This is a genomic window from Fodinibius halophilus, from assembly GCF_011059105.1.
Classification (GTDB): domain Bacteria; phylum Bacteroidota; class Rhodothermia; order Balneolales; family Balneolaceae; genus Fodinibius; species Fodinibius halophilus.
On record NZ_JAALLS010000012.1, the window covers coordinates 1 to 57,671 of the forward strand.

At 43.2% G+C, this 57,671-nt stretch carries 59 protein-coding genes; 22 read left to right on the plus strand and 37 right to left on the minus strand.

The features are described from left to right. Positions 1–335 precede the first annotated feature (335 nt). Positions 336–896, minus strand: coding sequence for a helix-turn-helix domain-containing protein (locus G3569_RS10120; RefSeq protein ID WP_165268732.1), 561 nt, complete (start codon positions 894–896; stop codon positions 336–338). A 622-nt stretch (positions 897–1,518) separates the two neighbouring features. Between G3569_RS10120 and G3569_RS10125 the strand changes: the two genes are divergently transcribed. From G3569_RS10125 to G3569_RS10140, 4 genes are all read left to right on the plus strand, one after another. Continuing rightward, entirely contained in the window at positions 1,519–1,731 is a 213-nt protein-coding gene (locus G3569_RS10125; RefSeq protein ID WP_165268734.1) for a cold-shock protein, read from the plus strand. Positions 1,732–2,194: 463 nt separating this feature from the next. Beyond that, the gene (locus G3569_RS10130) at positions 2,195–3,805 is read left to right on the plus strand and encodes an IS1182 family transposase (protein WP_165268736.1); all 1,611 of its coding nucleotides are present in this window, start codon (positions 2,195–2,197) and stop codon (positions 3,803–3,805) included. 474 nt (positions 3,806–4,279) lie between these two features. Then, positions 4,280–5,893, plus strand: coding sequence for an alpha/beta hydrolase (locus tag G3569_RS10135; protein ID WP_165268738.1), 1,614 nt, complete (start codon positions 4,280–4,282; stop codon positions 5,891–5,893). Positions 5,894–6,164: 271 nt separating this feature from the next. Continuing rightward, positions 6,165–7,250 (plus strand): hypothetical protein, encoded by a 1,086-nt coding sequence (locus G3569_RS10140; protein WP_165268740.1) that lies wholly within the window; start codon positions 6,165–6,167, stop codon positions 7,248–7,250. Between the two features lie 44 nt (positions 7,251–7,294). Here the strand turns inward: G3569_RS10140 and G3569_RS10145 are convergent, their stop codons facing one another. Continuing rightward, positions 7,295–7,813, minus strand: a complete 519-nt coding sequence (locus G3569_RS10145) for a helix-turn-helix transcriptional regulator (protein WP_165268742.1) — start codon at positions 7,811–7,813, stop codon at positions 7,295–7,297. Beyond that, positions 7,813–8,577: a cytochrome b/b6 domain-containing protein gene (locus G3569_RS10150; RefSeq protein ID WP_165268744.1), complete on the minus strand. Its 765-nt coding sequence runs from the start codon at positions 8,575–8,577 to the stop codon at positions 7,813–7,815. Before G3569_RS10150 ends, G3569_RS10145 begins: the two co-directional genes overlap by 1 nt. A gap of 278 nt (positions 8,578–8,855) precedes the next feature. On the opposite strand from G3569_RS10150, the gene G3569_RS10155 reads away from it, so the two are divergent. Further along, on the plus strand, positions 8,856–9,749 hold the full coding sequence (locus G3569_RS10155; protein ID WP_165268746.1) for a hypothetical protein: 894 nt from the start codon (positions 8,856–8,858) through the stop codon (positions 9,747–9,749). A gap of 28 nt (positions 9,750–9,777) precedes the next feature. Here G3569_RS10155 and G3569_RS10160 read toward each other — a convergent pair whose 3' ends face one another. The 4 genes from G3569_RS10160 to G3569_RS10175 all read right to left on the minus strand — a co-directional run bounded on the left by G3569_RS10160 (position 9,778) and on the right by G3569_RS10175 (position 11,965). Further along, positions 9,778–10,137: a DsbA family protein gene (locus G3569_RS10160; protein WP_165268973.1), complete on the minus strand. Its 360-nt coding sequence runs from the start codon at positions 10,135–10,137 to the stop codon at positions 9,778–9,780. A gap of 24 nt (positions 10,138–10,161) precedes the next feature. Further along, positions 10,162–10,422: a hypothetical protein gene (locus G3569_RS10165; protein ID WP_165268748.1), complete on the minus strand. Its 261-nt coding sequence runs from the start codon at positions 10,420–10,422 to the stop codon at positions 10,162–10,164. A gap of 3 nt (positions 10,423–10,425) precedes the next feature. After that, the gene (locus tag G3569_RS10170) at positions 10,426–11,505 is read right to left on the minus strand and encodes a BF3164 family lipoprotein (protein ID WP_165268750.1); all 1,080 of its coding nucleotides are present in this window, start codon (positions 11,503–11,505) and stop codon (positions 10,426–10,428) included. Between the two features lie 232 nt (positions 11,506–11,737). Further along, positions 11,738–11,965 (minus strand): hypothetical protein, encoded by a 228-nt coding sequence (locus G3569_RS10175; protein ID WP_165268752.1) that lies wholly within the window; start codon positions 11,963–11,965, stop codon positions 11,738–11,740. Positions 11,966–12,127: 162 nt separating this feature from the next. On the opposite strand from G3569_RS10175, the gene G3569_RS10180 reads away from it, so the two are divergent. Beyond that, entirely contained in the window at positions 12,128–12,310 is a 183-nt protein-coding gene (locus G3569_RS10180; protein ID WP_165268754.1) for a hypothetical protein, read from the plus strand. Positions 12,311–12,482: 172 nt separating this feature from the next. On the opposite strand, the gene G3569_RS10185 is transcribed toward G3569_RS10180, so the two are convergent. The 6 genes from G3569_RS10185 to G3569_RS10210 form a co-directional block, all read right to left on the minus strand. Beyond that, positions 12,483–12,908 (minus strand): OsmC family protein, encoded by a 426-nt coding sequence (locus G3569_RS10185; protein WP_165268756.1) that lies wholly within the window; start codon positions 12,906–12,908, stop codon positions 12,483–12,485. A gap of 50 nt (positions 12,909–12,958) precedes the next feature. Then, positions 12,959–13,792, minus strand: a complete 834-nt coding sequence (locus G3569_RS10190) for a c-type cytochrome (RefSeq protein WP_165268758.1) — start codon at positions 13,790–13,792, stop codon at positions 12,959–12,961. Positions 13,793–13,803: 11 nt separating this feature from the next. Beyond that, a complete protein-coding gene (locus G3569_RS10195) occupies positions 13,804–14,028 on the minus strand; it encodes a hypothetical protein (RefSeq protein WP_205720129.1) in 225 nt (74 codons plus the stop codon). Between the two features lie 2 nt (positions 14,029–14,030). After that, a complete protein-coding gene (locus G3569_RS10200; protein ID WP_165268762.1) occupies positions 14,031–15,044 on the minus strand; it encodes a cbb3-type cytochrome c oxidase subunit II in 1,014 nt (337 codons plus the stop codon). A gap of 14 nt (positions 15,045–15,058) precedes the next feature. Continuing rightward, the gene (locus tag G3569_RS10205; RefSeq protein ID WP_165268764.1) at positions 15,059–16,489 is read right to left on the minus strand and encodes a cbb3-type cytochrome c oxidase subunit I; all 1,431 of its coding nucleotides are present in this window, start codon (positions 16,487–16,489) and stop codon (positions 15,059–15,061) included. 114 nt (positions 16,490–16,603) lie between these two features. After that, entirely contained in the window at positions 16,604–16,954 is a 351-nt protein-coding gene (locus tag G3569_RS10210) for a ferredoxin family protein (RefSeq protein ID WP_165268766.1), read from the minus strand. 160 nt (positions 16,955–17,114) lie between these two features. Here G3569_RS10210 and G3569_RS10215 point away from each other — a divergent pair, with 160 nt between their 5' ends. From G3569_RS10215 to G3569_RS10235, 5 genes are all read left to right on the plus strand, one after another. Further along, the gene (locus G3569_RS10215; protein ID WP_165268768.1) at positions 17,115–17,864 is read left to right on the plus strand and encodes a hypothetical protein; all 750 of its coding nucleotides are present in this window, start codon (positions 17,115–17,117) and stop codon (positions 17,862–17,864) included. Positions 17,865–17,893: 29 nt separating this feature from the next. Next, the gene (locus tag G3569_RS10220) at positions 17,894–18,526 is read left to right on the plus strand and encodes a helix-turn-helix transcriptional regulator (protein ID WP_165268770.1); all 633 of its coding nucleotides are present in this window, start codon (positions 17,894–17,896) and stop codon (positions 18,524–18,526) included. Between the two features lie 54 nt (positions 18,527–18,580). Next, positions 18,581–19,948 (plus strand): MmgE/PrpD family protein, encoded by a 1,368-nt coding sequence (locus tag G3569_RS10225; protein WP_165268772.1) that lies wholly within the window; start codon positions 18,581–18,583, stop codon positions 19,946–19,948. A 72-nt stretch (positions 19,949–20,020) separates the two neighbouring features. Beyond that, positions 20,021–20,845, plus strand: coding sequence for a phosphosulfolactate synthase (locus G3569_RS10230; RefSeq protein WP_165268774.1), 825 nt, complete (start codon positions 20,021–20,023; stop codon positions 20,843–20,845). Between the two features lie 60 nt (positions 20,846–20,905). After that, entirely contained in the window at positions 20,906–21,211 is a 306-nt protein-coding gene (locus G3569_RS10235; RefSeq protein WP_165268776.1) for a hotdog family protein, read from the plus strand. Positions 21,212–21,321: 110 nt separating this feature from the next. Here G3569_RS10235 and G3569_RS10240 read toward each other — a convergent pair whose 3' ends face one another. After that, positions 21,322–21,480, minus strand: a complete 159-nt coding sequence (locus tag G3569_RS10240; protein WP_205720130.1) for a hypothetical protein — start codon at positions 21,478–21,480, stop codon at positions 21,322–21,324. A 309-nt stretch (positions 21,481–21,789) separates the two neighbouring features. Beyond that, entirely contained in the window at positions 21,790–22,113 is a 324-nt protein-coding gene (locus G3569_RS10245) for a hypothetical protein (protein ID WP_165268780.1), read from the minus strand. A gap of 623 nt (positions 22,114–22,736) precedes the next feature. Between G3569_RS10245 and G3569_RS10250 the strand changes: the two genes are divergently transcribed. The 5 genes from G3569_RS10250 (at position 22,737) to G3569_RS10270 (ending at position 28,820) form a co-directional block, all read left to right on the plus strand. Continuing rightward, positions 22,737–23,327, plus strand: a complete 591-nt coding sequence (locus G3569_RS10250; protein ID WP_165268782.1) for an RNA polymerase sigma-70 factor — start codon at positions 22,737–22,739, stop codon at positions 23,325–23,327. Between the two features lie 72 nt (positions 23,328–23,399). Next, a complete protein-coding gene (locus tag G3569_RS10255) occupies positions 23,400–24,299 on the plus strand; it encodes a hypothetical protein (protein WP_165268784.1) in 900 nt (299 codons plus the stop codon). 36 nt (positions 24,300–24,335) lie between these two features. Continuing rightward, a complete protein-coding gene (locus tag G3569_RS10260; protein ID WP_165268786.1) occupies positions 24,336–25,316 on the plus strand; it encodes a FecR family protein in 981 nt (326 codons plus the stop codon). A gap of 12 nt (positions 25,317–25,328) precedes the next feature. Next, entirely contained in the window at positions 25,329–27,971 is a 2,643-nt protein-coding gene (locus G3569_RS10265) for a TonB-dependent receptor (RefSeq protein WP_165268788.1), read from the plus strand. Positions 27,972–28,196: 225 nt separating this feature from the next. Further along, the gene (locus G3569_RS10270; RefSeq protein WP_165268790.1) at positions 28,197–28,820 is read left to right on the plus strand and encodes a toxin-antitoxin system YwqK family antitoxin; all 624 of its coding nucleotides are present in this window, start codon (positions 28,197–28,199) and stop codon (positions 28,818–28,820) included. Between the two features lie 198 nt (positions 28,821–29,018). Here G3569_RS10270 and G3569_RS10275 read toward each other — a convergent pair whose 3' ends face one another. After that, on the minus strand, positions 29,019–29,693 hold the full coding sequence (locus G3569_RS10275) for an energy transducer TonB (protein ID WP_165268792.1): 675 nt from the start codon (positions 29,691–29,693) through the stop codon (positions 29,019–29,021). A 555-nt stretch (positions 29,694–30,248) separates the two neighbouring features. Here G3569_RS10275 and G3569_RS10280 point away from each other — a divergent pair. Continuing rightward, positions 30,249–31,646, plus strand: a complete 1,398-nt coding sequence (locus tag G3569_RS10280; protein ID WP_205720131.1) for a rhodanese-like domain-containing protein — start codon at positions 30,249–30,251, stop codon at positions 31,644–31,646. A gap of 434 nt (positions 31,647–32,080) precedes the next feature. Next, positions 32,081–34,066 (plus strand): TonB-dependent receptor plug domain-containing protein, encoded by a 1,986-nt coding sequence (locus G3569_RS10285; RefSeq protein ID WP_205720132.1) that lies wholly within the window; start codon positions 32,081–32,083, stop codon positions 34,064–34,066. Positions 34,067–34,223: 157 nt separating this feature from the next. Here G3569_RS10285 and G3569_RS10290 read toward each other — a convergent pair whose 3' ends face one another. From G3569_RS10290 to G3569_RS10300, 3 genes are all read right to left on the minus strand, one after another. Beyond that, positions 34,224–35,003: a YiiX/YebB-like N1pC/P60 family cysteine hydrolase gene (locus G3569_RS10290; protein WP_205720133.1), complete on the minus strand. Its 780-nt coding sequence runs from the start codon at positions 35,001–35,003 to the stop codon at positions 34,224–34,226. 22 nt (positions 35,004–35,025) lie between these two features. Next, positions 35,026–35,784: an alpha/beta hydrolase family protein gene (locus G3569_RS10295; RefSeq protein ID WP_165268796.1), complete on the minus strand. Its 759-nt coding sequence runs from the start codon at positions 35,782–35,784 to the stop codon at positions 35,026–35,028. Between the two features lie 87 nt (positions 35,785–35,871). Next, complete coding sequence (locus tag G3569_RS10300) at positions 35,872–36,051, minus strand: hypothetical protein (protein ID WP_165268798.1); 180 nt, start codon at positions 36,049–36,051, stop codon at positions 35,872–35,874. 98 nt (positions 36,052–36,149) lie between these two features. Between G3569_RS10300 and G3569_RS10305 the strand changes: the two genes are divergently transcribed. After that, positions 36,150–36,806 (plus strand): RNA polymerase sigma factor, encoded by a 657-nt coding sequence (locus tag G3569_RS10305; protein WP_165268800.1) that lies wholly within the window; start codon positions 36,150–36,152, stop codon positions 36,804–36,806. A 54-nt stretch (positions 36,807–36,860) separates the two neighbouring features. Continuing rightward, positions 36,861–37,097, plus strand: coding sequence for an anti-sigma factor (locus tag G3569_RS10310; RefSeq protein WP_165268802.1), 237 nt, complete (start codon positions 36,861–36,863; stop codon positions 37,095–37,097). 256 nt (positions 37,098–37,353) lie between these two features. On the opposite strand, the gene G3569_RS10315 is transcribed toward G3569_RS10310, so the two are convergent. Continuing rightward, complete coding sequence (locus tag G3569_RS10315) at positions 37,354–37,833, minus strand: hypothetical protein (protein WP_165268804.1); 480 nt, start codon at positions 37,831–37,833, stop codon at positions 37,354–37,356. A gap of 35 nt (positions 37,834–37,868) precedes the next feature. Then, positions 37,869–39,233 (minus strand): sensor histidine kinase, encoded by a 1,365-nt coding sequence (locus G3569_RS10320; RefSeq protein ID WP_165268806.1) that lies wholly within the window; start codon positions 39,231–39,233, stop codon positions 37,869–37,871. A gap of 231 nt (positions 39,234–39,464) precedes the next feature. On the opposite strand from G3569_RS10320, the gene G3569_RS10325 reads away from it, so the two are divergent. Beyond that, positions 39,465–40,025 carry a peroxidase-related enzyme gene (locus G3569_RS10325; RefSeq protein ID WP_165268808.1) on the plus strand — a complete coding sequence of 187 codons (561 nt, stop codon included), beginning with the start codon at positions 39,465–39,467 and terminating at the stop codon, positions 40,023–40,025. A 523-nt stretch (positions 40,026–40,548) separates the two neighbouring features. Beyond that, on the plus strand, positions 40,549–41,304 hold the full coding sequence (locus tag G3569_RS10330) for a flavodoxin family protein (RefSeq protein ID WP_165268810.1): 756 nt from the start codon (positions 40,549–40,551) through the stop codon (positions 41,302–41,304). A gap of 64 nt (positions 41,305–41,368) precedes the next feature. Here the strand turns inward: G3569_RS10330 and G3569_RS10335 are convergent, their stop codons facing one another. The 16 genes from G3569_RS10335 to G3569_RS10410 form a co-directional block, all read right to left on the minus strand. Then, positions 41,369–42,664: an acetyl-CoA hydrolase/transferase family protein gene (locus G3569_RS10335; protein WP_165268812.1), complete on the minus strand. Its 1,296-nt coding sequence runs from the start codon at positions 42,662–42,664 to the stop codon at positions 41,369–41,371. Between the two features lie 36 nt (positions 42,665–42,700). Continuing rightward, entirely contained in the window at positions 42,701–43,117 is a 417-nt protein-coding gene (locus G3569_RS10340) for a cbb3-type cytochrome c oxidase subunit I (protein WP_165268814.1), read from the minus strand. A 2-nt stretch (positions 43,118–43,119) separates the two neighbouring features. Beyond that, entirely contained in the window at positions 43,120–43,566 is a 447-nt protein-coding gene (locus G3569_RS10345; protein ID WP_165268816.1) for a hypothetical protein, read from the minus strand. After that, entirely contained in the window at positions 43,566–43,775 is a 210-nt protein-coding gene (locus tag G3569_RS10350; protein WP_165268818.1) for a DUF3565 domain-containing protein, read from the minus strand. Before G3569_RS10350 ends, G3569_RS10345 begins: the two co-directional genes overlap by 1 nt. Before the next feature lie 22 nt (positions 43,776–43,797). Then, positions 43,798–44,247, minus strand: a complete 450-nt coding sequence (locus G3569_RS10355) for a cytochrome c (protein ID WP_165268820.1) — start codon at positions 44,245–44,247, stop codon at positions 43,798–43,800. Between the two features lies 1 nt (position 44,248). Next, positions 44,249–45,865 carry a group III truncated hemoglobin gene (locus G3569_RS18595; protein ID WP_240894684.1) on the minus strand — a complete coding sequence of 539 codons (1,617 nt, stop codon included), beginning with the start codon at positions 45,863–45,865 and terminating at the stop codon, positions 44,249–44,251. A 32-nt stretch (positions 45,866–45,897) separates the two neighbouring features. Further along, positions 45,898–47,703, minus strand: a complete 1,806-nt coding sequence (locus G3569_RS10365; protein WP_165268822.1) for a hypothetical protein — start codon at positions 47,701–47,703, stop codon at positions 45,898–45,900. Positions 47,704–47,793: 90 nt separating this feature from the next. Further along, a complete protein-coding gene (gene ric / locus G3569_RS10370; protein WP_165268824.1) occupies positions 47,794–48,513 on the minus strand; it encodes an iron-sulfur cluster repair di-iron protein in 720 nt (239 codons plus the stop codon). Between the two features lie 57 nt (positions 48,514–48,570). Beyond that, positions 48,571–49,632 (minus strand): COX15/CtaA family protein, encoded by a 1,062-nt coding sequence (locus G3569_RS10375; protein WP_165268826.1) that lies wholly within the window; start codon positions 49,630–49,632, stop codon positions 48,571–48,573. A gap of 2 nt (positions 49,633–49,634) precedes the next feature. Beyond that, entirely contained in the window at positions 49,635–52,325 is a 2,691-nt protein-coding gene (gene ppdK, locus G3569_RS10380) for a pyruvate, phosphate dikinase (protein WP_165268828.1), read from the minus strand. 12 nt (positions 52,326–52,337) lie between these two features. Next, entirely contained in the window at positions 52,338–53,747 is a 1,410-nt protein-coding gene (gene hemN, locus G3569_RS10385; protein ID WP_165268830.1) for an oxygen-independent coproporphyrinogen III oxidase, read from the minus strand. 3 nt (positions 53,748–53,750) lie between these two features. Next, positions 53,751–54,542, minus strand: a complete 792-nt coding sequence (locus G3569_RS10390; RefSeq protein ID WP_165268832.1) for an ABC transporter permease subunit — start codon at positions 54,540–54,542, stop codon at positions 53,751–53,753. Further along, the gene (locus tag G3569_RS10395) at positions 54,539–55,249 is read right to left on the minus strand and encodes an ABC transporter ATP-binding protein (protein WP_165268834.1); all 711 of its coding nucleotides are present in this window, start codon (positions 55,247–55,249) and stop codon (positions 54,539–54,541) included. The genes G3569_RS10390 and G3569_RS10395 overlap by 4 nt, the downstream gene beginning before the upstream one ends. Further along, complete coding sequence (locus G3569_RS10400; protein WP_165268836.1) at positions 55,246–56,487, minus strand: nitrous oxide reductase family maturation protein NosD; 1,242 nt, start codon at positions 56,485–56,487, stop codon at positions 55,246–55,248. The genes G3569_RS10395 and G3569_RS10400 overlap by 4 nt, the downstream gene beginning before the upstream one ends. Before the next feature lie 44 nt (positions 56,488–56,531). Continuing rightward, positions 56,532–56,975: a nitrous oxide reductase accessory protein NosL gene (locus G3569_RS10405; protein WP_165268838.1), complete on the minus strand. Its 444-nt coding sequence runs from the start codon at positions 56,973–56,975 to the stop codon at positions 56,532–56,534. An 18-nt stretch (positions 56,976–56,993) separates the two neighbouring features. Beyond that, positions 56,994–57,617, minus strand: a complete 624-nt coding sequence (locus tag G3569_RS10410; RefSeq protein ID WP_165268840.1) for a hypothetical protein — start codon at positions 57,615–57,617, stop codon at positions 56,994–56,996. Positions 57,618–57,671 lie beyond the last annotated feature (54 nt).

Consider the following 57,671-nt stretch of genomic DNA (forward strand, 5'->3'; position numbering starts at 1 on the left):
ATATATATTTGACTTGGTATTTTCTCACAGCCTCTGGAAGGGGGAATAACCTTGCTGTTTTCCAGCTCCTCAATCGTTTCTTTAACTTAAGATCATATCTAAAAAAAACCATAGCATCATAACTATTATTTGATCCTTTCCCACTTTGAAGGTCGCCGACGCATCAAAGTACAGCCTACGTAGCTGAAATCTACTTCGGCGCAGTAGGCCTTTAGCGACGTTGCGGTGAAAATGAATTCCGGTGTCAGCCGGAAGAAATAGGGGGAGGTTGTAACAACATTCCGACCAATCCTCCTAGCCCACTTTGGAAGGGGAATGTTCTTGCTTTTGATGGATCATAAATCCTCGAGATTCTTTTCCCGCTTCTCTTTCAACTCTTTGAAATAGGTGGGCGTAAGACCGGTTATCTTTTTAAACTGGTTAGACAGATGGGCAACACTGCTGTAGTGTAGCTTATGGGCAATCTCGGTCAGAGTCAGCTCATTATACAACAGCAGTTCTTTCACCTTTTCAATCTTGTGCATAATAATATACTGCTGGATGGTGATCCCCTTCACCTCAGAAAATGTATTGGACAGATAAGTATAGTCATAGCCCAACTCCTCACTGATATAATCAGAATCATTTACTTTTGGGACCTCATCCTCGTAATGGATCATTTCCACAATGACGCTTTTTATCTTTTCAACCAGGATATTTCTCTCGTTATCCAGCAGCTCCAACCCCGATTTCTTCAGGTTTTTCCCAAACGTTTCCAACTGTTTTTCAGTAACGTTATCCTCAATTTTAACCATACCAAGGTCCACAGAAGTATAATTTATGCCGAGCTTTTCTAACTCTTCTTTGACCAACATCTTGCACCGCAGACTCACCATATATTTAATATATAGTTTCATAATGTCCCGTCCTTAAAACCTTGACAAACACAATTGAACGAATCTTTTATGTAAGAAAAGTTTTTCCCATTACTTACATGGCAATCCACCGTAAGGTTTGATTCTTCATATCTTTATATAAAACAACAATGTTATATGATATGATTCCCCGCAGAGATGTAAATATAACCTAATCGTACCATCTCTCTAATGATTTTTTAGTCACCCTCTTTTCTCATACTCATACCCCTATTGGCAATGCCAAAACCCTACCGCTGAGAACAGATCGACTACCACAACCTAGATGAATAATCGAAAATAATACACAAAACGATCTCCAACTTAACTGATCAGCGGGAAGATAAATTTATTCCTCAAACTCCATCAGTAGTTATATGATGCCTGCAGTTCTAGAACACACTTATTGGTCACCTCAATTTCTTGTAAAAAGCAGCATTCAATAACCCTGTACCCATTATTAGCATACCTACCAGGCTAAAATATAAATAGGTAATGCATGTTATTAACACTACCTTGAAGTACTAAATTTAATTACCCACCTGATAAATATACTTTACTGAAAAGACGCGTTACCCAACTCCTTTCACAAGAGAAACTTAAGGGTGCATAAAACACAATACATATGTCACAACAAGGCAAAATAAAATTTTTCGATTCACAAAAAGGATTTGGATTTATCAACCCCGATGACGGCGATAAAGATATTTTCGTTCACAGAAATAACATTGAAAATATTGGCTTTGATCAAGGTTTTGATGATGATGAAGTCGTAGAGTTCGATGTTGAAGAAACTCCCAAAGGCTTAAGTGCAATTAACGTACGAAGCCTGGCTTAAGATATTTTATCTTAGCTAATTTTTATTCTGAGCCCCGGCATTTGTTGGGGCTTTTTTTATTGGGATGTATTTGCCCTCACGATTTGTGAGTCATAGTATACATTTAGCACATTCGAGTGCTTGCTATTTTGTGACCCCATCTTGTTCTTCCCCTGCGGGCAGGGGAAGAGACTTTTTTATTACGTATTCAGCTGGAAATTAAACTGAGAGTCTCTGAAAAGATATACGCATTTAAACCCAGCACATATTGTAGATAAGCGTCCCTCTCCCTGCGAACAGTAGGGAGAGGCCAGGAGTGGGTCAGCATGACGGCAGTGAAGGCTTGGGACTTTCAACGTTTTAGCCTATTTCCCCGTTATTTTCCAACCTCCTCTTGGTCTGAGGCTGTCCAAAAAGTCAGGGGGATAAGCTAATTAATTGGTATTTTAGCTGCGAATTATAATCCACGAATCCTGTTACTGTTATGGCTGATCCTGTTTTTAAACCCTATGCCCCCACCCAAGCCACCTTTCTTCCGCCGAGCCTGGACCAGCTTATCGGAGCGGATCATCAGGTGCGGTTTATTAATCATGTAATCGAACAAATGGATATCACGGAGATTATGGAGACCTACGAAGGGGGTGGGACCAGCAGCTATCATCCGCGGATGTTACTAAAAATTCTCATCTACGGACATGTCCAGCGTATCTACTCTTGCCGCCGGCTAGCCAAGGCCACCCGGGAGAACATCGGGTTTATGTGGCTGTCCGGGGGACAGCGTCCTGATTTCCGCACCATTAATAACTTTCGCAAGCAACGACTGCCCGAGGGCGGGGGTAAAGCAATATTTACGCAGGTCATGTTGGTGCTGGTCGAGCACGGACTGGTGGATTTAACGGAGTACACGGTCGATGGGACTACCCTGGAGGCAAACGCGAGCAAACATAGCGCCGTCTGGGCCAAAAATGCCGAGCGCTATCGCCACAAAGCCGTCGAACGGATAGCGGCTCTTTTTGATGAGATTCAGCGCCTTGCTGATCTCGAGGATGAGCAATACGGAGCTCGGGATTTGGCTGAAACCGGCCAGGAGGCCGATTGGGACAGCGCAGACATCGAAGCGGCGGCCGAGCGGGTCAGCGGGGCTTTGCGAGAACAGGCCAGCCAGCAGTCGGTGGAAGAACAATCCCTCAGCAAAGCCGCTACCCGGCTGCGCTGGATTACCGACCGGGAGCTTCCCAAGCTCAAAAAATATGAACGCCAACAGCAGACCTTAGCAGATCGAAACAGTTACTCAAGGACGGATCCGGATGCCACCTTCATGCGACTAAAAGATCAGTCGCCGTTTGACAAGGTGCTCTCCCCGGCCTATAACCTGCAGATGGGCACCCAAAACCAATTTATTTTAGGGTACAGCCTGCACAGCAATGCCGCCGACAAGGTAAATCTTCGTGCCCACCTGGGGCAGCTGTCCTTTACCCCCGAGTGGCTGTGCGCTGACGCTGGGTACGGGAGTCTGGCAAATTACGAGCTATTAGCACAACGTGATATAGAAGCGGTGGTCAAATTTCCGGGCTACGACCGTAAACCTGCTCCCTACAGCCGCGATAGTTTTGAGCGCGAGGCGGGAACCGATACCTATCGCTGCCCAGAGGGGCGGACCATGCGGTATAAAGAAAGTGCCCCGTATGAGTACGGGCAAGGCCAAACGACTCCCGCGCGCACCTACCAGTGTGAGGATTGCAGGGATTGCCCGGTCAAAGCCGACTGCACCTATGGCAATGGGAACCGGACAATAACCTTCAACAATGCCCTGGAGGCCTTCAAGCGGAATATTCGCCACAAATTAACGAGGAACAGTACCCCAAAAGCATTAATGGGTGGCCGAGGAGCGGAAATAGAAGCCGTCTTTGGGCAATTAAAACATAATGACCGAATGAGGAGGTTGCCAATGAGAGGGAAAAAGATGGCCGAGCTTGAAGTGGGGCTCAAGGCCATTGCTCATAACCTTAGGAAAATGGAAAAGATAGTGAAAACAAGATTTGTGTCAGCAGTAAAAAACAGAATGGGTGTGAATGCCTATGGAATGGCTGCTTAATCCAAAAGGAAAGATAACGTTTACTTTTTGGACAGCCTCGGACAGGGGTGGTTGCCAAACCACTGCTCTATCAACCTCTTTATAATTTATAATGGAGAGAAATTTTCGCTGGCGATTTAAAAAGTGCCACTAAAACACTGGACTCACCAACTGGCTGATCTTCGCGGTTAATATCGTACAAAAATAATATAGGCTATTGGGAGTAAGATAGGCCACCCTTCAGAAATTTTGCATATCATCAAAAGCAGCTCCTTATATACTGGGCAACTGTTGCAAAAGAGTACTTAGAGCAGAAAACACCTATCGGCTTAAAACCGAAAACCAAAAGATAATCATTGCTTGTACGAACTTTGTTTATTAACTATAAAATTAGTTGCATCCGGTAGCTGTTTAACCTGTGGGAGATCAAGAGAATTACAATCCCCTGTATAAGTACTTTTTTATATAGGCCCTATTATTTAAAACCTTACTAACATGACTGAAGAAAGCCTCTCTTTACTGCAATCCTCCGAATCTTGGATAATTTCACTGCGAAATAGCGAACACATTGAATGGAGCGATGACTTCAAGACGGTCCATTTTAACTGGGAAGCGCTGGATGTCCCAGGTAATGCTAATAGAGTTCAAATAATTATCGCTGTTTCTAAACATCATACAGCAAAGAATACAGCTCAGATTAAAAGCATTTTTCGAATTATTGCCGCGAGTTGGCAGATAACCGAAGGAGCAGGAGTTATCGGTGTTGATGAACAGGGAGAAGTAGATCGCATAGGTACTGTAATTGAAAACACGGGCTTACAGAATAACAACCGGGAAACCACCCTTACTATTAAATGGACAGAGGAGGGGATCGGTAACACTGCTACAATTCTGGATGAAGGAATTAATTTTAAAAAATTAACCAAAGCGAAATTAAAAAAACTGGATGTACCGACGGAATCAAATTTCAGTAAGAAAAGAAGATCTTTTTCTAAATCGCCGGTAGAAAAAGTAGTAAAATCGATACCTCCCGAAATGGCTTTTAAGGATATGGATGAATGGGCTGATGAGGATCATAAGGAGGAAACGGCCGATGAAGCCTCTCTGGACGACTCTGGCGGAAAAGTCACGCTGTTTTATGGGACAAACAGAAATAAAACAGGCAGCGATAAATGGAATGATTATTATGGGAATAAGCTTAAAAAGCTAAAGTTCGGATTTTGTGAAGTCAGCATTCCACCAAACCATAAGCTGGGAGAAATTGAACGCCCATTTGGTATCTGGAAACTTACCTTCCCCGAGAAAGAGGATAAACATGTTATTATCCAGCACTTGGAGGAATATAATGAAGATACCTATTATGAGTTGCTGGCAGAGGAGTTTGAACAATTAGACAATAAAACAGGCCTCATTTTTTTACCGGGCTATAACAACACCTTTGCACAGGCAGCAAGAAGGGCCGGGCAGATAGCCTATGATCTTCCTTTCTTTGGGCTGGCAGGATTTTTCAGCTGGCCTTCGGCCGGAAAAACGCCTTTCTATGGTTCTGATATTGAATATGCTGATGCTTCTATCCCCGATTTTGAACGATTTTTGAAAAAATTTGTGTCTCAAACCAATGTTAAACAACTGCATCTCATTGCTCACAGCATGGGAAACCGCATATTAACTACTACCTTGAAAGACCTGAGTGAGGATTCTTCTTTCGCACATCAGCTCAAAAAGTTCCACCAAATAGTTCTCGCCGCGCCGGATATCGACCAAGAGGTGTTTAAAAGAAATATCTTACCGCATTTTAAAAAAGTCGGAAAACGAAGAACCATTTACGCCTCCGACAAAGACAGGGCGTTAGCAGCTGCAGAATGGTTAAGAGGGAAAAGACCTCGGCTGGGTGACGGAGGAAACTCCATATTTGTAACAGAAGAAATAGATACTATTGATGCCTCTAATATTAATGGTCCGGGCTTTCTGGATCATTCCTATTTATTTGAAACAAGGCCATTGCTCACCGATTTAAATAGCTTGATTAATAATGATATTGAGCCCAAGGCAAGAAGTCTAAGAAAAAGAGATAAAAACAACCTGCCGTACTGGTTGTTTCCCAAATAGAATAACCTGAATCATTTTCCGGCTTCTTCTTTAGCTGGTAGCAACAGATCTTCCAGAAAAAGACTTTATAACCACTGTGTCAGTACCCAGTTCCTTTATAAAAGTTATCTGGCACATTGGACTGTACACCTAAGTGGTTGCTGGATTACTAAACCCTTAGATTGAATCGACTGTAAAACCTTGGCAATAATAACACATTAGTAGTAACGGTAATTATATTGCCACCCACTATTTTCACATAAATTATTTTAGTAACTGAAGAAAGAAATTAATGTACCTTAAAGATACAGTAGTATTAGCAGCCACTATTTTTACCTTAGCAATTGCCCTTAATTGCAGTAAGCATTCTAAAAAACGCTCTTCTGGAGTAAAAGTTATTGAACATAAGGTGGTAGAGTTAGATAGTTCTGCTTCGAACCTTTTAGGGACCCTTTATCCAGTCATATCTGCAAGTCCAAATGAAGATTACTTGGCGCTTTCTAATGTGAAAGACCCACTTAGTATAATCAAAGTTGATTATCAGGGAAATCTTATAGATCGATATGGCACGCGAGGCAGAGGACCTACGGAATTACTAAGTGCACGCTTTTTTGGTTTTGACGAAGAAAATAACATCAATATATACGATAAGTCACTTGGTCTGATTAAAGAATTCAACATCAAAACTAATACTGTGGAGAGCTTCACACCTCCAATATCTGAAGAAATAACTATTAGTTCTAATATTCTTGAACAATGTCAATCGCACTGGTTTCTTGGCATTAATAACCTAAAAGAAAGTAACAATGCAATCATCGGTAAGTTTTCAGATGATTTCACGCTAAAAAAATCATTTGGTGAAATTGATCCCTATCTTAAAGAACGCAAAAGTATTTTCATGAATACCCTTTCGTCAGTAAATTGTGAAGAGGAAATGATATTCACCACTCACGCGAAAGTACCCTATATACAAGTTTGGGATTTAAATGACTTCTCAAGAATCAAGAGAATCTCCAGACCCCCACCATCATTTAGACTTTCGGATGAATTTATTGATAAAGTCAAGGATGTACAAAAAGTAAAAGAGTTTACCATCAACGACCAAAGTACAACTGTTTTTCTGGCACAAACTGACGAATATATACTGCTTCCTTTCCGAAATGAAACATCAAAATTTTACAACACTAGAAATTACAATGACAGAAATCATTTCTTAGCTATTTACTCCAAAAACAATTTTCAATTTATTAAAGAAATTCCGTTATCAGGAGCTCCTCTGGGACATACTAAGGGAGGGTATATAATTACGTTAGTAAACGATAATCCAAGTAATTTTAAAATCAGGTTTTTAGAAATAACGAAAGATATTAATAGCTGATCGACCTGGTTGTTTTCCATATAGGATTAATCTGAGTTATTACTTCAGACACCCTCTTTAGTTGGCAGCAACAGGTCTTCCAGAAAAAAGGCGGAGAGCTCGGAGCGTCCCGATAGACCCGACTTTGTGTATATGGCATTGGTTTGGGAGCGCACGGTCTGGACGCTGGTATTCCTGACATTGGCAATCTCTTTATTGCTTAATCCTTTTAATAACAGAAAGGCGATCTCTTTTTCGGCTTCGGTCAATTCCCAACGGTCCAACTGGTTTTCAATTACAACACTGAGCCCCTCTACATATTTTTTTGATACCTGCCTCCACTTTCGGGCCTCTTGCTGGACCTCTTTTGAAAACTGCTGTTCTTCAACCAAAGATTGCTGCAGCTGAAAGCGCCCTCGTACCAGGTAGAAGACTCCAATCAAAGCAATAATACCCACTATGGATTCGATGGATATATGCCAACCGGCTACTCCTTCAAAGTAGTCGTTATAAATATCTATAGACGTTAATACAGCGATGACAAGAAGCACCACTGTAATAATCCAGCGTTCATTTTTATTCATTATAACATTACTTCATAATCCTTATTTTCGTCAGTTGCCTCATCCATTTCATACCCAGAACTGTGTTCATGCTCTTCTTCGCCGAGTACCAACTCTTGTCCAAAAAGGTTCAAAGTTTGGGTAGCCGAGTCGTAACTAGAATATAAGTAACCCATCCATGTTATAGTAAGTATTAAAAACAGAAAACCGGCAAAACGTTTACTACTGTTAATACCCATTTTACCCTCCACTTTCTCTTTTTTCCCGTCTACCATACTAAACCAGAGTGAATCTTTATGTTTGAAATGATGGAATACTATGCCGGCAATATGGAGAATGACGGTAATCAAAAATAGGTTAGCCAGCAGCTCATGTATTTCTTCATAAATCTCACCTTCACCACCGCCGGCCATCATAATTCCGGTAAAAGCCAAACCTGCTGCACAGACAAACATAATAATTGCCGCATAGCTGGAGGCCGGGTTATGGCCCAGATAGCGTTTGGTCTTAGCAACCAGTGCCCCTTTCATATATGCCAGTAGCTTGGCTGGGGCTAAACTGAAAGAAGAAAAACGGGCATAGATAGTTCCAATAAATCCCCATACCAAACGTAGTGTTAAAATAAAAGCAATGGTGAGCCCCGCCAACATATGAATAGAAAAAAGTGAGCTTTCATCACTTACTGTTTTAGCTATTAAAAAGGCTACCAGAAAGAGTCCGGCAAAAATACCGTGGAAAATACGTGTTGGCCAATCATATACTGTAACTTTGTTATTCTTTTTCATAGCGGAGTTCAATAAGTTGAAAGTAACAGCCCCAATATTTTTAAATTCCGCTTGTTGCGCATCCATCAAATGATGTATAAAAGCCCGGATATTCCATAAATAACAACAAAACGGAATATTTCATGAGAATAGCTATTAAATTTTCATACCATACTATCTTATAAAATTTGTTCTATCCCAATAGTTATCAGGATGTAAATACTTGCCCCCTTGTAAGTGTTCATTGCTCTTATTACCCTTTATTTTAAATAATTACATTCAAGAAAACTTCTTTAGAGATGGGCTATAATTTCAAGAAATTGGTTTTTGCCATCCTTGGCGCTTCCAGTGGTTTAGCAGCATTAGCACTATTAATTATTTTTTTAACCGTTGACCTTGATGCCCAGGATCCTGAGGCAGAACCACTTGTTGTTGCACTTGCTATTATTTTCGGAATTGCGAGCCTTATCTTATGGACCGCTAAAAAGCATTACGGCGAAAAAGCTGCATTTTATGAACAAGCCAAGAAAAAGTATCCCGATGACCCTTGGAGACAACGTGAATCTTGGGCAAGCAATGAGATCATCGAGTGGTATCCCTCTCAACAGATCGGACTTTTCTTTGCTTATGCGGTCGTCTTATTTGTTGGCGGGATTATCACTTATTTCAATATTAACGATACATTATTAACCTACTCCACTATTACATGGAAAACGCTTCTTCCCATAGGGGTGCCGCTACTGCTACTCCCGTGGGCAGCTAAAAGAGGCTTTTTACTACTAAAGAGAGGGCCTTTCAAAGTGCAGTTGGCTGATATGCCATCTACTGTAGGCGAACCAATATCGGGGACTATCACCCTGAATGATGGCGGTGTACGTCTGCCCGAGAAGCTAACGGTGCAACTATTATGTCGTAAAGTCCGCACCCATCACAACAGCTCCAGCAATGATAAAGTAACGAACCGCGCCGAAGAAGATGCCCTCTGGTCAGAAAAGACAAAGCTCCCAATTTCACAACCCGATGCCGATCGAAACGTCACTATTTCCTTTCGTTTTACTCCGCCTGATGACCTCCCACCTGCAGATGTACAATCAAGCTCTACCCCGCGTATTGCATGGATGCTACGGCTACGTGATATCTATAATAAACGCATGTATGATTACGCGGTAGAACTACCCGTTTTTGAGGAATAGCCTGATAGTGGACTGTATTCAAACAGCGCTACTTATGTAATTCTTGTTGAACAATCGTTTCCAGTTGCTGGTAACTAAGGGCTCCTAAAAAGCCCTTTCCATTGATTATAATGTAAGGCACCCCGCGAAATCCCAATTTGCTGGAACTACGTTCATCTTTTTTCACCTCTTCCTCTGTTGCCCTGTCTTCAATACAGCTTAGATATTCAGTATTATCTATTCGGTCGGTACTTTCTGCCAATCCCTTCCAATCAACCTCTCGGCTTTCCTCCCCAAATAGCTTGCGATGTATAGTATCAAACCCTTTTTGACGCCCGGCGCAGTGTGCCGCAATGGCTGAAAAATAGTTATAACCGAATTCGCCTAAATGAACGGGCTTGTAGTATATGGATACTTCTTGGGGAAAGGTTGTTCACAGCTTTGACAGTGAATGGTCCAACACCCGGCAATAGCCACATCCATAACTGTAATACTCAATTATTATCACTTGAGACTGCCCGTTGCCATGCAATGGAGAATAGGAGGTACGCAATGTATCCCAATTGTGGACTTTGTCATGTGCAGGAATAGCTACCTCACTGTTAAAAAAATTTGGGGTGGTTAGCCCAACAACGACTATAGCCAATGCTACCAACCCATAAGTGAGCCAGTCTACTTTTTCTTTTTGAGCCATGTTTTATTTCGCTGATAAACTTTTCGGCAAGCTATACTGTATGATATCAACACCTTCTGCTGTTTTTTCAAGACATAATAAATTTTCTCCCCCCGCGGTTGCCGTACAATCAGTAACTTCTCTATCCAGATGGATTTTTGTGTCTCGGTTACCATTCCAATCAAAAACATGAATAGTATCACTGCTATCAGTTCGTTTATGACTCCGCTTTCGCCCGGAGTATAATGCGTATATATGATCAGCGGTGGTGCTAACATCAATATATGCCAGCCTTGTATCTCCATCTTGAGCCATGCTGGTCCCCTGGGATGTTTGGCAAACAGAAAACAGTGGTGGGAAGAAATCACCCGAAGGCCTCACAGTTGCATTTTTCTTACCTGAGACTGAATAAATATCCAACTTATTGGTATAAAAATAAGCGAAAGCCACTTTAGTACCATCCCCATTTGTTGTTGGCAAAACAGTATATGCATGCTGTATAACACTTAACGGGGTATCGCTCTCTTCATATTCAAACTCATCAGACTTTGCAGCAACACTACCCGTGCTGTCAATTGTTATAAATCGATGTCCCTTTTTGAAAATGCCGGTAGTTATAAACTCTCTTTTTTGGGGCCACCCCGTAATTCGCAGAGGAAGGCCTGCATCTGCACTCAACATTTGCGTATATGAAGGGGAATAACTTGAACTATTGGCAACAGCATCCAAATCGTAACAAGTAACGCGCCTCAACTGGATATCATATATACAAAACTGCTGGGACCCATCCTTTACAGCAAACAGGTTCCATATACTTAAATACTCATTGGGGCCTTTCCCCTGCTTTCCGAATGCTTTAACAAGCTGCTTAGATTCCGGGTCATATATCCGGACCTTTTTATCAGCTACCTTATCAACAATAACAACATAGTCACCAACTGAAAGAATCTTTGCCGGATTATATAATGGGTCCTCTCCCTGCTCCCATACCTCAGAAGTTGTTATATCAATTTCTGAAAAATCCTGGGCAAAAAGGGTAGATACAGGGATCATTAGAAGAACTACCAGACTTACATACGATACTACCGATTTGACGTTTTTCATTTCTTGTACTTTACTTTTTGATGAATGATGAACCCCATCTCCCTATTGAAGATGAGAAAAGATGTATATTGGCTACCGAAGATGATGGACCAATAATATACAGATGGCATGACCACTATTACTTATAAGGATGCTGCCAAATAAGCGGCCGATTGGATATACTATTCCGGTTGCAGGTGTAGAAGATAGTCTTAATATATTGCTCTGTCAGCTAACCTTTTTCTTAGAGGTATTATCTTATCTCTTTTGCACCACAGCCGGTGCCAGGCTTGTTCATATAAGATTCTGTTATGGTATGGTCGCCAATAACACATATGCCACTACCTGCACAACAAACTCCCATCGAAGCTTCAGCATCATTGAATACAGAAATGTTGCTGTCCCAAACAGTCAATAAAATTGGAGCCGCCGCTAATATTATTGCCAAGCAGAAGATGCGAACAATTCGTTTTATTTTCATAATAGCCCTTGATCGTATTATTTGGAATTACACTCTGTTATTTTTTATCGGTAACCGATTGCGCCCCACCTAACAAAAGCATAAACACGCCTTTGCACATTAATTATTTAATCATAGAATCTCAAAAAATTAATGGATTGAACACAGCAAATAAATTACTTAATGATAAAATCCACGGCAGGAAAACATCTGATGATGCCTGTACCCGTGACCCGTGGTTTACTTTCGCTATTTATCATTCAGAATGCCTTTCATGCCCGTGAGGAACGAGCATATGAACGGATAGCCACCCGTTTTATGCGGAACTGTAAAAGTAACTTCAACAGTCTCATCACTGGCAGCTAATCCTGTATAGGCGATAGGTTGAATGTCGGCGCTGTGTTGGGCTTCGTCCTTATTTTCAGAACTGCAAACTGTCACCCACAGGCCGTAACAAACAACAATACAAGAAGAAATATATACATTAAATACCGCACATATTATGATGAGATATAGTTGATTATAATTCAGTGAAAAATTATACCAATGTTGCATTAAGAGTGATATCAGTTCCGGCTAATGCTTTCGATACTGGGCACCCTTCTTTTGCCCCCTCGGCAAATTGTTGAAACGTATCGTTATCAATATTAGGGATATTCGCTTCTGCAATTAGCTTAATACCTGTTATAGCCGGGCCACCGTCGGTAACTTCAAAAGTGACCTCTGCCCGAGCTTCAACCGACTGTGGGTCGTGCCCCGCCTCGGCCAACTCATTCGATAGAGCCATAGCATAACATCCGGCATGGGCGGCCCCAATTAATTCTTCCGGATTTGTGCTTTCCCCATTCTCAAACCGAGAGGCAAACGTGTACTTCCCTTCATAGGAACCACTATCAAATTTCATAGTCCCATTTCCATTTTTTAGATCGCCATTCCATGTTGCATTTGCATTACTTGTAGGCATAATATTATCTGACTTTAATTATTATTTATATGATTAAGATTATATGAGTGCTAGTCTGAATTTCCTTTAACCCGTACTTTCTGTACTTGCTCAGCTGTAACAGTGGGAGCATTATTCCCCCAGCTTGTACGCTCATGATTAATGATTGCGGCCACTTCCTTATCAGAGAGTTGCTGAGAAAAGGGCGGCATAGCTGCAGAGTATTCTACCCCATCAATCGCTTTTCCCTGCATTCCAAATAAAATAATTTCAATATGGCGAGTGGGATCTTCAGCCGTTACAACGGAATCATCCGAAAGTGGAGGAAAAGCACCGGGAACTCCCTCTCCGTTCCCCTGGTGACAACTGGCACAGCTCGTTCTATATAAGGTAGCTCCAATATTTGCTTTGGAACCTGACGATGCCTGTTCTGCAGATTGAGTATTATTACCTTTGCCCGTAAAAAGACTGTAGGTGGGGGAACTTGCATATTCATCCGGCACATTCCACTGCTGGGCAATATAAAATGCGCTCCAAGCCACTACAACCAATAGCAAAACCCATGCCCATGTTGGTACCGGGGCAGGCGTTTCAGCCCTCGATGGTTCCCAAAATGGCTCTTTGGCCCCTCCATACGCATTTAATAGAATAGGAACCTTCCCCTCCAGCATATCATTATCCTGCAAGCCTTCAACATCAATACCCGGGCCGTTTCTAACCTCGAAGGGAATAGAACGCACTCCTTTATGGCCGGTTGCATCGGTAGCTACCACCTTTAAGGTGTGGTGACCATCCTCTAACTGAGTTGTATCCAACTCAAACCGAACGGGAGGACGGTATGAAACAATCGGCTCATCCTCATCATCCAGATAAACATGTATTAAATTACTATTGTTTTCAGCCATTGTGTTCGTAGTTAGGATTCGTCTTTTAAAATCTTTCGTTTGATATGATCCTCAGATTGCTCTCCCGGCCAGACAAACCATTTGACGGCAAAAATCACCACCCCCAACACAATAATGGATGAACCGATAAGCACGAGATAATAAAGCAGGCTGTCCGGCGGTGCATATTCTCGCCCCTCACTGGAGGTAGAGAATTCAGATACTTGCTGTATAAGCGTAAATAGGAGCATAAACATGATTATTCCTCGGCTTGAATTTTATTTAACTCATCATTTTTACGGACTTTTGCTACATCTTCAGCCGTTACGGTAGGTGCATCATTGCCCCAGCTCGTTCGCTCATGATTAATGACTGCAGCTACTTCTTCATCAGATAACAGTTTTCCAAATGGCTGCATAGCCCCCTGATACGCCGTTCCCTTAATGGTTTTTCCCTGCAGTCCATAGAGTACAACTTGTATATGCTTGGTAGGATCTTTTGCCATTACAACCGGATCATCAACCATTGGAGGGAACACTCCTTGTACTCCTTTCCCGTCACTTTGGTGACAAGAGGCACAGTTATCGGCATAAATCGTAGCACCGCTTATTTCCTTTTTGGCCGCCTGAGCTGCAACCGAATCGGCCTTTGCTTTTTGGGCTGCTGTTGGTCGGGCGTCCGTCGACACTTGTTTCAGGGATTTTAAATACGCTACCAGTGCCTTGGCCTTTTCAGTAGCAATAATCTTCCCATTAGAGGGGCCATAATCCCCGGGCATAGACACAACCATAGCATTTTTAGATGGGTTTTCTGCCACCTTAAACAACCAGGGATAAGAAGGCATTATAGATTCTTCCACTACTGACCGAGGATTATACAAGTGCATATAATGCCAAACAGCACTTGGCTGGCGCTTGCCGATATTGCTTAGATCCGGACCCGTTCGCTCGCTACCTAATACAGCCGGTGTCTGTCTCCAAACACTGGGACGGTTAACACGCGCATAATCACCCGGAGCAGATGGGCGTCCCCAATTCTCATCCATTGCAATGGGGCGAACTTGTTGCGTATGGCAATACACACAACCTTCATTTATAAATACTTTCATTCCCCTTCGCTCGACCTCACTCATAGGCTCGCTGGCCGGAAGCGGTTTATTTTCTTGCTGTACCCAGAGAGCAGGAAAAACGGCAATAATGAGGCTAAGGAAAACAAAGCCCCAAAATATTACACCAAAAAGCAGTTTATGATTTTTGTGAAAATTAAGTTTCATAGCACATACATTATTTATGAGTTGGAAGGTTCATCAACGTTCTTATTGCTCTGAGGTCGCATTTTCCAGACGTTGTAGGCGAAAATCAGATGCGACATAAACATCATAGTACCGCCAACCGCACGCCATACCCAGTAAGGAGCCATCAGGGTTACTGATTCCATAAATGGGTCTCCTGCTATCCAGCTAAGCCCCTGCAATGTTCCACCGATCATCAGGGGAATACTGTACACCAACACCCCTATAAAGGCCAACCAGAAATGTGCGCCAACAGCAAATTGCGGCGGCTCATAACCGGTCATTCTCGGGATTAACCCATAAATGCCGCCCCACACCAAGAATGACACAAAACCATACATACTCATATGTGAATGAGCAATTGTAAAGTTGGTGAAGTGCCACGTTTTATTCAGCGATCGGAAAGCTTCCAGCGTACCCTGGTAAGATACAATGGCATAGAAAATGACGCCCACCAGAATAAAGGGCAGCGAATAACTACGAGCGATAGAGCGCCACTTACCGCGCATCGTCAACAAAAAATTTCCTGTTCCAGCTGTTACCGGTACAATCATCCCTACACTAAAAACGATAGCAACAGTTTGGATCCACCAGGGAATGGGACTAAATACAAAGTGATGCGAACCTATCATTGTATAAAAGACCATTTGCGTCCAAAAAGCCAGCACCCCCAGTGAGTAGGAATAAATGGGTCTGTTCAATAATTTGGGCAAGAAGTAATACGTCAACCCCAGCACCATCGGTGTAAACCATTGCCCCACCCCTTGGTGCATGTAATACCCCTGAATTACCGTCTGGCTAATTCCGTCTTGTTGATATCCCGGCAAATAAGCGATGGCTGCCAGGATAATTGTCCACAGGCAGGCGGCCAGTATGTACCAGTTGGAAATATAGATCTCTTTTACATTACGGTTGGCAATCGTTTTGTACAGATTATAGGCAACCAAGATCAACCCGAATGCAAAAAGCGAAAAAATAGGCCAGATAAATTCGCGGTATTCCTGCGCCCCGTTATTAATACCGGCCATAAGGCTTATAACTCCTAATATTACTGATAGATTCATCAGCCAGAGACTAGCCCATCCCACTCGGTAACTAAACAGCTCGCGTTGGCTGGTACGGGGTACCACATATAACGCCAGTGCAAGCATCGCCTGGGAAAGGAACCCCCAAAATACCACATTAGTATGCACCGGACGCAAGCGCCCGAATGATAGCCAGGAAATCGTGTCAATTTCCGGCCAAATAAATTTAAATCCTAAATATTCACCAACTAAGGTGCCAAACACCAGCCAAAAAGCGGAACAGGCAATAAAGGAAAATATCAGTTTAACAGATTTAGAGGAGGTCTCTATGCGCTCTTCGGCTTTTGCTTTTTCGACCGTTAAGGGTCGCTCTACAGATTGTACAGCAGAAGGTTTATTCATTTTTGATTTCTATTTTTGAAGTCAATCTTCATTTTAATGCTTTATCTCTTGTTTCCAAGCTGTTTAGGTTTTGTTGATAGTTGTTAGATATAAAATCCCAATTACAAATAGGCATTACACAGGTTTTTCTTTCCAACTTTCGATTAAATGCTCTCGCTTATTTTCCTTTCCGCTCCATTGGTCAACATTGGGCAGTTCCTCTTTGGCTTGGTTGATGACATGGTCAGCCCATTCTTCAGAAAGCTGTTCATTTAACGCTATATAATCTTCCCACTCCATAGGCACTTCATCATCCGGATAGATAGCCTCTTCAGGACATTCGGCCACACATGCATCACAATCAATACATTCAAAAGGATCAATCACCAAAAAATTGGGGCCTTCTCGAAATGCATCCACCGGGCATACGGCTGCACAATTTGTATGCTTACATTGGATGCATGGGTCGGTAACTACGTAAGCCATCTCTACTTAGGTTAGTTATTTTCTTTGCTTCAACCCAAAGGTATGAGTCGGCAAAACTAATTTCAACTATTAAAACGGTTTTATCCGATTTAATTGATTAAATACATTTAGATGCCTATTTTCTAATTGCCGAGTTGATAATATACAAAGACAAACTATTATGGATAACAGCCAATCACTTAAAGATCTCACGCCCGATGCTACAATTGGCCAAATAATTAATGCAGAAAAAAACGCAGAAGAGTTACTTACATCTATTGGATTATCCCCTGAACACCACAAGCCTGAGACTTTACGATCAATCTGCCAGCAAAAGAAATGGAGTGAAGTAGAAATACTTCAATGGCTCAAAAAAAACCAACAGAACAATGGTGAGCAGAATGTAGACAATAATAAAGGGCTACCGAACCTCAATGATAACTTAAAAAGGTGGTGCAACTATCTTAAAAAGCACTTTATAACAAAGAATAGTGGACTTCTTGATGAAATTAGCAGTGATTTTCCTCGCATCCATAAGATACATGGTAACCAATACCAGTGGCTTAAAAATATGCAGCCGCACCTTGAAAAACTCGAAGAGAAACTAACCTATTACTTTTATTTCCAGCGTCACAAGCTATTTCCTCTACTCCATGAGTTGAACAGTTCAAAGAAAAAGATTTTACATGGTACTACCACAAAAATCGAGAGTGGAATTCATATTATCGAAGAAGATCATAATGAAATTATAGATTTCATAGAGACTATTGAGCAGAAAGGACAAGGATTAAAAAATCCGGAAGGAGCATGTTCTACCCTTCGCATTCTGAACTACAATATCAAAGCACTTTTTTCTTCGCTGAAAAAACAAATAGAAATTGAACGAGATCACTTCATCCCCTTGGTAAAACAAAAGTTAAACTCGGGATAACTTGACCATATTTACTGAATCCTACTGTTATGTTTAAAGGATCAAAAAAACAATTACTTGAACTTATTAAAAGAAATGGAACCACTACTATTGATGTGGCAGTCGAAAGTACCGACTTAGCTAAAACTACCCTCCGGGAACATTTCTTGCAATTAGAACGAGACGGATATATACAACACGATTATGTACGTTCGGGGCCCGGTCGGCCAAGCCTTGAATACCAACTAACCCAAAAGGGAAATGCCCTATTCCCTTCCCTTGAATCAACACTCATCTCAGAGTTACTTAACTTTTTAAAATCAAAAGACGACGAGAAAACGATACAAGAGTTTTTCAAGTTTTTTTGGGAAGATCGAATTAAAAAAGCTCGCCATCACATGGATCAACCCTCAAAAACAACATTTGAGAGTAAGATGGAATCTTTAACATCTATGTTAAAAGAAGAAGGGTTTATGCCCGAATTTGATATAGATAAAGAGAATAATACTCTTACCATTAAGGAATGCAATTGCCCATTCAGCGAAGTGGTAAAAGAAACCAGACTTCCTTGCAAGCTGGAAGCCATGTTTTTTAAAGAGCTGTTCAATAAAGATGCTAAACGTACTACCCATATCGCAGAAGGAGATTTTTCATGCACGTATAACATCCCCACCAATGCATAAATTTTATTACATCATATCCCTAATATTCCCATAAACCTGTTAAAGGTGATAGCCATGATTGTACATGACTTATCTAAATTTGTGAACAGTGCAACATATAATGATTTATCTGCTGAAGCAATTAAGCAACTTAAAATTAGGCTCCTTGATTCTTTAGGAACTGCTATTGGAGCTATTAAAGGCCCGCCGCTTGAATCAATCAGAAAAATGGTTGACGATTTGGGTGGATCGCAACAGAGTACCTTAATCGGCAGCGGCAAAACGACGCCCGACCGTGCAGCTCTATACAACAGTGGACTGGTTCGCTACCTCGATTTCAATGACAGTTATCTGGCGAAGGGCGAAACATGTCATCCGAGTGATAATATCGGATCTATTTTGGCGGCCGGAGAAACAACCGGTCTAAGCGGCAAAGATTTTTTGACAGCACTCGGAGTTGCCTACCAGGTGCAATGTCGGCTGAGTGACGAAGCGCCCGTGCGCGACAAGGGATTCGACCATACCACCCAAGGCTCCTATGCTGTAGCAGTCGGCGTTTCTAACGCACTGGGATTAGATGAGGATAAGACGGCTAACGCTATTTCGATTGCAGGTACCGCCCTGAATGCCCTCCGCGTGACACGAACTGGTGCCCTGTCTAACTGGAAAGGACTGGCATATCCTCATACTGCTTTTGGCGGGACCCACGCGGCGCTCCTCGCAAAGTATGGGATCACCGGTCCGCCGGCTGTTTTCGAAGGTAACAAAGGATTTATGGATTCCATTGCCGGTGAATTCTCCATCGATTGGTCAAATGAAGATTTGGAGCGCGTTACCAACACAATTATTAAGAAATACAATGCCGAAATCCATTCTCAATCGTCCATTGAAGGAATGATTGAATTGAAGGAGAAACAGGGCTTTACGGCCGATGACGTTGATAAGATTAATATCGAAATATTCGATGTGGCGTATCACATTATCGGCGGCGGTGAAGAAGGTGACAAGACGATTGTGCGTACGAAAGAAGAGGCCGATCACAGCCTGCAGTATATGGTGTCGGCCGCTCTGCTTGATGAACAGGTGATGCCGGAGCAATATGAAAAAGACCGGATTGAAGCCGATGATATTCAGACGCTGTTGCAAAAAGTGGAAGTTTCACCGAAGCAGGAATACAGCGATCGCTTTCCCGATGAGATGCCGACCAAACTGACGGTACATCTCAAAAACGGAGAATCCCACACCATCGAAAAGCATGATTACGAGGGTTTTCATACGCGTCCCATGAGCTGGGAGACGATTATCGCCAAGTTTGAAGGATTGGCTGAACCCTTCACCTCAAAAGAATTACGCGAACAGATTGTAAGCATCGTTCAGGATTTTGACCAACAAAGTGTAAATAAGCTGATGAAATTACTTAGAGAAGTTAAAATTAGAAAATAGTTATTGGTTAATGGTTATGCGCAGTTCTGATCTCCAATTAACCAATAACTGATAACCAAAATACTCAACCTTATGGCCAACGAAAAAACATTCGACTTTTTAAATAAAAACCAACGAGAACCTAAACCCAGGAAAACAGGTATTACCGAAATCCGCGGTCCATACTACGCTGTTATGGGCAAACGATATCTTAATGATATCATGGAAACTATGGGCGAGCACGTAGATTCGCTGAAGTTTTCGGGCGGATCGTTTTCGATCATGCCGAAAAAATCCGTACAAGAGCTTATTGATATTGCCCACGACCACGATGCGCTGGTATCCACCGGTGGATTTATGGAGTATGTGCTTACGCAGGGCAAAGACGCCGTTGATCAGTATATAGATACCTGCAAAGATTACGGTTTCGATATTATTGAGCTCTCGGCCGGATTCATCACCCTGCCCACCGACGACTGGCTGCGACTGATCGAAAAAGTGCAGGAAGCCGGACTGAAAGCCAAACCCGAAATCGGTATCCAGTTTGGTGCCGGTGGTGATACCGCGCAGGGCGAACTGGAATCGGAAGGTACACTTGATACTGAATATGCCGTCAAGCAGGCCAAACGATTTGTAGATGCCGGAGCCTATATGATTATGATCGAATCGGAAGGTATCACCGAGAATGCGAATCCATGGCGAACTGAAGTGCCGGCGGAGTTTATTAACGAAATCGGCCTGGAGAAGCTGATGTTTGAAGCGGCTGATCCGGAAGTATTCGCATGGTACATCAAGAACTATGGTCCTGAAGTAAATATGTTTGTGGATCACAGTCAGATTGTGCAGCTTGAAACGCTGCGCCGCGGCATCTGGGGTACCAAAAGTCTCTGGGGACGCGTGCTTACGTATAAAGAGTAATCCTATCATTTGGAAAGAGTCCATCTCTAAGGTGGACTCTTTCTCATAAAGAAACCTAAAATGTATAAAAAACAGTTCGACCTACGATATTTCGAGATGGGCCAGCATGGAGAAGCAACTCCTGTTACTATTTTAACACTGCTGGAAGAAGCCGCAGCTGACCATTGTTTGTCTATTGGATACAGCCTCTATGATCTGCTTGAAAAAGGGATTGGGTGGGGTCTATTGTCAGAACGTATGAAGATGAATCAATGTCAGATATCTCAAAAACTCTTGATGCAAATAGAAAAGAATCATTTTCCGATTAACAACAAGAGATTTTGTATTGGCCCTCAATTGCGGAATCAGCTTCCGGACATCCGCTAGCCGATGTCATTTGGGAGACTATAAATAACAGCACTGAAATAGCAGAAGCCAATCAATTTACTGCTCACACCGCACAGGGAATAGAAACAGAATATCAATCGAATGACATTTTAGTTGGCCGACCGGAGTTTATCACAGAACAGGGAGTTATCGTTGATATCAGCGCCGAACTTTTTAATCTGCTCGCCGATAAAGCCTTGCTCATCTTCGCCGAGCATATCGTTGGCTGCCTGCATGGCTAGTCCTTCCATCTCAACGAGGTTATCCATAATGGCGGTAATCCTGAACGGGATGCGATTGCGGTGGGCATAGATTACTGACAAGTAAGAAACTCTTGGGGTACAATTGTATTTGATAAGAATGCCGTTGGCCGCCTTCCATTGGCAAATAATCCATAAGTTAAATCAGGGGTGGATATACTATTTAAAAATAGTTAAAAGATGCAGCATTTTTCTTATAGTCGGGATAGTTTTAAGCTGCTCTTCGAACAATTATTTTAATCCAAAAACTGCTAATATTGCCCTAAGGCCTCTAATGCTTGGGAGATAAACTCATGGATATAGCCCCCCCCCATTCTCCTATGCCTTTTCGGCAAGTTCCAGTTGCTGGCTTGGAAAATAGATCTCGACCTCTTTATTATAAGTAGCTTCTTTAAACTGGGGCAATACGATAAGTTCATACCATTTTAAAAACTCTTTTGCCGAAATAGGATCCATGCTACTCCAGCTGTCGATATCCACGGCAATAACATTTAAGCCATCGACATCCCTTTTTTTAAGATAGGTTACCACTTCCCGATAATCTCCCTGGCACAGGGGGCGGTTAATCTTTTCATCCTCACTGATAACCTCAAACCGTAGTTTCATCAGATCTCGCTTGGTGGGCATCGTTTTTTCGCTCATGGTAGTTAGTCTCCTTTTTTAAAATAGCTGTAAATATAACGTTATAATTTCAAATAAGACAGTTTATCCAACGTACAACAATAGAAAATATGATTGGTTTTCTCAGAACAGTATGTAAGACCTTTGGCAAGGTAAATCCTTACAAATTTATTTATCTCACAGCAATTATGTCTCATTATGTTAGTAGTTAATACTGCTCTACTTTAGAGTAACCAGTGATTAAAAAACGGGGAGGCTTTTCAACCTCCCCGCCATCGGCTTCTGTAGCGCTCTCTGTGCTATTTGAACCGGCTTTTAAGGGGACACTCCCGACGAACCATCTCCGCCAGGAATATTGGGGTACCGGTTCCGTCTGCCTTAATCATATATTGTTCTATTCCGAATTTATTTATCTGCTTTTGTGATCATTCTCTATAAACAGTACACACAACACGCCCCCCATCCCCCAAAGGTTTTTTATTTTTTTTGAATGGATGTAGCAAAGACAAAATTAAATCGGCAAATGATATAACAACGCCTTTGCAAACGCTTATTACCGCTATAAATGCTAAGTGGAGACTTAAATATTGTTTCGAGCCGGATAATTTATATTATTGAGTCAATTGTTTGACTAACCACCACTGATGACAAACGTACTATCACTTTCATACGCCCTTATTGCCCTGGCCTCGACGCTGGACACAGAGGCGGACAAACAGGATCTTGCCCAAAAGATTAAAGAGGGAGATCATAAAGCATTTCGCACTTTTTACGATGCTCATTTCGATTCCCTGCTCCGTTTTCTAGTCAGCAGAAACACCTCGAAAGAGGCCGCCAAAGATATTATCCAAAAGGCTTTTATCTATATATGGGAACACCGCTCAAAGATCGATCCCGATAAATCATTAAAGTCGTATATTTTTCGCATTGCCTATACCCGAATGCTCAACCACCACCGGGATCATAAAAAGTTTAGTAACGACGAAGCTGTACCGGAGCAAGAATCCAGATTAACACCGGAAGACCATGCCCGGGAAACCGATTTAAAAAAGGCGATAGATCGCGCGATAGAAGAGATGCCGGAAAAGCGGGGAATGGTATTTCGACTCTGTTTTGTCGAAGACCTTACCTATAAAGAAGCAGCTGAAACGATGGAGGTTACTCCCAAAACCATTGAAAACCATATGGGGCTGGCCCTTAAAGATATTCGGAAATCATTGGAACGGTTCAGATAGTTTTAAAAGTGATTGGGGGTTACCACCCGGCTGATGTGTATAGCAACATAACGGACATGAAAAGGCAGAAAAATGAAAAAACAACTTTATATCATACTCTTTGTCGCAACCACTATTTTCAGCAGCTGCACCCTGGATCATCTGGAGGATACCGGCAGTGACCCAATCACCAAAGAAGATCTTGCCATGGCCAGCCAAATAATTGGCAACTCGCTCTCTAATAATAATAGCGGGGTAGTGCTAAGTATAAGTGATGCGCTTACTATTATTTCTCAAACCAGCTTTACAGAAACAAACAGTAAGGCCAAAAGGAAAGAACAAGATCTCAGTGGTCGTGGCAAAGAAACGAATTACAATTATCGGTATAACGAAGGTACCGGGGTGCATCATGTTTCTTTTATGAGAGAGGTTATGTTTGATGCTCCCTTTTTCATGAAGACTGTTACTGATAGCTTAAAATATATATACCGGGATGCAGAGGGTAACTTTATACCTTTTCCCAGGGAACAAGAAAATGACATTGCCTCCGTCAATTATACGGGGCAACGCAATGGACAAATTAATACCGGTGAAGAACGAATCTCTTTCTCCAGAACCGATACCTTTATGGTAGGCGGCTATACAGATAACAGCACCGCACTTACAGTAGAAGGCAACCATGCCGGCAGTAGCACTACGAGCACGGAGCAAGCTGACGGTTCTGGCTCTACATACACATATGATTTAACAATTACGTTTTTAAATATTCAAATCGGTAAAGAGGCTCTAGACCAAATCCATCCCGGGCTTGCACTAGCCGGAAGGCTGCAGTGGCAGCTCACAGTATGGGCCAATGCCAAAAGAGAAGGAACCGGTAACAAGATGACCGGAACCATCAAAGCTCTGGGTAACGGTACGGCCCAGTTGTATTTTGAAAACAGTACAGCACAGTTCCTGCTGAACCTGCAAACAGGCGAAGTAAGCGAACTATAATATGATTAATTAAATATGTAACATGCAGTAATTACAATGGGTGATCAACAATCACATAACGACCCTGATTCCAAGCGAGCAGAGTTCATCAAAAAAGCGCGGGAGCAGAATATACCGCTGGCAGAACTTGATGACGACTTCATTCAAGAACTTGCAGAATATGTTGAAACCAAAAAGGATGAAAGCCCATCATTCGAGGCGGATAAAAAAGAGGTTTGGAACAATATTAATGCAGCTACTCAGCAGGCCGATAAAGTGGATTCTACGGCCAATATCACTACGATTTTTTCTTCTTCAACAGTACGCTGGGCTGCAGCCGCCATCCTTATTGTCGGGTTGCTCTCCGGTGCAATCTACATGCAGTTCTTCGCTCAACAAAAAAGGCTACTGGCTCAATCAACATCTACAATCACTACTATTACTTTAGATGATGGGAGCACGGTAACGTTGCGACCTCACTCTCGATTATATACTAGTGATAATAGTAAAATACTCCAGTCGTACCACCTTGAGGGAGAAGCATTTTTCGAGGTAACCAAACAGAACAACCGAACTTTTTCGGTTACTACTGATATCGGGAAAGTAAGCGTGCTTGGTACTCGCTTTAACCTCAGCTCATGGGGTGAGCAACTGCAAGTTTACCTTGAAGAAGGATCTGTTGAAGTCAAACCTTCGGATAGGGAAAACCGTGTCATCCTAAAACCCGGGGAATCGGCGACTCTTGCCAGTGCAAAAGCCACACCAAACAAAACGGTAGCCAATGCAGAGGAGTTTACCGACTGGATTGACGGAGAACTTATTTTTAATGACAAATCAGTCCAGCAAATAGCTGCTGAGCTGGAGCAACAATTCGGCATCACCGTACTACTGCCCAACCCGGTGGCACAACAGCAACTTACAGGACGCCTGTCACTGGATAAAGTAAATACGGCTCTCGAGGATCTCGAACTCGCCCTTAATGGTACGTTCACTCAAACCGGGGATAGTCGCTATACTTTTGAACCCAACAGCCAGTAATAATATGATAACATGAAGAAAATAAAGATCTTTAAATATGTGCTGCTCATCGGGGTTTTTATGGGGATATGTACGCTTCCCTCAAAAGGCCAGTACCGATACCATGAACAATCTGTGTTGGATGTCATTCAAGATTTAGAGGAAAAAACCTCTTTTCGCTTCTTATACCGCGAGGCTTTACTGGCAGACATTACCCTCTCTTTTACGGCTGACAGCACCAATCCTCTTACGACACTAAAAGAGGCTTTGCACCCTTTTAATCTGAGTTTGAAAGTGAACAGTGAGCGTCAGCAAGCGATCATTTTTCAACAACAAGCAACTGCGCAAAAACAACAACTAACTATTCACGGGCAAGTTGTTGATGGCACTACCGGCGAACGGTTGCCCTATGCTACAATAACCTGGAAAGAGCACGATAGAATTAATGGTCTAAGTACCAAAGAGAGTGGCAACTTTACCATCAAAGATACTTTTCAACAAAAAAGCCTGGAACTGGAGTGCAGGTATGTCGGCTATGGGTCCAAAAAGATAACATTAGATCTCGATGAAGCTTCACAAATTCAAGAGTTGACCTTTCGGCTTACTCCCGAACGTATTGATGGCAATTATATCCTGATAACCGGGAGTAACTCGTACAGCAACCTCAATAAGCAGCATTCGACGATGGTAGATATTGGCACCTTTAGCCCCATGGGAGAGAGCAATACCCTGCGGGCCCTTCAGGCGCTGCCTTCTATCTCCCTGTCGCCCCTGATGAGTGATGGCATGCATGTGAGGGGGAGCCCATCGGACGCGCTCCAGGTAAAAGTTGATAATATTACCATCTATAACAGAAGCCACCTATTTGGACTTATAGACAGTTTTAATGGTGATATCCTTAAACGCAGTGGGTTCTATTACGATATTGCACCTTTAAAGCTGGAGGCTCCGCCGGGTGGTACTTTATCTCTTCTGACTAAAACCGGATCGATGGACCATATATCGGGGACCGCCGGTATCAGTAACTCCTCGATACGCATGTCACTGGAAGGCCCTCTGAAAAAAGGGCGCAGCAGCTGGCTAATCTCAGGTCGGCGCTCATATATGAACACCGTTGACTGGTTCCATAATTCAGAACTTGTACAATGGGGGCTCAATGTAAATCGCCCACAACAAGAACTTACTGCCGGCCTGGTAGACTTACAAAACCGACTGCTGAAAACACAAAGCACCTCTGCTTCTTTTTACGACCTGCACGGCAAACTCTATTTTGAAGGTATAGCTGGAAGCAGGCTCATTCTAAGCGGTTACTGGGGAGGCGATGACACGAACCAAAACTCAAAACGATTATTCCAAACCCTTTCATTTTCAGGCAATAACAACTTCGAATATCGACCGGTAACCACTACAAATGATTGGCAAAACGGTGCTGCAACAGCAAAATATCAGTACTGGCTTGGAGAAGATATATTCAGTACTTCGTTACTGGGTACCAGCATCTACCAGACCTCTTTTATTAAAGATGACTTTACCTACATGGAAACCAATCAGGGCACCGGTAACCTTCAGGCTTTTATTTTCCCTTTCGGCAATGAAAGTGTACTAAATAAATTCAAGGCAAAGCAGCAATTTGAATTTGATAATAAAGACTGGCTGATAAGCAGCGGTATTTCGTATAACTACTTTTTGGGCGAATACTATGAGCAATCTTTCGGTTATTCAGGATATTTTAATTCTACCAAAGCCCACAAGATTGATGGATATGCCCAACTGGATTTTAACAAATGGGATAATGTTGTCGATGTCTTTGGAGGCATACGGTTTCATTATTACTCAAACGGTCGCTATCTCAAATGGTCTCCCCGTGTCAAAATAAAATTATTCCCGAACTCCAACGTATCATGGTCTGCAGGTTTTAGCCGGAACCATCAATTCATTAATCAGCTTTCTCTCAGCAACACCGTTACAGCCAATGTTTGGATCCTTGCAGACAGCCAACAACCTCCCACAACAGTAAATTATTTTTCTACCGGTTCGTATTTTGATATTTCTGATTGGCTATATGCCCAAATTGAAGGATATCACAAAACATTTGATAATGTTCGAATGCATGAAGTTAACACCTTCTCACTAAGTAATACGACCTCAACGAACCCCTGGTATACCAATAATACAGGCACCGCAAAAGGAGCTGAATTCCTGCTGCAATCTCAATGGTCAATATTCACACTCTCTCAAACGTTTGCCCTTTCCGAAGTAACATTTTCGAACCCCGATATTAATAACGGTCAATCTTTTTATGCGGATTGGGACCGCACCTACCGATACAGTGCAATGGTAGAAGCTAATCCTTTTGATGAGCTCTCCCTTTATCTTTCGTGGATGTATGCTTCGGGTACCCCAAATAGGCTGGCAACTTTTGGCCCCCAGAGAGACAAACGCCTGGACCATTACCAACGCACCGATATTTCAGCCGAATACAAGCGTAACTTTCCAGCATTTCGCATTGTGTTTTCGGCCTCGGTTATGAACTTATTCGATCGCAACAACCCCTGGTATCGTGAGCTTAATATTGCCGTCAACCAGAATGTAACCCCTAATCAATTTCACGCTGCCCCAGTAGATGTGTATGATATCGGGCTGCAACCTTCATTTAATATTCGCATTTTGTTTTAGGCAAATGCAATATTAAAATATTTTCTCCACTATTTAAGGAAATTGCAATTTATCACGATAATGTTGTTTATATAACTGCACTTCGTGTATAGAATCTTCTAACCTCCTTAACAAATGATGCGGCTTACTTTTTGCACTCTTTTATTTTTCCTTCTTTTGTCTTGCAAATCCAACGATCGTTCAGCAGCGAACCTTTCGTTAGAACAAAAACAGGATCAAATATTAATGGCCTTTCCAAAGCTGGAGTTAAGTGGCAATAGTTATACAAATAAAAAAGCGCTTCTTGACTCTACACACTTTACAGATCGCACTTATTATCTAAAAGATAAAGAGCAAACTTTTACCGGGACTTTGGAAAACAAAAATTGGAACGACAGTTTGAAAACCAAGGGCATCTTCAAGAATGGAAAAATACAGACATTTACTTCCTGGTACCCCAACGGCGAGAAAAATTCCAAAATGGTGGTAACTCCAGATAGTACAGACCAGCAATATAGAACAACCACCTGGTACTATTCCGGAGCTCTAAAATCCAGATACAATAAACATTCCGGCAAACGCTATTTTGAGGATGGTTCACTCAAATCAAAGTGGAATAAAAAGAAAGCCATCGACTTTTGGGAGAACGGCAACCCTAAAGCCATTTGGCCGCTAAAAAATAATAAGCGGGTCTCTTTCTATCACGGCGAGTTTACAGGCTGGTATCCCGATCATACAATTTCTGCCAAAGGTACGTTCAAAGATGGACGTAAACATGGCAAGTGGGTGTATCACGATAGTACGGGCACCATCGAAAAAATTATTTACTACAAAAATGGCAAAGCAGACTCTACGGCTAGCCCCGCTTAACTAGTTAATGCGAGACTATACAACAAAGGGACCTTTGCAAAACCAGGCAGTCATCCTGAATGTAATGAAGGATCTCCCTTTCAACGGCAACAGATGGATACTGGAGATTCTTCGACAAGCTCAGAATGACGAAATCAAAGGTTTTGCAAAGCCCTCACAAAATCACAATTCCGCATTCCGACTCAGATATTTTCACACTCATTTATTTCCCTTTAGTATAAATGTAATGGGCAAACTGTATTGAACCCGAACAGTAACCCCTCTTTGTCGACCGGGCTCAAACTTGGCAAGCTTAACCACTCGAATAGCTTCTTGATCGCAGCCCCCTCCAATACCACGAATAACTCTGGGGTTCTCCACTTCTCCCTTTTCATTCACCACGAATTGTACAATCACTCGTCCTTCAATACCAGCCATTCGGGCTTTCTTAGGATATTCGATATGTTTCTGTATTGACTTCAGCCCTCCTTTCAAAACGGGCATCTGTTCAACAGCTATAAAAAAATCCTCTTCCTCCGACGTTGATTCCTCTTCCCCTTCTTTCGGCGGTGGAGGTAACCGGTCCACTTCTTGATTTATATCCAGTTCAGCGTCAAGGTCTAAAATCTGCTCCTCAATGATTTCATCATTAGGAACCGCCACCGGAGCTACCGGCCGCGGGGGAGGCGGTGGCCTTTTCTCTTGTTTTGTCTGCTCTATATCTTCCATGGCAATCACTTCGCTCTGTTCACTAATAGTAAACTCTTGTTCCCCACTTCCACTAATGGGTAGTTTGGCAAGAGCTACAAAAATGAGCAAACTCATTATTAAACCGCTTTCAAAAATGAGCACATAATACTTTTCGAGGTTCGATCTGTTTTTGAAAGGAATCATATGAACCTCCTATCTTATATTAAAAGATATGAGACAACTTTATCTCTAAAATGTCTCTTTAATCACACCATCGTTTATATACATAACCCTTATTTAAGATTAATGATTCCGAAATCTTAAATAAATTTAAATTCTTATGGACTCATCCTTTGTTAGCAAGTAGATCCAAACAAGAACCTAGTATCGGTTACTGGAGACGCTGGCTATGTCGCTGATCATGCTGATTGGAATGATCTCCGGAATTAGCCATCCCTCCTAAAATTGCGGGGATATCCTTGTACTGCACCTTATATACGAAGGTATCCTGAGGTAAAAATTACATCGTTCTATTAATTCGACACAATAAAAATAAGAAAATCTACCTTGATATTATGTCTGAAGACCAACCTAATGCTTGCGATCTAACTGCAATTGCTGACAATAAAAGAAAAATTCATCGAGCAGTGAAAACACTTGACTTATTCGAATTTAGTACTAACTATTTGTGTTGATGCTGCATCATACTATAATGGTACAAGTTCACCTTGAACAACTAAGTATGCGACTAAATGTTTGATGCAATACCTTAAAAATGGTATCAACCATGTTGCTGATCATCCATTACCTTCTAACCTCAAAAAGGATCATATGTCACAGTCGGCTAAAGAGCTATCAACAAAAGAAGCTGCTTCAAAACTCCAAGAAGGAAACGTTCAGTTCATTGATGTCCGTCCTATTGCTGCTTATAACGGTTGGAAACTTGAAGGTGAACCAAGAGGAGGTCATATCCCCGGAGCCAAAAGTATTCCCCTGCAGTGGACCGATTATATGGATTGGGTAGAAGTGCTCGAAGAAAAAAGTATCATCCCTAACAACCCGGTCATCATCTACGGTTACTCTGTCGATGAAACGAATGCTATGGCTGAAAAACTGGATGCACTCGGCTACGATAAGCTTTATACCTACCACAGTTTCACTGATGAATGGGCTGCTAATGAGAGCCAACCGCTAGATAACCTCCCCAGATATCAACAACTGGTTTATCCTGATTGGGTAAAACAACTAGTTGATGGAAATAATCCTCCACATTATGATAATGATGATTTTGTGATCTGTCACAGTCATTACGATCATATTGAAGACTACCACCGCGGTCATATCCCCGGAGCTATTCCGGTGGATACCAACAGCCTGGAATCTACTGAAACATGGAATCGGCGGTCTCCGGAGGAATTAAGAGAAACTCTTGCACAGCTGGGCATTCGCCACGATACGACGGTTGTACTTTACGGCCGTTTCTCATCTCCTACTTTCGACAAAGAGAAATTTCCCGGCAAAAGTGCTGGTCATCTGGGAGCCTTGCGCTCTGCCGCCATCATGTTATATGCCGGTGTAAAGGATGTACGTATTCTTAATGGCGGCATCACCAGCTGGGAAACAGCAGGGCGGTCCCTATCCGCCGAACCTATCTCCCCACAACCTATTGAAAACTTTGGTGCCGAAATACCCGGACGTCCCGAAGTAATGATTGATACTCCTAAAGCCAAACAGCTCATTGCCGCTGATGATGGCGAATTAGTGAGCATTCGCAGCTGGGAAGAGTTCATCGGTAACAGAAGCGGATATCACTATATCGAAAAAACCGGGCGAATTCCCGGTGCAGTGTTTGGCAACTGTGGCAGTGATGCTTACCATATGGAGAACTATCGCAACTTCGATCACACAATGCGTGAATTCCAGGAAGTAGAACAAACATGGAAAGAAGCCGGTATTACTCCTGATAAACATATTGCCTTCTACTGCGGTACCGGTTGGCGCGGCAGCGAAGCCTTCTGGAATGCCTGGATGATGGGGTGGCCGAAGGTGTCGGTATACGATGGTGGATGGTATGAGTGGTGTAGTGACCCCCAAAATCCTATAAAAACCGGTCTGCCTAAAGAACCATCCACGCAAGAAAAACCGCTTGCCAAATAGGTCATTTGCAACAAATTATTTAAAAAAGGGAAGGCTTTACCAGCCTTCCCCTCAGAAAAAATACAAACCAGATCTCATCAAAATCCGGTTGCATTTCTACCCTTGGGTATACACCTACCCAATCTCCTTTATGTGATTAACCTTCTACCCATCTGAGTATAATAGCCCTTCAGGGTATCATTCAAAGCAAACAGGGCCTCGTTTATATATTGATGATATCGGTAGAACATTTCTTACGCTATTTTAGTTTTCCATAAAAATCCGGTGCAATTGCTGTCTCTGTCAAAAATATTGATGAGGTCTTTTGTTCATATCCACAAGAAAAAATACTCAGGCTTATCCTTTCTTTACGGCTAAAATCATGATATTTTCCCCGCTATTTAAAAAGGCATTTGATCAGTACAATTTTTAACTACACTACCACGAGCTACATCATGTTCTCATTTCGAAATTCAGCATCATTATTTATTGAGATCACAACCCGGATCCCCAAATCCATTCTGTTACTGCTATTTTTTATGACCACTGTAGCGGGGCATGCCCAACAAACCGAAACGCTGGATACCCTGGTGGTATCAAAAGAAGTGCTTGTTTCTTCAAGCCATATCCCCCAGACAGTAGCGGGTTCCGGACGAAATATTACGATCATCCCGGCAAAAACAATTCGCAGCCTGCCGGTACATACTACTGACGAAGTACTGCGCTATGCTTCCGGAATAGAAGTACAGTCACGCGGTGCCTTCGGAACTCAATCTGACTTTAGTATTCGCGGTAGTTCATTTTCCCAAGTGTTGGTAATGGTGGATGGAATGCGCCTAAACGACCCCTTAACGGCGCACTACAGTTCTAATATTCCGGTATCACCCTCAGAAATTGACCGCATTGAGGTGCTTCACGGTCCGGCAGCCGCACAATACGGGGCCGATGCTGTTGGCGGTGTCATAAATATTATCACACGTAGTTTCAGCCAACAAAACAGTGCTGACCAAACTGATATAAATGCTAAAATCGGCTATGGTCAAGAGGATCTCAAAATCGGCCAGGGAGGATTTTTCTACTCAGAATCTGATTATAGAATTGCAGGGGGCGGCATGTGGTTTAATACCCCCGGTCAAGAATTAGCTGACAATTATACTAATCATTTTAATATCGGCAAAGCTTCTCTTTCAGCCGGATTTGATTTAGGTGATGGCTGGGACCTGGCCGCTCGCGGCGCTTATGATTATCGCGATTACAACGCCAAGTATTTCTACACAGCAAGTTCTTATGATGAGGCGACAGACCATACCAAAGCCTGGTGGACACAACTTAAGCTTACCAAACATGATGACAATGCGTTAACCACTTTAAAAGGAGCATTTAAACACAATACCGATGACTTTGTATTTAACCCCGCCTTTCCGGCAAACCATCACACCACAAAACTGCTGAATCTACAACTTACGCAATATCGAGAACTGTCAAACGAATGGTCGTTAACCTATGGTGCTCAAACTACCGGACGCAGTATTGAAAGTAATGATCGCGGCGATCACAACGACTGGCACTATGCCGGCTTTTCAATGGCCGAATGGCAGCCGACTGGCTCCTTTACCTTGACGGGGAGTTTACGTCTTGATCATGATGAAAACTATGGCACCGAATTGATGCCCCAACTAAGTGCTTCTTATGATACCGGCAACTGGATCTTGCGCACTTCCGGCGGTCGCAGCATTCGGTCGGCCAGTTATACCGAGCGATACATTTCTACGAACCTTGCTGGACCTTTATCAGCAGGACGCAATCTTGGGAACCCGAACTTAAAAGCAGAGCGTTCATGGTCTGGCGAGTTGGGCTTCGACTTTGTAGGGGTATCACATATTCGTTTTTCTGCCACCGGCTTTGTACGCGCATCAGATAATCTGATAGACTATGTAGAAACCAATTCTGCCAATATCCCCAACGACAAAAACCTGGCTAACAGCACGAATTATCTGTATGCTCAGAACTTAAGCAATGTAGAAACCGTTGGGCTGGAATCAGAAATAACCATCCATAAAAACCTGGGAGCCGATTGGTGGCTCAGCAGTCGTATTGGATATACTTTTTCCAACCTGCTAAATGATGATAATATTGATTCAAAATATATCGCTAACTATGCCCGTCACCTGGTCAACGGAACAGCATCTATTCAAAAAGGACCCGCCAGCGTTGCGTTAACGGGCCTTTGGAAAGAGCGAGACTCCGACCAGGCTCCATCGATTGGGGCTTTTAAAGCCTCGAGCTACAGTGTTTGGAATCTGAAAGCGGAATATTCCGTCTACCAAAACCTCACTGTTGGAATTGAAATCGATAACCTATTTAATGAAAAATACCAGGATATCCTTGGTGCACACATGCCCAAACGCTGGATTATTGGTACTCTCAGCTGGAAACTGTAAACTTATTTCTATTTACTCTACAAACTCATCCTGCAACTCTGCTATGTAATGAGTATAAGTTGTATAATCATCATCTCCTCCCGTAGCTCTGCTGCGGGAGGAGATATTTTATTTAACGCCTAGTATCGGCACCCTGTCTTTATACCTGGCTACCGACTTAGTTTTCAACAGATGATTTTTGAGCCCATGTTAGTTGCTTGTAGTCAAAGCCCGCTTCGATAGTTGGTTTAACTATTTGAAAATAGGGAGATACATCAAAATCACGAGGGGCAAACAAGCTGTGGTGCCGGATATGTAAAATTTCTTCTTGTAGCTTTACTTCAGCCCTATTACTGTTTTCATCCAGATCAATAGTGGGCAATATGGGATAGTTTACTCCCTGGAATGCTTGCGCTATAAGTGACGAACATATTGCTTTTGTGGGATCCCCACTGCCCAACGCCAATAACTTTCTTCGATGGCGTTCAGGAACGGGAGGCGTACGAATAAGGTAACGTGCCAAGTCAAGAATATTCTTTAAATCATACTGATATCCTATCCGCTCTTTCATGTAATCAATAACCTTCCGAATCTCATCAGAGGAAAGTCCTACCGCTCTACAGATACGTACATGCATATGGCAATACTTTGCCAACGGAACAGCCCGTACACCCTCCGCCACATCAGCCTCAATAAGCCAAGGACCTTCCCCTTCATCGTCTGACACTTCCTCGTCATACCCAACATTCAGTGCTACATGAGACCAAGTAGATTGGGTAATATATTTTATTGCTGTACTAATTCGGCTCGTCCCTTCAATGAGCAGAATATCTCCCGGCTGTAGCGATTGCTCCAATGCTTTTCGAGAGCAGGTTGTAATCGATTGCTGCTCTTCATCCGAACGACTGAGATAACGGGCCAGGCGGTATCCCAAACGATTCAAAAGGCTGTCCATCATCAATAAGGCCTACAAATTAAAATTAAAGGTACCGATCTACCCAAGCAGCAGCCACAGATCCTACATAACGGGCATCTTCTTCGTTAGTTAGCAAGTGATCCGCATCATCAAGCGAAATAAAACTCTTGGGGTGTTTGGCCAGCTTATAAATATGGGCTGCGTTATCAATACCTACTGTCTTATCCACGGGAGAATGAAAAATTATCAGCGGCGTATCTAACTCCTTAATCATCTTATTCATTTTTTGTTCTTTAAGGTCATCCAGAAACTGTTTTTTGATGGTAAATTCGCGTCCGGCTAGCTTAACCCGAGCCTTACCCTGCTCTTTTATTTGATCCTTTTTGTTCACCAAAAGATGCGTAACGTGTTCGGGATTACAAGGGGCTCCTACTGTAGCTACTGCTTCAATTGATGATATTTGATGAGTGGCTTGTAGCACGGCCGCACCTCCCAACGAGTGGCCAATCAACATCCGGGCTGTGGCCCATTCCTTTTCCATATACGATGCAGCTGCTTTGAGATCTTCAATATTTGATGAGAAATTAGTATCAGCGAAATCCCCTTCACTTTCTCCCAAGCCCGTAAAATCGAAGCGAAACACTCCCATCCCCTGATCGGTGAGGGCGTGGCTGATACGTCCAACGGCCTTCAAATCTTTACTACAGGTAAAACAGTGTGCAAAAAGCACCGCCCCTTTTGAAATACCGCCATTAGGTTCGTCGATACGAGCCGAAAGTGTATCGCCTTGGCTGCTGGCAAATTCTATTTTATTACTTTTCATAAATAAATGATTGACTAAAAATAAACCTTATAATGAATTCGCTACTTTGTCAATAGCTTATTTAGCCTCATAAATATTTGTCTCCGACTAAAACGCAAGCCAGCTATCAGCATCATCAGAAGTAATAAATTTCGGATCATCAATAGAGGGAATACCATCTTTGGGCGGGCCGCCTTTTTTAAACTCGCTGAGCTCAATAAGGGCTTTTTCAGTATTCGTTTCCCATCCCTTTAAAAGATTCGTTTGCCCATAACTCACTGAAGTCATTCCAATCATCAATATTATTATATACCTTAAGCGATGCAGGTTGAATGAAAGCATGGCTATTGTTATTTAGGATTTAATCAATAAGCAAAAAACTTTGTATGCTCAACTGGTTTAAAAGACGTCGTAAGGATGACAGTTCTTACGAGACAAACGAAGAGTGGATCCGGGGACTTTCAGCACCGGCAGATGAAAAGGCGGTGGAACAACTTCGGGACAAGCTCATCCGGGGGCTAAAACCTGCGCTCCACAAATATGTAGATCGCGAACTGGATCAGTTTGTTGAAGACGTTGCCCAAGATGCCCTGCTAAAGATATTGGACAATATTGACACCTTTCGCGGAGAGAGCAAACTCACTACCTGGGCCATGAAAATAGCAGTCCGTGAGGGCCTTACCGAACTGCGACGAAAAAAATATGATGACTCTTCTATTGAGGACTTTAAATACCCCAATGATGAGGGTAGAGATGAACTGACATCATTAACATTTGCTACTGAACTGCCCGACCCTGAAGAAGCAACCCATGAACAGATGATTCTTAGAAAGGTGCTTCGCATTATTAACGAAGAGTTAACCGAGAAACAACGAAGGGCCATGAAAGCACTTATGATGCAAGGTCTTTCAGCTACGGTGGTCGCCGAACAGATGGGCACCAACCGGAATGCCCTTTATAAATTGGTTCATGATGCTCGTTTGAAAATAAAAAACCAACTTGAACTGGAGGGGGTTGATCCGGCGAAACTGTTTAATAATTAGTAAGATTGTATTACCTCTTGTTGTCAGAATGGGTAATACCAGGAATAACAAATTATGAAGATCACAAAAAAAGTTATAAAAAAGCTTATTAATGCGGCCTTTAACTCGCATGAAGACGAGATTGGGTGTGGTAAATGCTTTGATAAGCTTAATAAATTTGCAGAGTTAGAACTTAAAGGAAAGTCAGCAGCAGAAGCTATGCCTTTGGTAGAAGACCATCTCAAAAGATGTGGAGAGTGTCGTGAAGAATATGAAGCATTGCTTGAAGCCCTTCGAGCAGTACAAGGATAAGCCTATCTCGTAAGAGTATTTGGTAGCTGGTCGTCTAAAGAAAAAATGAACCAAGCTGCCGAATATGATTAGTCGATATATTCCCACATTATTAGTAGTAGCTCTTATTCTTACCCCACTCTATGTATCAGCCCAAACATGTAGCTGCGCAGGAGCCCCTCTCATAAGTTCGCAAAGCGTTAGTTCAGCAGCTAAAGGAAATCTTTTACTGGGAGTTACCTATCTATGAAAGCAGCTCTTCTCAATAACTAGGAATTCATTTTTTGCCAATCCATCGGCTATCAAGAAAACCCAATATGTATCCATAAACTAAATGAACCAATAATGTTATAATGATATAAGAGGCCGTACCTTTCAAAAACAAGGGGTGATCAGGAGCAAGGCTTTGGGCATAACCGAATCCGAAAATCCCCCAGCCAATTAAAGGACTGTACACGAGCATCATAAAAACCCAAAGTGTTATAGATAATAGAAGTGCTTTCTTAATGGTTGTATCTTCTTCAAAAGTGTATACCAATACAAAGGACCAAAACATACCATAAGCGAAGTGTAAAAGCAGAGCATATATTTGGTTTTCTACTCCCAGGTTATATAGAAATGCTGCCGACGGCGGCACATTAAACGGAGCAAACTCCAGTACGTTTATACCCAGAAAAATAAGTAAAAACATTGCCAGGCTTGCGATAAAACCGGCTCCTGCCACTTTCAAGCCTTTCCTTATATTATACTCACTCATAATACTTCGCTATGTCTATTACAGATAAAGACTGTTTACAAATTAGCATTACCAGCCCCGGCCGCATCAGACTTTTGGAACTTAAGTTCAAAATAAACCCCTTCTTTATCTTGAAGTGTTACCTCACCTTCCAGTTGTTGGACTAATGTCTTTACAATCACCATTCCTGATGAGTCGGCACGCTCATAACTTACTTCCTCCGGTAACCCCGGACCATTATCTTTTATTGACAGGGTCACTAGCTCATCCCTCTCGGAAAGTGAAACGGTAATATCTCCATCACAGGAGGGATTACATCCATATTTAACAGCATTAGCTAACATCTCATTTACTATTAATCCTAATGGAACAGCTTGATTAATATTTAGTGTTACCTCTTCGAAATAGGTTTTTAAAGAAATATCGACATCATCTTGGATATGAACATCAACAATATAAGAGGTTAGTTTTTTGAGATAGTGACTCAGATTTACTCTTGAAAATGAATCTGACTGGTACAGCTCTTCATGGATCATCGCCATCGACTGAATACGATCTTGGCTATCTTGCAGAGCCTGCTCCGGATCTCCACCCTGCATATTTTCCAATTCCAAAAGGCCTGATACTACCGCCATATTATTTTTGACGCGATGGTGAATTTCTGATAATAACACTTCCTTTTCATTGAGTGTTTGCTCCCAGCGTCCAATACTTTTACGTGCACGTACTGTAAATACTACCCCGATAAGTACCAATAGGATACCCAGGAGAACGCTAATCCAGAGACCTGTACGTTTAATAATGGTTGATGCCAGCCCTACCCTTCTCATCAACTGCTGATTATGAATATCCCAGTTGCTACTTAACTCATTATAAGAGATTAGATATTGATCGATCCGGGATTGGTCCGTTTTTTTCTTTTCCCACTCCTGAGATATTTTTTCTGCCAACTGCAGCTGCTCTTCCTCAATCCTGCTAACTTCCTGCCATGCAGCCTGAATCTCCTTGATCTTATCAAATGACTTAAACTGCTTGAATGCAAATATCAGACTCGATATCTCATTGGGGTATACAATATCAGGAGGAAAAGCATTAAAAATAACTTGTACATCGGGCTCCTCCGTAAAGAGCTCATCTACTGCTTGTTCATACGTATTTTGCTTTTTCTGAAGTGCCCGGAACTTACGGTACTCACTGATATCACCACTGTGCCCATAGCTTTCAATAGCACTATTTGCCTGGTAATGCAGCTGCCCCCACTTAGATAACAGCGTTAAATAATCAGTGGAAGCCGCTATCATATTGATGGAAAAGTTTGTCAATACTACCAACATACTGGCAGCAGCGATAAAAGCAGCTACGACTCCTATTAACTTTCTGCTCAAATAAAACCGGTTATCCTCTGAGCCAACTTTTTCCATATATATTACTATACCTATTTATAGGTATTTTAGTGAATAAACAGACAACCCCAATCCTTATTTTATTACATAAGTAGGTTATACCATTATTGACAGGGTTTCAAATAGATCCTTTTAACTTAATATCTCTCTTAATACCATATTATTAGCATAATATACATTATAAGTAAGAGATTTACCCTTGTATACATCTGTTACTTTACACTGGTACAATAACATCAAATAACAGTAATGGCTTATATCGATATCGTTGAACCTGAAGAAGCAACAGGAAACCTCAAAGAGATCTACGAAGAGTTGGAACAGCGACGGGGTAAGATAGCTCAAATCCATAAAATCCAAAGCCTGAATCCCGATAGCATTATGAAACATATGGACCTGTATATGTCCATCATGTTTGGCAGCTCTCCTTTAAAACGAGCCCAGCGAGAAATGATAGCTGTCGTGGTTTCAGCGGCTAACGAATGCGAATATTGCCAACTACACCATGGAGAGGCTCTCAACCATTACTGGAAAGAGGAGGAACGTGTAAAAAAATTACGAGACGATTATACAAGTATTGACCTCAATGATATTGATACGGCGTTGTGCCGACTGGCCTGGGAACTGACTCGCAATCCTGAAGCTATAAATAAGGAAGAATACATTAAGCCCCTTAAAGAACTGGAGCTTTCTGACCGGGCGATCCTGGATGCAGTGCTGGGTATCAGCTATTTCAACTTTGTGAATCGAATTGTTATGGGATTGGGCGTTGAAGCCGACAAGAAAGAGGTGCAAGGGTATAAATACTAATCCTGTAGGCAAAAGGACAGGAAGATTGACTACCTATGGTATTATAGGGTTACCTAGCATCCCAAGGGCACCCTTCAGACATCAACCAGCTTTTTCAGGGAGATTGCCACGTCGTCCCGCCAAGCCACGGCACTCCTCGCAATGACAGCCGTTGGTTTTAATAATTTAAAAGCAGTGTCACTGCGCCGTGCACCATTCTACGGTGAGGGATTCCGGTGACTGTTCGGAAGACCGTGGTAGCCTCCATTATTTTGTTCGCGTAGGAAAAAACTCCCACCCCTCGTCGGGAGGCTGGGGGCGCCGTCCGACGAATGAAAGAAGCACCATGAAGAGAAGCCCTTTTTGTGACTATAACACAGATAGAACTGCAACAGAAGCCGACGGAGGTGCAGCTATGTGCCTCGAAGTTTTAACGTAGTGGCGGAGAATAAATCACAAAACCCGAGGAATTAAATACAATCAGACGATTGTTGAGAGAACTCACCAGCCTGCTTAATCACTGAACAAAACCATATTAATTGCTATGACTTTAAATAAAAAACAAGAGACGTTATGTGATCAGAACCAATGGGACTTTTCCAATCTGAGCGCACTATTCCTGAACTGCACCCTTAAACCTAATCCCAAAGAATCACACACCAAAACCCTTATAGAGGTTTCCCGGCAGATAATGGAGAAAAATAGTGTGGCCACAGAGGTTTTGCGTCCCGCAGACTATGATATTGCCCCGGGCGTGTATCCCGATATGACCAAACACGGTTTTGAAAAAGATGACTGGCCGGAAATCCAACAGAAAGTAATGGATGCAAATATTCTGGTAATTGGCTCTCCCATCTGGCTAGGCGAAAAGTCCTCAATTTGTACGAAAGTAATCGAGCGCTTATATGGATATTCAGGCAACCTCAATGAGGAAGGGCAGTATGCGTATTATGGCCGCGTGGGCGGCTGTCTGATTACGGGGAATGAGGACGGCATCAAACACTGCTCTATGAGCATCCTCTATGGATTACAACATCTTGGCTATGTGGTGCCTCCACAAGCCGATGCCGGATGGATTGGCGAAGCCGGTCCCGGCCCCAGCTATGGAGATGAGGGGGAAGACGGGCCCGTTGGTTTCGATAATGAATTTACCCAGCGAAATACTACTTTTATAACCTGGAATCTCATGCATATGGCCTATATGCTTGACCAGGCGGATGGTATTCCGGCGTATGGCAATCAGCGGTCGGAATGGGATGCCGGTTGCCGATTTGATCACCCCAACCCTGAACATCGCTAAAATAAAAAGGGATGAGGTTTATCCCCATCCCTTAAATAGTATTCAAAATTCTATATTGAGATTATCAGTCCAAGTGATTAAACCGCTCGGCAGCTACTTTCTCCAGCTCTTCACGGTGATCGGGATGAGCAATCTCAATCATAGCCTTGGCTCGCTCTCGCAGGTTTTTGCCATACAAATTGGCAACGCCATACTCGGTAACCACATAGTGCACGTGGGCACGGGTAGTTACAACTCCAGCCCCCTGTTTCAGGTGTGGCACAATTTTGCTCACTCCTTTGCCGGTAGCTGAGGGCAGGGCAATAATAGGCTTCCCTCCTTCACTGAGTGATGCCCCGCGAATAAAGTCCATCTGGCCGCCTACACCAGAATAATGGTAAGTTCCGATAGAGTCGGCACAAACCTGCCCCGTAATATCTACTTCTACCGCACTGTTAATAGCAGTAACTTTGGGGTTTTTTCGGATCACCGCTGTATCATTAACATAGGCGATATCGAGCATTGCAATCATAGGGTTGTCATCCACAAAATCGTACAGGCGACGACTTCCCATCACAAAGCCGGCTACAATTTTCTCTGGGTGCTTGGCCTTCTTCTTGTTTGTTATGACGCCCTTTTCTACCAGGTCGATCACTCCATCAGAGAACATTTCGGTATGGATTCCCAGGTCTTTGTGGTTCCCCAAGGATTGTAGTACCGCATTGGGGATAGCACCAATTCCCATCTGCAGAGTGGCACCATCTTCTACCAGTTCGGCGCAATGTTTCCCAATCTTTTTCTCCACTTCGTTTGGTTCCGGAATCGTAAGTTCGTGCAACGGCTCATTAGTTTCCACGAGGGCATTAAAACGACTGGCGTGAAAAATACCATCGCCATGGGTTCGCGGCATATTAGGATTGACCAAAGCAATAGCTTTGTCGGCCTCTTGCAGTGCGGCACGTGTGGCATCTACCGATACCCCCAGCGAGCAATAGCCGTGCTGATCGGGCGGCGACACCTGTACCAGGGCCATATCTATATGCATAATATCTTTACGAAATAGTCCCGGAACTTCACTTAAAAAAATCGGCAAATAATCGGCACTGCCCTCGTTTACTGCTTTGCGAACGTTGGAACCCACAAAGAGAGCGTTGGTATGAAAGGTATCACTGTATTCAGGTTTTGCATAGGGAGCATCACCTTCGGTATGCAGGTGCACAATTTCTATATCTTCGAGCTCGGGAGCCCGGGCAGTCATTGCATCTATAAGGGGTTGCGGTGCAGCAGCAACACTGTGGACAAACACCCTGTCACCTGAATTGATTAGTTTAACGGCATCTTTGGCAGTCGTATACTTGGTTTTATATTCTTTAAAAGACATCTATAGTTTTATTTCAGTTAGTAAATTTAATTTTCTTTAGGTGGTGCTGGCCCGGTAACTTACAATGCGATCCCAATGAAGAATTACAAACAGGACAACAGCACTTAATTCCAATATTCGTCCCAACAGCCCGAGCCCCCATGAAACTGAGAGTAGGATATCGGCAATAATAACGAGAATTCCCAGATTTAGCGCTACTACCATACCTATAGCTAATTGGGGATTCCCGCGTTGAGGTTGTTCTAAAAATCTGGGAAGCATCCAGTAGGCTGTACCCAGCGTAAGCTGAATAACCCATCCAAAAATTACCACCTCTATGTGGATGGGTAACAGTGCCCATACTGACGGGTGGATCACATATGCTTTATTGACAAGCATTATTGCCCCTGATACCATTCCCACCAAAAGGTACAGCAAGGAAATCCGAATCATCCAACGACTTATTGCAGGCATTATCAGCTCCTATTTCGTTGACGTTTCCGTTTTTTACGCTGTGCTTTTTTCGACATTACCCGAGGCCATATCTCAATGAGATACGTTATTCCTGCCAACATATGCAGAACCGAGGATATCACAATAAGAATCTTCCATACCTCAGCACTTTGCCCACTGATCATAGGCTCGGCAACAACACGCAGTGCCAAACCGATATTTAAGAAAATAAAAGTGCCCCAGTTCCATTTCTGGTTCCAAAATCCTTCTTCTTTGTTACGGCCGGGAAACATCCATACCGAAACCCCGATAATGATCTGGGTAATCCAGCCTAACATCAACATATGCCAAAAGAGAGGCATCAGGGCCGGGAATGAAAACTGCTCTATCTCCAACAATAGGCCTGCTACTAGGGATAACACAAAATAGACCATCCCTGATTTGATAAAAGTACGACTAACAAATGGCATTACAATTCGAAATCTTTGGGTTCACTTCTGTCACATTTCTTGCACTCTAATTGATGGCCAAGCCTGCTTTTTCGCCCCTCTCGGGTTGTTACCCAAGGACGCAGCTGCCAGGGTGGATTGTGGCGCACATGCTGGTTATGTCCACAACCAAGCTCGGCCACCCAATCATCTTCCTCATCTTTGTGATAACCGATTATGGGCTGCTTCATAACACAATCCAATATTTAAACTTTACTTATTTACTGCTGAAATCTGTTTCCGGTAATTGGAATGGCAGTCCACACACCCCTGCTGTACAATTCGATAATGGGTTAGCACCTCTTCCATATTCTGCTCAACAGCTGCCTTTCGCATCGAATCAGCGTGATGGTGTACCGTCTTATCAAAGGCCACAAACTGTTTAATTTCCTTTCCCAATACCTTTTTAACCATTGCCTTATCCTCGGGCGTCATCACCGGGTGATGAGCAATACCTGCCGCCCCCTGTGCAATAACCTCATAATCTTCGGTATAAATACCCTGATCAACGGTTTGCATATCATTGAGCAGAAGCTGCATCATCGGCACCAGCTTCATTGTTTCGGGCTGAGACTCCTCTCCCTGAAAATAGGACCAGCCAATCATTGAAACTGATGAAACTACAACAACTAGTAATACTGCCACTGATTCTCGCGCTATCATATTAATCTTCAAATTTTCCTTCCATTTCCATTCTCACCGAAAATGATGACGCAATCTTAGCCGCCATCTCTTTTGCATAATCTGCTTTTGTCCCTTCAAAATGATCGTCTACGGTTTGCTCAAAAAGATTGTACCAGCGACCAAAATCCATCTTCTCAATGGGCAGATCCATATGTTGCCGAAAGGGACGACCGTTATACCGCCGTGTTTTAAACAGTATATTCGACCAGAAGTCAACCATATTGGGCAGGTGCTTATCCCAATCAACCTCCGCATAATCATTAAAAACATATCCCAGGCGCTCATCTTCTTGTACTTTGCTATAAAAGGCATGTACCAGCGTCTTTATATCTTCATCATTTTTAATATCGGACATCGGTTCTGTTTTTTGTAGCGTCTTAAGATTCATCCATTGTAAAAGTACAGCCAACACCGGCAGTATTGCAGCAACAGCAAGTGCATAAAAAACCCACATACCGCTCCATGAAGCCGGCCATAGATGGGTGGGCATCACTAAGCTGAGAAGTAGTGCCAATATTGATCCCACAACACCATAAAAGTATTTGTTAGCGGCTTTGGCCTGCAGGTGTAAACTGCCCAACATCATAAGTGTAAAAGCTCCCAGTAATAATACATGCAGGTAAAATATGCGGAGCCCATGATCTGATAGCCAAAAAGAAGCAGGGCCTGCCGAAGCTGTTATCTGCATAACCGCTTTTATGGCAATTAAAGAAATAGGCCAAATCCATATCGGCGTATTTGTTTTCCATTTTCCGGACTTAACCAAAGTATATAAAAAGAGCACTAATCCCAGTGCTGCAATGCCGCCTCCCAGCCGTGCTACTCCCAATAAAAGAGGGGACAACAGAGATTCTGAAATCCCATAGGGAAAGGTCAATGGGGCACCGATAGCAATGCATCCCAGCGACCACGATTCCTGTATCGTCCAGTCCTTGGCTTTTAGATCCAGCTGCACTACCATAATAGCCAATAAAGCTAACACTACCCATCCCTCGGTAAAGGTAGCCAGGAAAAAGTGCGTCATCCCCTTCATCAACATAAAGTTCGAGGGAGCAAGTGCTTGCACAACAGCCACACTCCAGGCCCCCAGCGAACATACAAAAAGCATGACCAGCGCACCGTCGAACCAAGGCTGGGCCGAATCATCTTTTAGATGACTGCGAACCCTGTAATATCCCCACATAAAGGCATACCAACAGAGCATTACCAGCCCTGATAGGATTACCGACAACGGTAATGTACCTGTGCCAATGGGAACCGGGCGATAGCCGTAGAGCAGGAAAAAGGGATAAGATAAAGCACCAAATATAAGCCCGCCCCATATTCCATACTTCATCCAGCGAAAAGCCGATTTAGTAATCGCTATTTTTTCACTGAGGTATCTCAGCAAAAGATACAGGGGTAAAGGCACAGCCCATCCGAAAAACATCAGGTGCGAATGGGCATGCCTTATATTTTCAAGTGATAACCCCAATGAGGATGTAACCCAACCGATCATCCCGAGACGATACAGAAAGCCCGTTAGACCTGCTATAATAAAACAAGCCACTGATACCTTCCACAGGGAGTTAATAGCCGATTGGGGTTTGTTATCCATTGCTGTCTGCATCCTTAAGTGGCAGGTCTTTTTTATGCCGGTTGTGCTAACTGCTGAAAGATAGCATTCAGTCGTTCTCGCTGCTCTACCACTGTAACAGGAATGGAGTCCAGATTTTCATCTTTGTAAGATTCTGATTCAGCAATCTCCAGGCAGTAATCCATTCCGTTCTCGAGATTATTCTTAAACTTTTTGAGTTTTTTTATGTTCCCCGATGAACCGTCATGTTGTTCAACGAGCTCCTCAAAATAATCCACATAAAGAACAATCTCTTTGGCAAACATATGGGGTCGTTCGGAAGGAACCAAAGATTCCCCGCGACCGTAAATATGGTCTATCATTTCACGGAGACTGTATTCTCCGTCGAACCAAGCAATATTGGGTCCGGGACAGATCGCCTGCGGTGCTCGGTGCTCAGCCAAAATTCCCAGATCAATAAGCGCGCCGTTACCCAAATGGTCACACAGGCACGCTTTCTCCAACACCTTTTCTCGCCTTTTTTCTTTTTCCTCCTCATCCATATCGCTTTGATTAATTTCATCAAGTTTCAACAGCTGATACTGATTAGAGGCCGTACAAATTGGATTTTCCGTGAATTCCGTATTGGATTCCAAGAAACCCTTTGGACAGGGCGAGCCGGGCTTTCCTTTTTCAATACGCTCTTCGTGATACTGATGCGAACCGGTGTTACGTACATTATTAAAAGGCACACCCAGCGGTGAGACCCCACTTAAATATAGATCCTCTTCGGTTGCATTTTCGAGCAGTTCGCGTGTAGGCTTATCCACCGTCGTCGCTTCAGGAACCAACAAAAACGGACTCCCCCAACCGGTGGCATCCATTCCAAAATCTTCCAACAGTCGGTGTGCTTCACCGCTTACTCCAATTCCACCTTGAACAGTGAGACGTGGCTCGTCAAAATCCCAATCGTCAGAGAACCCATCGGCATTTTTCTCATAATACTTTTCTATCAAAGGCTTCACTGCTGTACTTAACATTTCTCGCTTTTCTCTAAACTCTTTGAGCAGTGAAGGCAGCAGGTATCCGTCGGAGGCAAATGCGTGTCCGCCACAGTTCAACCCGGACTCTATACGATATTCAAAAACCTCGAGTCCTTTTTTCGCCAGGTATTTACCCTGAATTAGTGCTGATCTAAAATCACTTACTTTCAAGATGATTTTCTTTTTGATATCTCCTTTTGCATCCCGGTAAAAATCCTTGAATTCACTCATATAATTATACAAGCGGGGATTAAAACCAGCAGACAGAATAAGACTTGATGACAGGTCACTTTCTGCATAACCACGCAAAGCAGCATTAGCATCACTAAATTCGCCACTCATTGGGGTTCCGTCCTTCTCGTAGTTTAACCCATCGACCTTAGCCATAATATTGACATCAATCGAGCCGGGTTCCATCAGCTGCGAGAGCTTGCAAGAGATTTTATCACGCAGGGTGCCCTCCTCGGTTTGCATCAGCTCATTGTACCTGGCTTTCAGCTCACTAGTATCCGGCAACAGGTCAAAGTACTTGGCCTTTTCATTATCCTCAAAAAACGGCTGCGACTTGATCGCTTCGAACTGATCCTGAACTACCTTCTGTGCCAGATTCAAGTAAGCTGTTATCCTGCGGGCGCGGCCATCCTCTGCGCTACGCGGGATATTATTATATGGAAGTTCCAATTTCTTACAGTAATGCTTGCGGATGCGCTCTACCAGCAGATCATCCACAATTGAGATTACTGAGTCAATGCCGTACGGTCCAACACGGATGGGAGAGTCGATAGAATGCCCCGTTCCCATAACCGGTATTGAAAATGTGTGTGAAGAGTTTGACATAACAAAGATTTAGATTTTAAATCGCCTATGTTTTATTAAAAAGTGATAAAAATGTAGCCTGCCCTACCGACAGGCTACCTTGCATTAGCGTTAGTTTAATCGATTTTCCAACCTCAAAGCTTTTGGAAACAGTACATTGTTTTCCAAGTGGACATGCTTGTGCAGGTCATCCTGAAACCCTTCTAAGTTTTGAAACAGCACTCTATACGTTGCACATGCATCCTGGGGAGGCGTAAAACCGTTACTTAGTTCCTCTATCTGTGCCATCAGGTTACCGGCATCCTCATGTTCGGCCTCCATCATCGCTACGGGATTAGCTGCAGTTCCAAAATCAGGTTCATCAATAGCACTATCATTCTTGTCAGCTTCTACCAGCTTTTTGATATACGGAAACAGAATTTCTTCTTCCTTCATCAGGTGACTTAACATCTCTTCTTTCAGCTTCAGAAATGTATCCCGAATCCCTATCAGCTCTTCATGACGGTCGCCATGTACACGGGCTACCTTGCGAGCATACATCTCAATTTCAGATGTTTTGGATCGCACAAATTCGTGATGCCGCTCTATGATATAATCTACAAGCAGGGCAGGAGACCAATCATTGTAATTGTGATTTGCAGTGTTGGCATTACCTAATGAAGTCAATTCTTCTGAAACTTTTTCAAGGTCCACACCTTTCTTTTCACAAGCTTCTGAAACTGTGCGCTTTCCACCGCAACAAAAATCCAGGCCAAACTTTTTAAATACTCCGGCCGTTCTGTAATCCTCGGCTACAATTTCACCTATCGTCTGTCCATTTAACTTTTCCATAATGTTATTGTTATTTGATTAACTATATATGAGTATAAAATACTCTTTTATCTTAAACTATAATAACCTTTCCTTAAATTCCCGCTTTAAACCCCAAGCCCGATACATAACGGTAATCCAGCTTATCCAAACCAGCATAGCAGCCAGCTGATGGATTACCCCGGCTTCTATAGGCACGTTCCATAGCAGGGTAACGACCCCCAGAATAAACTGGGCTACAACCAGACCAACCAAAACTTGTGCTCTGTGATACAGGACCTCGTCAGCGACTTTCTTTGCTTTGAACCATGTGATCGCAGCTGTTACAACCAATATTATGGCCAACAACCTGTGAATCCATTGTACCGTACCGGGATTTTCTACAAAATTAAGCAGCATCGGCTGCAAGGTCGTAAAATTTTGTGGCAACCAGCTACCGTTCATCAAGGGAAACGTATTATAAATCAAGCCGGCATCGAGGCCTGCCACCAGGGCTCCCCAAACTATTTGGAGCCCTAATATAATCCCCACAAAAAAAACCAGTGGAGACAGATAATGGTCAACCTTTTTAATATTAATCGTAATATCTTTTCGCATATCCAAGGCAAACCAGGTACAAAACCCAACCAAACCAAATGCCAAAATTAAATGCATCATCAACCGGTAGTGGCTTACCCGGGGCACATCAACCAAGCCACTTTTAACCATTATCCAACCCATAACGCCCTGTGCTGCACCTAGTACAAATAAGAACAGCGAACGTTTTATAAGTCGAGATGTTAAATAACCGCGGACCAAAAACCATAAAAAAGGAACCATGAAAGCTAAGCCTACAATCCTTCCCAGCAGGCGGTGCGAATATTCCCAAAAAAAGATCGATTTAAATTCGCCCAGGGTCATCCCGATATTCAATTGTTGATACTCAGGAAACTGCTTGTACCTGCTAAATACTTCTTGCCAAGCCGTCTCTGAAAAGGGGGGCAATACCCCCATAATCACATTCCAGTCGGTCATAGACAGACCAGAACCGGTAAGACGCGTAATACCGCCGACTATCAGCATCAGCGTAACCAGACCGGCTCCGGACCAAAACCACCATTCAATATATTTTTTAGATTTATGGGTTCTTGTTTCTGCCATCTCTAGCTGCTAACCAGCTCTGATCTTCTGTTATTATTTTCAGTTTGCTGCTCACCGTTGAGTTTAAGTCGTGCCTGTGCTGCTGCAAGTCGGGCCACCGGCACGCGATAAGGCGAACATGACACGTAGTTGAGCCCCAGGTTATAGCAGAACCGAACACTTGACGGATCACCGCCGTGCTCTCCACAAATCCCGACTTTAAGCTTCGGCTGTACCTTACGTCCTTTATTTGTTGCTATCTCAACCAGGCGGCCTACCCCTTCTTCATCTAAGGTTTGGAACGGGTCATTCTCCAGAATCCCTTCTTTCATGTAGGTTTCCAGGAATTTGCCCGCATCATCACGACTGTATCCATAAGTCATCTGTGTAAGGTCATTTGTACCAAAGGAGAAGAACTCAGCCTCTTCGGCAATCTTATCGGCCACAATTGCAGCACGTGGAATCTCAATCATGGTTCCCACTTTATAATCGACGACCTCATTTTCAAGGGCAAACACATCAGCAGCGGTATGGTCCACTATTTCATGTTGATGGATAAACTCCTCTGCCGTGCCCACCAGTGGTATCATGATCTCGGGCTGTACTTTCTTACCCTCTTTCTTGAGATGCACCGCTGCCTCCAAAATAGCACGGGTCTGCATCTCCGTAATTTCGGGATAGGTAATACCCAACCGGCAACCACGGTGCCCCAGCATGGGGTTAAACTCTTTGAGCAACCGAATTTTTCTATTGAGATCTCGAACACTTATTTGAAGATCATCTGCCAGCGCTTTGATCTCTTCTTCATCATCAGGCAGAAACTCATGCAAGGGCGGGTCGAGCAACCGAACGGTTACCGGCAGACCTTCCATTGCTTCAAATATTTGTATGAAATCTTGCTTTTGATAGGGTAGAAGGACCTTCAAAGCTTTTCTTCGTTCCCCATCACTTTCAGCCATTATCATTCTACGCATCGCTTTAATACGCTCTTCACCAAAGAACATATGCTCGGTCCGTGCCAAACCTATTCCCTGCGCACCGAATTTTCGTGCACGAATCGCATCCTCAGGAGTATCGGCATTGGTACGTACCTTCATATCGCGCAAGCTATCCACCCATCCCATGAAAGTGTGGAAATCGTCCCCGAAATCAGGTTCTTCAACCGGTTTTTGACCTTTTATAACAAGACCTCGAGCCCCATCAATAGAGATCCAATCGCCTGCTTTGATCGTAACTTCACCATTGGTAAAAGACTGGGCTTCGTAATTTATCACAATATCATCACAACCGGCCACACACGGCTTACCCCAACCACGGGCAACTACGGCCGCATGGCTCGTCATTCCACCGCGAGAGGTCAATATTCCCTCGGCTGCCGACATGCCCCCTACATCTTCGGGGCTGGTTTCAATGCGGACTAGAATTACGGGATGGTCCTGGGCATGCTCTTTTTCTGCTTGCTCAGAACTAAATACTACTTTCCCTACCGCCGCACCCGGCGATGCCGGCAATCCTTCTCCGATAATCTCCTTCTCATCTACATCAGACTGACTAAGTTGCGGGTGTAACAACTGATCTAAGTGGCCGGGATTTACTAAATTTAACACGGCCCCTTCTTTATCAATCAATCCTTCATTTACCATATCATCCGCAATCTTTATTGCAGCCGTGCCCGTTCGCTTTCCATTCCGGGTTTGCAGAATAAAGAGCTCCCCCTGCTGTATGGTAAATTCGATATCCTGCATATCCTGATAATGCTCTTCCAGCTTTTCTGTCACTTCCTGAAGCTCATCATAACTTTTGGGCATCACCTCCTTCAACTTGCTGATATTCTGGGGCGTCCGAATACCCGCTACCACATCTTCGCCCTGCGCATTGATTAAAAACTCTCCATACAGCTCGTTGGTCCCGTCGGCAGGATTACGAGTAAAACAGACCCCGGTGGCACAGTCATCCCCCATATTACCATACACCATTGCCTGTACATTTACTGCCGTACCCAACAGGCCGGTAATACGGTTGATTTTGCGGTAGGTTTTGGCGCGTTTACTGCTCCACGATCCAAAGACAGCATTTATAGCATAATGCAATTGCTCGTTGGGGTTCTGGGGAAACATATAGCCTGTACTTTTACGATATACGGCTTTATAGCGATCTACGAGCTCCTTCAGCTCTTCTACGCCTAGATCGGTATCCAGCTCAGCCCCTTCCTCATCTTTCAACTTTTGGATTACTTCTTCAAAACGATCATGATCAATACCCATCACCACGCAGCCAAACATATCTATAAAACGGCGGTAGCAATCATAGGCAAACCGTTCGTTGTCGGTTTTGCGAGCCAATCCTTTTACCGACTGATCGTTAAGCCCCAGGTTTAGCACCGTATCCATCATGCCGGGCATCGACTTTGCAGCTCCCGAACGGACAGAAACCAGAAGGGGATCGGCAGCATCTCCAAAGGTCAGGTCCATGAGCTCTTCAAGCTGGTGGATACCTTGCTGAACCTGCTTTTCGACCCCGTCTTGCCATTGTTCATCATGCTCATTGTAGTACTTGCATACTTCTGCAGAGATCGTAAAACCGGGAGGGATAGGTAATCCGATAGAGCTCATCTCAGCAAGATTTGCCCCTTTGCCTCCCAGCAGATCTTTCATCGACTTATTGCCTTCTGCTACTCCGCCGCCAAATGTGTATACATATTTTTCGGTGCTCATAATAATTCCTCTTTAGACAGTTTTTGAAAATGAGCGGTCAGCTTTTGATGTATTCAAATAACGATCAAAACACATCGCGATGTTCCGAAGAAAAAGCCGGCCTTGTTCAGTGATACGTATTGCATCGCGATCAACTTGTACAAAACCATCGGCCTCAATTGAAGCCAGACGGTCTAAGCTATCACTAAAGTAATCCTCAAAAACTATGCCCCATTTTTCTTCCATTTCAGCATAGCTGAGGCCCATCTGACACATCAATTGCATAATTACATCTTTTCGAATCTGATCATCCTTGCAAAGGTGCAATACTTTTGCAACAGGCAGCTCTCCATCATCAAGCTGAGAGTAGTAGGAACCGAGATCTTTGGTGTTCTGCCAATAGTACTCTCCAACATTTGAGATACCGGACATCCCGAAAGCATAGAGATCGGCCCCCGCCAGGGTACTGTAACCCTGGAAATTTCTTTGCAGTGTGCCGTTATCCATAGCTTGGGTAAGCTCCTCATCTTCCCGAGAGAAGTGATCCATCCCAATAAAACGATATCCATTTTCGGTAAGGTGCGAGATCCCCAGCTGTAGCATAGAAAGCTTCTGATCTGTTGACGGCATATCATCGGCATTCAATAACTTCTGGGCCGGCATCAGGCTTGGTATATGTGCATAGCTGTATACAGCCAGCCGATCGGGCTGCAGGCTCAGCACATCATCCATCGTTTTACGGTATGTTTCTAAGGTCTGAAGAGGTAACCCATAAATAAGATCAAAGTTGATCGAATTGATTCCCTCATCACGCAGCCAACCGGTAACCTCCTGGGTTTGCTCAAACGGCTGGATACGATGGATCGCTTCCTGTACTTCTTCATTGGTATCTTGCACTCCCAGAGATGCGCGGTTACAGCCGATATCTGCCAAAGCTGCAATATGTTCCCGGCTGCATCGACGCGGATCAATTTCTACGCCAAACTCAGTTTCTTCAGTCACATTAAACCGACTGTGGATTTCTGCCCCCAACCGGCGAAGTTGCTCCGGTTTCAGGAAGGTGGGCGTGCCCCCGCCAAAATGAATCTGAATAACTTCGGAGTCGGAATGCAGCATCGCTGCAATACTATCCATCTCCTTTTCCAGATAATCGAGGTAAAGGTCTCCGCGATCCTGATCTTTGGTGATAACTTTAGTACATCCGCAGTACCAACACAGGGAGAAGCAGAAGGGGATGTGGAAATACAGTGATACGGCACGCGGATCACTGTTCCTTTCTAACAGATAACGTTTGAGTTCATCCCCTTTCTGCTCCGAAATTTCTTGAAATTGTACAGCCGTAGGATAGGAGGTATAGCGCGGCCCTTTAACATTATACTTTTTAATAAGGTCCAGCGACACATCCGTTGTAGAAACAGCAGTTTGTTGTTCGTCCGTATCCATAGCTTAAAAATCCTTTTTGTTAAACAATCGCTTGCCACTCCAAAGCGGTATACCTAACCATAGTCCCAGGCAGGCCGTTGCTACACCTATTCCTATTACACTACCAAAGAACCGGTTAAAAACAGCGCCGGTATAACCCATTAGAGCTGAAATATCGAACTCTAATAGCACGGTGATTCGAGCCAGGTCAATGGGGTTTAGCATGGTCATGGCCAGCATTGGCTCCTCGATGGGATAGTCGCCCAACATAAATACGGCCAACAGAACCAAGCCGTCATAAATAACAGCTAGAAACAACCAGCTAACCAGGGCATATCCCAATCCCTTGATGCGGTTTTCGAAAAACTTGAGTCCCATCCAAAAGCCCAGCCCTGTAAATAACAGGGTTAACACATTTCCCAGGATAACCAGCAGTGCAAGAGATTGGAACTTTGCTGAAAGTACCATCCCTGTATAGATCATTGGAATAAGGATGCCCGCGGTAAAGGCAAATGCCAATGGCAGGGCCAGTCCTCCGAACAATCCCCAAAACAAGGTGTTTCTATCTAAGGGCTGTGCTAATAGTAACTCGGTAAATTCGCGCGACTGGTATAAGTAGAGAGCTCCGTAAATGACACCAACCAAAGGTATCAGCAGCAGCATAATATTTGCGATACTGATCATGGCCTTGGGCCCGGTACCAGCAAAACGAATCATTGCATCAGACATAAGCAGATAAATTAGCCCATAACCGATAATCCACTTTCCTCGAAACAGGTCTTTCCACTGATATTTTAAAATGGTCAATGTCTTCATGCCGCTACCTCCGCCATCATTTTTGCTACGGCGCCTTCAAGTCGCTGCTCTTGTTGTTTTTCAATCAGTTCTTTCATCGGTCCGTGATACCTGATCTGCCCTTCTACAATAAAAATCAGATAATCAGCAAGTTCCTCAATTTCGCTCATAATATGAGTTGTCAGGAGCACGGTTTTTCCTTTCTCCTTCTCGCGGTGTACCATATTCTTGAACTGTACACTGGCATGGGGATCAAGCCCGGCCGTGGGCTCATCGAAGATCAAGATCTCCGGATCAAACATCATAGCTAACACTGCACCTACCTTCTGGCGATTACCACCGGAGAGGGTGCGCATTCGTTTCTCAAGCTCCGGCTCTAATCCGAAGTATGAAATTAATTCATCTTTATTCGTTTCCCCTGTTTCACGAATATTCTTTATAAACTCAAACAGTTCGCTAACAGTCATATTCTCGGGATATCGTGCAATTTGGGGCATGTACCCAATCTTTTTGCGATAGTCCCATTGCCCCTTTATAGATTCGCCGTCAATAAGTATATCTCCGGCATTAGGCTTCACCAGTCCCAGCAATGCTTTTATAGCTGTGGTTTTTCCCGACCCGTTAGGGCCTACTATTCCGGTGGCCTGACCCGATGGAATATCTAAATCGATATCATCGAGCACTGTAAGGGGACCAAACTTTTTCCTCAATCCTTTTATTGAAATCATGATACTTTGGTCATTTTCGGTTGGGAGTCAACGAGTGTTTCGGGGGTAAGTACCGGCATAATACGCTCGGCTGCATCCAGGATATCGATAAGCAAGCTGCGAAGCAGTAACAAAGACTGCGGCTGCTTTTCTACCAATATGGAAAACAGGCGTACCGGTCGGTGAGGGACGTCGCCTATTCCGTCCCTGTCTAAATCGTACCCTTCGTAGTGACTCCAGTAGTTATTGTTAAATTCGTTATAGTTTTTCATGCTGTTGGTAGCCACTTCAAAACTATTCGCTATAAAATTGTTTTTGGTAAAGATGTTGTCTGTAGAATTGGCCATCAGCTTAACAGCCCATCCATTTTGACGGAATGTATTGTGCTTAAACTCATTTCTGCTGGTCGCCTCGATATACAGCCCTACCGAATTGTTATAAAACTCATTGCCAATAATCTTGCTTCTGTTAATCTCTTTAAGAAGCATGCCATAGGCCGAAGACCCCCAATTGTCTTCGAACCGGTTATTAATAATCTCTACGTGAGAAGTGTACATTACGGCTACTCCACCGCCATTATTTCTAAAGGTATTATCTTCATACCGACAGTGATCGGAATACATAAAGTGTATACCATAACGAATGTTATTCTCACTCACATTTCCGGATATGGTTGCTCCTTCTACAAACTCGAAATAGAGTCCGTCTCGATGCCCGGTTACATAGTTATCCTCAATAGTAACATCTTTACTGTACCAGAGATGGATAGCATTTCCTGATTGTGTTTCGCGTTTGGCGGATGCGGTAATATGATTATTCCTGATCACAGAGTTGGTTGATTTGGCCAGGTAGATGGCAAAATAGTTATCCGTGAGTGTTACATTTTCGATAACCGTATTATCTGTTTGCTCAATTAGAATGCCCGCATAATCTTCCATAAAACTGGTACTGGCGTGTTTAACCTCAAGATTCTTAACGGTTACATCATCGGCCGTTATTACCAGTATAAATCCTTTTCTATTGCCGTCAATAACGACATCCCCATCACCCAGAATGGTTAGCGGTTTGTCCACTTTTATATCGTATTCGTTATAAAGCCCTTCCTCAATTATCAGGGTATCGCCCGGTTCTGCCCGGCTGACCCCTTCTTTGATAGAGCTTCCGCTAGACACTACCACCGGCTGACTTTGAACAAGTTGTACCGATAGTAATAGCAGCAGGACTATAAGAAGTCCGGTTATTTTATTATTCGCCCACATTTTCAATCCTCAATCCTTATTTACCTTTAACGCCTAGTATTCAATCACATATTCGTCTTAATCTCAGAAACCTTGCTCCACTTCAGTAACTCACCCGGCTTTTCACTTGTATGCTCGTTAGCTACCTCAGCAGATGGAAAAGCTAACAGCGACTCTCCCATAGGACTGTTGACAACCTCGCTTTTCACATACTGGGCCTTTGACGCTTCGAGCCATTGACCGGGCTTCTCATAGTTGCTTACCCACAGTTTAGCATCTTTTAATTCGCTATCATGATTCCTGTGGTAAACGGCCATACATTCAATCGCATCAAATTTAATTGCTTTTCCTTTATCCGTTACAATTTGAGATGCAAACCGATCGTCCGTGATCATCATTTTGCAGTGAGCACACTCATCACTACCATAGTGCACTTCCTCCGGTTCCTGGCTGCATGCCACTACCAGCATAAACAAAACAAGCAGTATGGTTGTTCTTATTGCAGTCATTGCGATCTCCGGATACGATTAAGCAGCCTTTCGAGTATTGTTATTCATAGTCTTTTCACTTTTTCCGCCATCATCAGTCTTACCTTCTTTCCACCACACCATAGAAGCAATACCCATAGAAATCAGGGCCACATAGAAACCGATATGGGGCAGTGAGGTTGCATTAATATTCAGCAGTTGTTTACTACCTATAAGAGGTGGCTGATAGGTCATTCCAGGCACCTTGATCGGGGCATTCGGATTTAAGTTATGCCCGTAATCATAACCCCAGATATAGAAATCTACCAAGCCCGCGATAGCCAGCAGTACAAACAGCCCAAGCCAGACAACAATCCACTTTCGGCTGCCCCATAGTGCAATCATCAAACCAGTTGCAATCAAAAAGGCAAAGATATAGGGCATAATTTTTAACTCGGGAATAGAATCAGGCGTAATAGCCTTCATTCCGATATAGTGATTCAGTCCATTGATATTACCAAGGTCATGCGGTTCCTTACCGGTGATATCATTGACTGTAATATTCATTCCAATGCCTTCAGGATATTGCGGTGCTTCCATGCTGATACCCCACAACGGGAAAAAGTATACCAAGATCAGCATTAGTGAAGCCAGCGCCATCCATAATCTGTTTTTCTTACTCATAACAACCTCTGTCTATATATTTCTACAATTTTTAAAAAGAGGAAGGGAGCTTTC

What these genes read in the sequence shown, in the direction of transcription:
- G3569_RS10190 (WP_165268758.1), bottom strand. Translation starts at nt 13,792, where the DNA reads ATGGCTGAAAACAATAGTAATTTAATACATGTTTATCTGGATGATGAG.
- G3569_RS10340 (WP_165268814.1), bottom strand. Translation starts at nt 43,117, where the DNA reads ATGCCTGCAATAAGTCGTTGGATGATTCGGATTTCCTTGCTGTACCTT.
- G3569_RS10375 (WP_165268826.1), bottom strand. Translation starts at nt 49,632, where the DNA reads ATGGCAGAAACAAGAACCCATAAATCTAAAAAATATATTGAATGGTGG.
- G3569_RS10165 (WP_165268748.1), bottom strand. Translation starts at nt 10,422, where the DNA reads ATGGCTCAAAAAGAAAAAGTAGACTGGCTCACTTATGGGTTGGTAGCA.
- G3569_RS10265 (WP_165268788.1), top strand. Translation starts at nt 25,329, where the DNA reads ATGAAGAAAATAAAGATCTTTAAATATGTGCTGCTCATCGGGGTTTTT.
- G3569_RS10280 (WP_205720131.1), top strand. Translation starts at nt 30,249, where the DNA reads ATGCAATACCTTAAAAATGGTATCAACCATGTTGCTGATCATCCATTA.
- G3569_RS10135 (WP_165268738.1), top strand. Translation starts at nt 4,280, where the DNA reads ATGACTGAAGAAAGCCTCTCTTTACTGCAATCCTCCGAATCTTGGATA.
- G3569_RS10315 (WP_165268804.1), bottom strand. Translation starts at nt 37,833, where the DNA reads ATGAGTGAGTATAATATAAGGAAAGGCTTGAAAGTGGCAGGAGCCGGT.
- ppdK (WP_165268828.1), bottom strand. Translation starts at nt 52,325, where the DNA reads ATGAGCACCGAAAAATATGTATACACATTTGGCGGCGGAGTAGCAGAA.
- G3569_RS10130 (WP_165268736.1), top strand. Translation starts at nt 2,195, where the DNA reads ATGGCTGATCCTGTTTTTAAACCCTATGCCCCCACCCAAGCCACCTTT.
- G3569_RS10185 (WP_165268756.1), bottom strand. Translation starts at nt 12,908, where the DNA reads ATGCCTACAAGTAATGCAAATGCAACATGGAATGGCGATCTAAAAAAT.
- G3569_RS10270 (WP_165268790.1), top strand. Translation starts at nt 28,197, where the DNA reads ATGGCCTTTCCAAAGCTGGAGTTAAGTGGCAATAGTTATACAAATAAA.
- G3569_RS10220 (WP_165268770.1), top strand. Translation starts at nt 17,894, where the DNA reads ATGTTTAAAGGATCAAAAAAACAATTACTTGAACTTATTAAAAGAAAT.
- G3569_RS10320 (WP_165268806.1), bottom strand. Translation starts at nt 39,233, where the DNA reads ATGGAAAAAGTTGGCTCAGAGGATAACCGGTTTTATTTGAGCAGAAAG.
- G3569_RS10145 (WP_165268742.1), bottom strand. Translation starts at nt 7,813, where the DNA reads ATGAATAAAAATGAACGCTGGATTATTACAGTGGTGCTTCTTGTCATC.
- G3569_RS10260 (WP_165268786.1), top strand. Translation starts at nt 24,336, where the DNA reads ATGGGTGATCAACAATCACATAACGACCCTGATTCCAAGCGAGCAGAG.
- hemN (WP_165268830.1), bottom strand. Translation starts at nt 53,747, where the DNA reads ATGGATACGGACGAACAACAAACTGCTGTTTCTACAACGGATGTGTCG.
- G3569_RS10410 (WP_165268840.1), bottom strand. Translation starts at nt 57,617, where the DNA reads ATGAGTAAGAAAAACAGATTATGGATGGCGCTGGCTTCACTAATGCTG.
- G3569_RS10405 (WP_165268838.1), bottom strand. Translation starts at nt 56,975, where the DNA reads ATGACTGCAATAAGAACAACCATACTGCTTGTTTTGTTTATGCTGGTA.
- G3569_RS10400 (WP_165268836.1), bottom strand. Translation starts at nt 56,487, where the DNA reads ATGTGGGCGAATAATAAAATAACCGGACTTCTTATAGTCCTGCTGCTA.
- G3569_RS10240 (WP_205720130.1), bottom strand. Translation starts at nt 21,480, where the DNA reads ATGGATAACCTCGTTGAGATGGAAGGACTAGCCATGCAGGCAGCCAAC.
- G3569_RS10120 (WP_165268732.1), bottom strand. Translation starts at nt 896, where the DNA reads ATGAAACTATATATTAAATATATGGTGAGTCTGCGGTGCAAGATGTTG.
- G3569_RS10330 (WP_165268810.1), top strand. Translation starts at nt 40,549, where the DNA reads ATGACTTTAAATAAAAAACAAGAGACGTTATGTGATCAGAACCAATGG.
- G3569_RS10285 (WP_205720132.1), top strand. Translation starts at nt 32,081, where the DNA reads ATGTTCTCATTTCGAAATTCAGCATCATTATTTATTGAGATCACAACC.
- G3569_RS10230 (WP_165268774.1), top strand. Translation starts at nt 20,021, where the DNA reads ATGGCCAACGAAAAAACATTCGACTTTTTAAATAAAAACCAACGAGAA.
- G3569_RS10215 (WP_165268768.1), top strand. Translation starts at nt 17,115, where the DNA reads ATGGATAACAGCCAATCACTTAAAGATCTCACGCCCGATGCTACAATT.
- ric (WP_165268824.1), bottom strand. Translation starts at nt 48,513, where the DNA reads ATGGAAAAGTTAAATGGACAGACGATAGGTGAAATTGTAGCCGAGGAT.
- G3569_RS10255 (WP_165268784.1), top strand. Translation starts at nt 23,400, where the DNA reads ATGAAAAAACAACTTTATATCATACTCTTTGTCGCAACCACTATTTTC.
- G3569_RS10350 (WP_165268818.1), bottom strand. Translation starts at nt 43,775, where the DNA reads ATGAAGCAGCCCATAATCGGTTATCACAAAGATGAGGAAGATGATTGG.
- G3569_RS10300 (WP_165268798.1), bottom strand. Translation starts at nt 36,051, where the DNA reads ATGACTTCAGTGAGTTATGGGCAAACGAATCTTTTAAAGGGATGGGAA.
- G3569_RS10325 (WP_165268808.1), top strand. Translation starts at nt 39,465, where the DNA reads ATGGCTTATATCGATATCGTTGAACCTGAAGAAGCAACAGGAAACCTC.
- G3569_RS10170 (WP_165268750.1), bottom strand. Translation starts at nt 11,505, where the DNA reads ATGAAAAACGTCAAATCGGTAGTATCGTATGTAAGTCTGGTAGTTCTT.
- G3569_RS10180 (WP_165268754.1), top strand. Translation starts at nt 12,128, where the DNA reads ATGATAAAATCCACGGCAGGAAAACATCTGATGATGCCTGTACCCGTG.
- G3569_RS10275 (WP_165268792.1), bottom strand. Translation starts at nt 29,693, where the DNA reads ATGATTCCTTTCAAAAACAGATCGAACCTCGAAAAGTATTATGTGCTC.
- G3569_RS10175 (WP_165268752.1), bottom strand. Translation starts at nt 11,965, where the DNA reads ATGAAAATAAAACGAATTGTTCGCATCTTCTGCTTGGCAATAATATTA.
- G3569_RS10195 (WP_205720129.1), bottom strand. Translation starts at nt 14,028, where the DNA reads ATGTTTATGCTCCTATTTACGCTTATACAGCAAGTATCTGAATTCTCT.
- G3569_RS10140 (WP_165268740.1), top strand. Translation starts at nt 6,165, where the DNA reads ATGTACCTTAAAGATACAGTAGTATTAGCAGCCACTATTTTTACCTTA.
- G3569_RS10210 (WP_165268766.1), bottom strand. Translation starts at nt 16,954, where the DNA reads ATGGCTTACGTAGTTACCGACCCATGCATCCAATGTAAGCATACAAAT.
- G3569_RS10225 (WP_165268772.1), top strand. Translation starts at nt 18,581, where the DNA reads ATGATTGTACATGACTTATCTAAATTTGTGAACAGTGCAACATATAAT.
- G3569_RS10305 (WP_165268800.1), top strand. Translation starts at nt 36,150, where the DNA reads ATGCTCAACTGGTTTAAAAGACGTCGTAAGGATGACAGTTCTTACGAG.
- G3569_RS10155 (WP_165268746.1), top strand. Translation starts at nt 8,856, where the DNA reads ATGGGCTATAATTTCAAGAAATTGGTTTTTGCCATCCTTGGCGCTTCC.
- G3569_RS10390 (WP_165268832.1), bottom strand. Translation starts at nt 54,542, where the DNA reads ATGAAGACATTGACCATTTTAAAATATCAGTGGAAAGACCTGTTTCGA.
- G3569_RS10345 (WP_165268816.1), bottom strand. Translation starts at nt 43,566, where the DNA reads ATGCCATTTGTTAGTCGTACTTTTATCAAATCAGGGATGGTCTATTTT.
- G3569_RS10200 (WP_165268762.1), bottom strand. Translation starts at nt 15,044, where the DNA reads ATGAAACTTAATTTTCACAAAAATCATAAACTGCTTTTTGGTGTAATA.
- G3569_RS10355 (WP_165268820.1), bottom strand. Translation starts at nt 44,247, where the DNA reads ATGATAGCGCGAGAATCAGTGGCAGTATTACTAGTTGTTGTAGTTTCA.
- G3569_RS10295 (WP_165268796.1), bottom strand. Translation starts at nt 35,784, where the DNA reads ATGAAAAGTAATAAAATAGAATTTGCCAGCAGCCAAGGCGATACACTT.
- G3569_RS10290 (WP_205720133.1), bottom strand. Translation starts at nt 35,003, where the DNA reads ATGATGGACAGCCTTTTGAATCGTTTGGGATACCGCCTGGCCCGTTAT.
- G3569_RS10205 (WP_165268764.1), bottom strand. Translation starts at nt 16,489, where the DNA reads ATGAATAAACCTTCTGCTGTACAATCTGTAGAGCGACCCTTAACGGTC.
- G3569_RS10310 (WP_165268802.1), top strand. Translation starts at nt 36,861, where the DNA reads ATGAAGATCACAAAAAAAGTTATAAAAAAGCTTATTAATGCGGCCTTT.
- G3569_RS10245 (WP_165268780.1), bottom strand. Translation starts at nt 22,113, where the DNA reads ATGAGCGAAAAAACGATGCCCACCAAGCGAGATCTGATGAAACTACGG.
- G3569_RS18595 (WP_240894684.1), bottom strand. Translation starts at nt 45,865, where the DNA reads ATGGATAACAAACCCCAATCGGCTATTAACTCCCTGTGGAAGGTATCA.
- G3569_RS10125 (WP_165268734.1), top strand. Translation starts at nt 1,519, where the DNA reads ATGTCACAACAAGGCAAAATAAAATTTTTCGATTCACAAAAAGGATTT.
- G3569_RS10365 (WP_165268822.1), bottom strand. Translation starts at nt 47,703, where the DNA reads ATGTCAAACTCTTCACACACATTTTCAATACCGGTTATGGGAACGGGG.
- G3569_RS10335 (WP_165268812.1), bottom strand. Translation starts at nt 42,664, where the DNA reads ATGTCTTTTAAAGAATATAAAACCAAGTATACGACTGCCAAAGATGCC.
- G3569_RS10235 (WP_165268776.1), top strand. Translation starts at nt 20,906, where the DNA reads ATGTATAAAAAACAGTTCGACCTACGATATTTCGAGATGGGCCAGCAT.
- G3569_RS10150 (WP_165268744.1), bottom strand. Translation starts at nt 8,577, where the DNA reads ATGAAAAAGAATAACAAAGTTACAGTATATGATTGGCCAACACGTATT.
- G3569_RS10395 (WP_165268834.1), bottom strand. Translation starts at nt 55,249, where the DNA reads ATGATTTCAATAAAAGGATTGAGGAAAAAGTTTGGTCCCCTTACAGTG.
- G3569_RS10250 (WP_165268782.1), top strand. Translation starts at nt 22,737, where the DNA reads ATGACAAACGTACTATCACTTTCATACGCCCTTATTGCCCTGGCCTCG.